We start from the raw sequence: 41,839 nt of genomic DNA, 5'->3' as shown, positions 1-41,839 counted from the left end.
GCTTTAACTACTATTGAATTCTTGGTAGTAGAGAACAATATCCTTTTTTAAAATTACTATCTCTATCCACAGTATATCCCGTATACGGGATATACACAAGGGATTGTTAAAAATACTTTCACTCATCTTCCTTGTTCCATTGCTAGAGAAGTAGGTTTGATGGAGCTTACTTCATCTGCTATCTCTACAGTAGGTTGTTGAATAGAAGTAGCATTTTCACCCATTTCTAAAGAAAGGTTGATGGCTGTCTGTTTTTCTATCAACTGTTTCAATTCCTCCTCTTGTTCAAAAGGCTTAGCGACTTGTCGCTTGGCTTGATCGAGTTTTTTAACCAGATCCTCTTTTTCGTTTCTCAAATTATTGATCTTTTCAGGAAGTGTCCGCAAAACATTCGTCATGCGCGTTAGAGACCCTTTCCCATTTTTTTCTACAGCAACCGTATAACTTCGTTCTCGCTCTAAGGAAACAATCATTTGACCGAAACGAGAAGGAGCGATTTTTAGATCAAAACCATGCATTGAACCGATTATTTTTCTTTCCATTTCTGATCCCATTTCTATAATCGAATTGAATGCCTCTAACGCTTCCGATCGATCTTCATAAACTTGGTCTAATAGTGTCATGGAGAATTCACCATTCAATTGCTTAGCGCCCCACTCATTGTCCTTGATCGTTTTTTCCAAATTTATTTGTGTATCTTCCAACTGTTTGGGATATACGTTTTCTAAGTTATGAGTTAATATTAATCGGCTAGATTGCCAGCTGCTTTTTAGTAACTGCAGATTCATAACTTCCCGATCCACTGTCATCTTTTCTAAAAGCATGGGATTGTTGGTAGCCAGCGCTTTAGCTTCAGCCGCATCTAACGTTGATTGGTCAATATCATCTGCACTTCTAGCAATGCTTTTACCAGTCATGACCTGATTGATAAACTTCAATTTGTTTTCTTGGGTCTGCCACAAATAAGAATCAAACGAATTTCGAGCAACATAGCGATAAATCTGAACTTCTGAGTTTTCATTTCCTTGCCGCACACCACGACCATCCCGTTGGGTCAGATCACTTGGACGCCACGGAACATCCAAATGGTGCAGAGCAATCAATTTATCCTGGATATTTGTACCAGTTCCTAATTTTTCGGTACTCCCTAAAATAATGCGAACGTCTCCACGACGAACTTTTTCAAATAGTTCATCCCTTTGCCGGTCGTTTTTGGCCGAGTGGATAAAGGCAATTTCATTTTCTGGTATCCCTTTTTCAATCAAGATTTTTTTAATTTCATCATACACATTGAATTTATTAGGATTAGGCGTACCAGAGTCCGAAAAGATAATTTGCGTTGATTTCTTTTCAAACGTACTTTGCCAGATTTCATGTACTCTTTCTGCACATTTGAATAGTTTTCCATCCATATAAGCCGGTGCTGTTGAATCTAACAGACGCGGATCAATGGCCATTAATTTGGCTTCATTCGTGATTTTTAACATATTATCTTCTCGTGGATCGACCTGACCCAAACGTACCGCATCTGCTCGTTCGGCCAATTCAGCCATTTTCTTTTCCTGAAATTCAGAGGGTTCAGAAATCACTAATTGTGGTTTCCCAGTCGCAATCTCAGGAACTGGTAATTGAAGCATATCGCTTGTTTGGATATCTGCAGTTAAATGGAATGAACTCATTAATTCCGGTAAATTATGGAACTTTGCAAAACGACTCTTCATGCGAAAGCCACTACCTTCTGGATTGATTTCTGGTGCCGTCACAACCTCACCAAAAGTAGAAGCCCAGCGGTCAAATGTATGAAGATTCATTCGAGCTAATTCATCCGGCTGAAGATAACGCTGCATGGTGTATAATTCACTCATTGAGTTAGAAATTGGTGTACCAGTCGCAAAAACAACTCCTCTATTTTGAAATTTTTCCAACATGTATTGGCACTTCATAAACATATCTGTCGCACGCAAGCTGTTTGAGGTATTCACACCAGCAACGTTCGACATTTTTGTATAGGTATAAAGATTTTTATAATTATGAGCTTCATCGACAAATAAAAAATCGACACCCAACTCTTCAAAAGTTAGTAGCCGATCTTTGTACTCTTCATTTTGTAGGTTCTTCAGCCGTTCTTTCAGTCGTTTTTCAAAACTGACCATCTGTTTTAAACTCCAAGATTGTCCACTTTCACTCTTTTCAAGCCGGATTCCTTCTTCAAGTTCACTCAGTTCTCGCTTGATTAAAGCCGTTCTCCGCTCCTTACTCAAAGGAATTTTTTCGAATTGGCTATGCCCAATGATAATTGCGTCATAGTCTCCTGTCGCAATTCTTGAAACAAATTTTTGCCGGTTCTTTTTCTCAAAATCCTTTTTACCAGTAATCAAAACATTCTTTGACGGATAAAATCGAAGCAATTCTTGGCCGAATTGTTCCGTCAGATGATTAGGCACGACATACATTGGTTTTTTGATTAAGCCCTGGTCTTTCATCATCATACCAGCACCGATCATACTAGCTGTTTTACCAGCTCCTACCTCATGAGCCATCAAGGCCCGCCCATTCTCAACGATCCTGGCAACCACATTTTTTTGGTGGGGCCTTAATTCAAATTGTTCATTCATCCCCTCAAATGAAAGATAACTGCCATCATATTGCCTTGGCCGGATTCGGTTGAACGTATCATTGTAGATCCTCAAGAGCGTTTCCGCACGTTGGTGATCTTGGAACAACCAATCTTTAAAAGCATGGTGGATATGTTCTTGTTTCGATCGAGCCAACATCGTTTCTTTTACATTAAGCACGTCTTTAGTGATTTGCTCCCCATTTACCCAAACCTCTTCTTTATCAAAAATTTGAACAGTTTTCATATTTAAAGACTTTTCAAGAATTTGATAAGCGTTGATACGACTGGTTCCATATTCGTTATTGATCAACACCGAGTTATCCGATTTTTTACCGCTGATATGGTACGTATCCGAATACTGATTGTATTCTACTTTTATTATTTCATGTGAAAGCTTAAATGGTGCTGCATCGAACACATCTTTCATAAAGGTGTGATACGTGTCCAGTGGTATCCAACTGGTTCCAATATCATATTCTATTTCGCTGATCGTTAAATCTTTAGGTATGACTTCTTGCAGCGCTGCAATATTATTTTCAAAGCGATCATCTGATCCGACCAACATTTTTGCCAGGCTCAATTTATGTTTCACGTCACCCGATAAATATTCGTCTTTAGGAACGTACGCTTTTTCTGCTTGCTTGTCCGCTTGTAAATATTTTTCGGTATCAATAAAAATATGGCTGTCCAGCTGTTCTAATAAAATAGATTCCTCCACTGGATAAATCGACAACATATAGCTAAGATCCACCCTGCCAAGTTTTGATAAGCTATGATTCAACGCTTCAATTGCACTATTTACTTTCGTCACAGGTTCAATTTGCCGTATGGTTGCCTTTCTAAAAACATCGCCTTTAGTGACTGACCCATTTTTTTGTGGAATCTCAATCGAAGAAAGTAGAGCAAAGCGATCATCTTCATAAAATAAGCGACTATTTACTTGAGAGTTGATTGGACCGTATTTTTTAATAAATCCATCATAAACTCGATTCAATTCAGCGAGTTTGGCTGAAAATACCTCCTGGTCAAAATCATACTGCTGCTGATAAGAAATAACTTCAGACAAGCAATCACGAATATCGATCATACCCAACATACGTTTTTTCCTGGTATCTCCTAGACTTACTTTCTCAATATCACCATTGCCGTGATAATAAATAGAGCCTTCTCTTTCAATGTAGCTGTATAGTGGCAATTGTTCCTGATCTAAATTAGGTGTTTTTTCATCAATCAGCGGCAATACGTCTGGAACTTTATATCCCAACTCAATTGGCGATACATACTCGCCATTGACGATCCGTAGGCGGTCTTTTAATTGTTGGCTTAAATCATTGCCCTCTTGGGGAACTACAGTATACGTCCCTCCACGGAAATTCTTATATTTGAAATCACCTAAAATAGAAGACCATCTTTCCGAGTAAAACTTATTAACTGTGATTGGTGGATACAACGAACCATCATCAAAGCGTTGGTGATTTTCAACTTCTACCGTAGATTCCCAGGAACGTTCCCCATAGTCTCTTCTTAATTCGGCAGCTTCCTTCCTGAAGAAAAGGATATCCGTAGTTACTTCTGTCCCAGCAATCGCCTTAAACGCTGTTTCTGGCAATCTTACAGCGCCCAATAACTCAGCTTGAGTGGTCAACTCTTTTCTGAAATAAGAATCCTTTTTGTCCAAGGTACCGGAAGACGTGATTACCGCAACAATGCCACCCTCATGAACAAGATCCAGTGAATGCTTTATAAAATAATCATGAATATAATAGCTTTCCAAGGTTTTTTTATCCTTGATTCTAAAATCTGCAAATGGCACATTGGCCACAACTAAATCAAAACTTCCATCGATAAATTGTGTCTCTTCAAACCCTTTTTCCTGGATGTGGACCGACTGCTGAAGCTGCTTAGAGAGTGCTGCAGACAAGTGATCAAGCTCCACACCATATAGTTGGGAGTTTTGTTTCATTGTGGTCGGCATTGCTGAAAAGAAATTCCCTGTTCCCATTGCGGGATCAAGAATCCGGCCATGTTTAAACCCAAGCCGTTCCACTGTTTCATACACTTGTTCTATAATCATCGGGTCCGTATAATAAGCAGTTAAAACACTTTCTCTGGCACTTTCGTATTCTTCGGTGGTCACTAATTCTTTTAGTTCTTCCCGCTCTTTAGCATAGCTGTCATTTTCTGTATTAAAGATTTCAGATAAACCACCCCAACCAACATACTTAGCTAAGATCTCTTGTTCGTCAGTAGTGGCTAACCGATTCTCTTGCTCTAATTTTTTTAACAGTCGCAAGGCAGCCAAGTTATCTACTAGGCGTTCTTTCGGCTTTTTACCATAAAGAGAATCATTGTTTTGGTCAAAGGAGAAATCTATCGGTACGACTGACTCTTTTTTGGATTCTTCTTTATTGTTTGCAGCAGGGGCTGCTTGTGCTTCCGTATACTGATAATCAAATAAATCAATTTCACCTTCAGCTGCTTGTTCTACTTCGATCGTTTCAGAAACAGCCTGCACAATTGGCCGGTAGTACGTTTTTCCATCAGAATAAGTGATTTCGACAGGTTCAATCTCAAACTCACCTTTTTCATTGACTAGATACGCCTTGTCATTCAATCGCTGGAAACGATAGTCTTCGGGTAATTCGGTCCACTCAGACACATCGAATGACGAATCCGCGGAAACGTCACTCTGATTTTCTTGGATTGATTCAGTCTGATCCTCCCTACCTGATTCATCTAGGTTCAGATTGATTCCATAATCTCGGTGTTGTTCTTCATAATCCCCATCTTGCATATACGCATTTTCATTTATTAATTGTTGGATACGTTCTGCTACTTGTTTCCAGGTAAACGTCTTTGATTCATAATAGTTCGTTAACGTGATCCCTTTATCTACATGGGCATAATGGTAGGGTTTATCAGGTGTATTCGCCCCACCAATTCCATACCGCTCTTTCAGAAACTCTGCTCGTTTCTCTACTGAAGGATCTTCTTGGAAGAAAGAATAAATATCTCTCTTTAGATTGATCACCATGTTTGATTTCAAGACTTCTGGTAAATATTCTTTCGGTGTGATTCCTGCATTCTTCGCTATCTGGCCGTGTCGGTATCGTTGATAATTCAATCTTTCCTCTTCCGAAAAATACAATCCGGCAGATACCAACGTTTGGGTGTAATCTCGAACTTGGTTCCAGGTAAGAAGCGTTTCTCTTTTATCTTCTCCCTCCCACTTATCTCGAATCCGAATTCCTTTACTATCATGATCTGTAATCAGTTTAAACTGGCCGGTAGAAGTACTGACGCCAGTGCCGTATTCTTCTTTTAAGAATTGAGAGAGTTCCGTCTTTGATAATCCTTTATTAAAGGCGTCATAAATTCGGAATTTCCCATCTTGAAATTGAGAGCCCATTTTTACGACTGAAACCAGTTCTTTATAAGAAAATGGTTCGACCTTGCTTAAACCGGAAGAAGATCCTCCAGTGTCATTTCGTGGGCTTGTTCCTTCAGCTGGTTGATCACTTGTGTCCGGTGCAGCAATTCTGTTGGTAGTTGGTCCACTCTTTGCTGCAGTAGTTTCTGGAAGATCTTCTGTTCTTTCGTCTTCAGCTGTTCCTCTTTGTTCTTCAGATAAATCATCAACTCGCCGCTCAGATACAACTCGTGATACAGTGTTGCTTGATTCTCCTGCAGATATTCCTGGATCATCATTTCTTGTTTGCTCAGTTCGTGGTTCCCGGCCATTTCTGTCATTTTCGGATACAGTAGACCGTTCTCTTCCTTGTAATCCAGCATCACGATTGGTTTCGTTCGCCGTTTGTACGCTTGGTTTTGTTGGTTCATTTTCTCCTGATACTGGTTTATTTGATCTAAATTGTTTGGCATTGTCATTCTCCTTTGAAAGTAATTCTCTTTTCGCTTGATCTACTTGCACTAAAAGTGAACGGTTCGCGTCAATAATTTTGGGAACAGCCTCAATAAATAGGTCAGGATTTCCGACAAAAGGTTGCACGTCACCAACATAGTCTTTCCAGCGTGGAAACTGGCCAAGTTTATATTTCAACATAAACTCACTAACTTCCTCATAATATTCAAAGGAATCTGACAAATTTTCTATCATCTGATTATCTGAATACTCTGTAACGATCCCATTCCAAAGAGCATCTGCAGAATCATCTGAAATCTGGAATGCACGATCAGTGACGGTTGTGTATTGACCTTCATCCATCAGCCAAACCGGAAAAGAGAATTCTCTTCCGGTTGTTTGTGCGACATCAAAAAGGTTCACATGATAAAATAAGCCATTTTCTTTTTGGTGCAGTACTTTAATGGCCTTAGAACCTTGCGTAACAGATCGACCAATAGATTTCCAGGTATCAAAATCTGCTAAAAATTTTGCATTCGGATTCTGTCCATAAGCAAACAAAGCACTTTCTAAGTCATACTTGTACAGTTGGCTGCTAAACTCTAAGAACTGCAAAATTTCTTGTTCATTACTAGTTACCTGTTCTAATATCTGTTTGTACATTGAAGCCAAATCATTGTGTAATTTGTTAATCGAATGTTGTTGATTTTTCCATCGATCTAATAAGCCCATTCATCTTTCCCCCTAATATCAACGACTCATCAGCCATGATTCTTCATGTTTCTTTCCTTCAGGCGCTCGATCAGGCTGATATTTCACACGATCCTCTTTATCTACTGCCTGGAATCCATAATTTTTTACTAAAAGAGCGGCCTCTTCAGGAGAGTCCGCTTCAAAGAAAGGTTCATGAAATTGTGAATCTTGAGAAACAGCGACATACTTTTTTCGTTCCTCATCTTTGTGGATTTTCATCTGCTCTTTACCATTGCGCTCATATACGGATTCAAGTAAACGAGCTTCTAATTGCACTAGTACTCTATATCGTAGAGAATCATTCCAGTCCTTAATAAGAGCGTCTGTTGGCCGGTAGCCAAGATTTCGATAATCTTCATAATAACTGCTTACTTTTTGATGTAGTCCATGCAGCTCAATCGGGTCCATTCCCTCGTCAATACGAAACAGTTTTTGGAAATCATACTCTTCAGTAGTTGTTTCAATTTCGGCTAGTTGCTCTGTCACATTCTTACTTTCCAAAAATAAATCAAAATCCTCACCAGAAAAGTATTGATCCACATTCCAAGAATTTGCATTCTTTCCTTCGGTATTGAAATTCGTAAGCGCCTTGTGGATGGCTGCAACGGCTCGCCAGTCAACATTAAAAGAATTGGCAGCTTCCTGGTAAATAGGAATGTTTTCTTTAGGAATATCCAAATCATGTGGAATCAATTTTTTGAAATGAATCTCTTGACCAGTCTCATTGATCACATAAGAAAGTTTGGATAGATTGTCAAAAAAACGGTGGCCAGCTTGGTCATTGTCAACGCCAATGTAAATCCCCTCGTGAGGCAAAGAACCCTTAGAGAGATACATTTGATTGATAAATTTATAAACCGATTGCTCCTTCAACCCTTCCATTTCCGCTAACATACAATTCTCCAATTGTGGGTTCATGGACCAATAACTGAGTAGATCAATAGGCGACTCAAAAACGAACAACTTATTTGGCGTTCCGATTGTTACGTTAAATCCGAAATTCGTTTCACTATTTTTGGCGATTCCTTTAAAGCGGCCACGTTTAAATTTTTCAGGATTGTATTCAGAGCCTACCACGGAAGCCCCAACCGCTTTGCCAGTGTCCGACCAAACAAATATACTTTGCTTGTATTTATCTTCTTGAATGAAGCCTTTCTCGTGTAATGTTTCGACTAGAGTAGCTGATAATTTCCGCTGATTTACCAAATAATCAGCTGCATTAGAGAAGTCATTATTATGTTCAAAATAATACTGAAATGGTTCTTTGGGGTTTTCAGTAGTTTCAGTCTTTCTGAGCTGTTCATGGTGTTCCTGGGTTAAATAATTCAGCGCTTCTAAATGACTCATGTCGTAAAATCGGGAAACAAAGTCTAAGACGTCGCCATGAACAACTTGACCATTTTCAACTTGAGAGTTCCAATAAAAGCGATTCTTTCGCTTGTCGATCATTAAACTGTCATGCTCGATTCCCTGGGCAAAATTGCGCATATCAATATAGTCCATTCCTTGATCATCCATGACTGAAGTAATAGAAATTTTCTTGGCTTCAGTTAATAACTTTTGGTACTCATTTTTTTCCATTCATGTCACCTCCAAAATAGAAAAAAGTGAGCATTTTCTACTCACTTCTTCTCTCAACGATAGCTCATATTTATCGTTCTAATCCGTGAGAATTTGAACGATTAGTGTGTTTGTTCGGTGTATCCATATCAATTTCGAAAACTGGACTTGTCCTTTTCTTGCTAAACTCTAAATTATTTGCGTTCACTTGAAAGACCTCTTCTTCAAAAGAAATCTGGAACTCATCTTGAACATTACCTCTATAGATTCGGTCATCTTCTCCTGACCAGTTATCCGTCCATTTCACTTTATTCGGACCAACAACAAAATAATCCTGTTCCTGTTCTAAAGAAGATAAAACCAGCACTTTTTCATTTTCTTTATGCTTAATCTCAAGCAAATTAAAAAAACGATCGTCACCGATCGTTAACTCTGAATCAGGTATTTCAAATAATCCCTCATACTGCTTATTTACTTCATTAACTAAATTTCCAATCGAATAAGTTTGTTTTGCATTTGATGTATTCGCCATTAAGCTTCCCTCCTTTTTTGATAATAAAAAAAGAGAAACGAATAATTCGCTTCCCTTAAAAATTGTTATTATTTTTTTCATTAAAAATGTTTTTATGCACCCATTTTTTTGCTTACGATTGCATCAGTTAAAGTCTTTGAAAAGTTCAAATGAAGATCCTTTCCAAGCTTATCTGCCCATTTGGGAATAGTTAAAGTCTTTTTAATGGGATCATTATTCCCAAGATATTGGGATAGATCAACACTCACCATAGACACAAACGATTTTTCAAAATCATATTCAAAATTAAAATCTGAATCATCTTTAAAAGGATCATTCTCTTCTAAAGATAGCGAACTGATTAAGGAAGGTTTTGGTAACTCGCGTTCCTGTTCAATATCATCAGATAATAGAATTCCTAAATAATCAGACGCCATTTCCAGAGCTTCAGAGATTGTAGAACCACTCGTACCACCTGTATTGGGAAAGTCTGGAAAGAAAACAGAAAATCCAGGGTCATAGCCTTCGCTATTTTCGAAATAGAACAAGGCCGGATAAGAAACAAGCATCATTCATTCTCCTTTCTTTTAATGAAGCAGAACAGAGTTATTTCAACCCTGCTTGCTTCAGAATACCGTTTTCTGTCCCTTTGGGTAATTTCTGAGGAACAATGATCGGCCGGTTCACTCCAGGAAACCTCACTTTTATATGAGTTCCTTTCCCACCTTTGACTTTAACGCCGCCGTGTTCAATTAGGAGTTTCACCATTTCATTTTGCGTCATTGGCATGTGCACTATACCTCCTGACAAAATTATTATAGCACGTATTACACGTATTGTAAATGATTGGCTATAATTCTATCGAGATAATCCTTGATCTGGTTGTTCTCTTTCCCTCATATTCTTCAAGTAGACTTGTTGGTTCTTAATACTTTGAAAATCTTTTCTTAGTGCCTTTTTTACTTTAGATAAATCAGGTTTTGTTGTATGGCTACTCCAGTTTTTGGATTGTTTAGAAAGTAACTTATTCCAATCAACAGAACCGTCTTTAGTTGGGATATCATGTTCTGCTTTGTACTGATTGGACATCTCTTTTAGCAATGAATTACCCAACAAGGAATACAATTCTGCATTCTTATTGATCTTAAAATCATTTGCTCGTTGATACTCTTTTGTTCCTTCACCATACAACTTCATATAGAAAGAAGAATTTTCATCTAATAAATTTTGAAGCTCATGATACTCATTTTTTTCATACGTGTTGAGATAGGTCCTAATGAACCGATCAATATCTGGTCGTATCTCGTTCATTGCATTCATGTTGTACTTCCACTTGTTACGATCTGGCGGTAAAGATTGATAAATCTTATCGTATAAATAGTTTAGTTCACTATCTGGCAGTTGCCGCATACTTCCTTTGTGTTTCCCTAATTGGGTACGTATCATTGAAGATATTTGAGCCAATGGCTGATCTCGATCCAACAACTGACTCATGACCTGGCTTCTAAAACGATCTACATTTTTCTTCGATCGGAACCCCTTTCTCGCTTCATAGGTTGAACCGTCTTTTCTGGTAAAAGTGCCGTATTCACGAGTCGGTTCAGGTTCCACGATCGCAATGTGGACATGAATATGATGTAGCTCATTGTAATGGATTGCGGCGGTCCACACAGCACTATTTTTTAGCTTTTCTGCATTTAACTGCTCGTTCATAGCGACTCGAATAGCATTCATTATTTTTGCTTCATTTAACTGATCCTTTTTGGGATCATATAGCCCGACCTCCGTTAGCCAATTCGTGTCAAAACTAACAACGTCTTGCCACATGAGTGAGTCATTGCTTTGCGCTTTTTGGAATAATTTTTTTACTGTCAGTCGTTCTTCTTTAGTTAAGTGATCCTTGTTGGCCGTAAATAATCCTGAAGACTTATCGGGATCTTCCATATAATGATTGTAGCCGTCACTTTCCAAGATATTATACTGGTGAAATTCTTTTGTCCGCGTCGCTTCATCACGATCAATATAATCGATATATTTCTGAAATTTTTGGTTGTTTGACATGACAAATTTCCACTTCATAACCAGTGCTGCCTTCACCATAATTATTCAGCCCAATCCGCAAACGTAGCTCTTACACCAGCAGAATCTACCTCACTAAATCCTTCTTTTTCTGGTAGTTTTTGATCTTGATCTGATGTACTTATTTTTTCTGCATCTGTTGTTAATGATTCACTCCGACTTCTTTTTTTCGCAGATAACTCTTTGTAATACTGGCCGACTTCATACATTGCTTTTTCCATTGGTGGCGTCACCAGTTCACCCATAGGTAAGTAGCTGGTCACGTTTTTATCAAAGTTGTAGCTATTCCATAAATGAAGAAGTGTTCTAGCGCTTTTCTCAGCATCACCACTCCGCAACAAAGTGAAATGAACTTCTTTTTGAATTTTGTCTAACTGACCAGATAATTCTTTTTGCATGGAGGCCATATTCTCAGCGATTGCCTTATACATTTCATGTTCGCGAAATATTTGTTCCAGTGCTTGATAAGCTGGCCGACGTTTGCCATCTGATTTTTCTAAATAAGGTTCTAAATATACCCAACCATACTCAGATTCGTCTGCTTCTCTCAAGTTTACTTCCAATTTTTTCATCAGGAATTCTCCTTCCGAAATTCAATAAATTCATTCAAAGCTTTGGTATTTTCGTTGAGCGTAAGAATCATATTTTGCGAAATTTCTTGAACCAATGTTTCGTACTTTCTATTCAATCCCTCCACTTCAGAATACATGACATGATGTTCTAAAAGTCGGCGGATATATTCTTCCCTGGACTGACTATTTTGTTTCGCCAACTCATCAAGAGCAGCGACTGTTTTTGCGGGTATGTTTCTGACTTTTATTTCCAAAAAGTTCACTCCTTCAATGATCAAAACTGACAAATCAAGACTTCCGAACGTGTTCGGAGAACTTACAAATCCCTGACATTGTGAAACAATGGAAAGGGATTTTGTAAGAGCATAAGGGAACCCTGCCCCCATATTGTGGTGGAACCCGCAGTGCGGGTTGGTTTATAGTGACCCCAGAATACTTTGTGAACCATGCTCTGTAGCGGGTCTGTTAATCCATCGAACCGGCTCCATAGCGGGTCATTTAGTGCAAACCCGACTTAATAGCGGGTCAAAAAACTAGGAGAACAAAGTTATCAAGGTACTAGGTTAGAAATTTCGGGCAAATACCATGTTCCGTAGCGGGTCAAATTTTTAGAGTCGACTTACGGATTTTGCAATTCTTGTTTCCGATCGTTCAATTTATTTAGTTTTAAATTCAGTTCACTATCACTCTCTTTTAGGGTAGCTATCTCTTTTTCAATTGAGTCGATTTGCGATTTATTTTGGTCGATTGTCTGCTTTGTTTTCTCTTGTTCCTTTTCTGTTTTATCTTCAAGTGATAATTCTAAATTGCTATTCACCTTCTCTATTTTCTTGATTGATTTGTGAAAGTCCGTTTCCTTTTTACTGTTAGCTCTCATATCTTTTTGTGTCTGATCGATCTCAAATCTAACAGCGGTCAGTTCATAAGAACTCTTTGAACGATTCGGATTATAGGGATCATTAGTAGTTAATTCTTGCCTTACAAAATGCAATTTCTGATCGTCTCCCATGGATTGAAGATCACTCTTTTTTGCATAAATCGCTATGGCAAGTTTTTCCCAAGAATTAGGCAAATGTTTAACTTTAACCACGTACAACTCTTCATTGATTTTTTTGATTGAAGCGTCGTACTTTGTTTCATCTGTTCGGTCTTTTTTGGCGGATACTTTCAACTCATCGAGAACAGTTGAACTGTTGATTGGTGACAGATAGGAGAAAACTAGCGTCTCATCTTTCGGATAATACTGCCGTTCAACTAAGGTAATACTCCGCATTTCAGATGAAACCCCTTCTCCAATTTTTGTGGATTTTGCATCGACTTCTGGTTTTACAAGCAAGCTGCTGCCAAAGAAAAATAGAAAAACACCCACGATTGCGAACACCATATACTGGTATTTTTTACGTTCATTTTTCTTTAGTGAGATTTTTACGGCCACGAAATTTTCGCCTCCTTTTCCTAAAAGTCATTGTCCAGAAACCGTCGTATTTTTTCTTTGTCAGTTCCTGAATATTGGCGATTTTTTTTAACGATAGTTGGAACACTCTTTAGGTTATAGGTCCGAATATAGCGACGGTTTAGTGGCTGATTCATATTGACAAAAATCAAGTCTTTTTTGAATAGGTTGTGATAATACAATAACGGAAATACCGACTGACAATCGGGACAATCGTCACGATAAAATACAACCGTTTTTCTAGTTTGTGGACTAATTTCTCTTGGAGAAGCTTGTTTCTCAAAAGTGCTCATCTGTAGAATTGACGTTCCTACTAAACTAATTATCAGACCAATGATTAGGAGAACCACCTTCCACTTGATACTTTTTTTTCTCGTCACGTTCTCACCTTCAATCCGTTCCATTTTTAAGGAATGTTTACCTCTCCAATATTCTTAACTTCAGTTACTTTATTTAGCGCTGGATCAAAAACGATTCGATACATAAATTTGCTTTCTTGTTTATCACTCCCAGCAATTGAAAAAGAATAGTTTATTAACACCATTGCAGTAAGATTCTTTTCGTCAGAGGACATTCGGTAGACTTCCGGGATACCTTCCATTTTGGAAACTGTCGTAACAGTGGATAGTAATTTTTCTGGTTCTTTTGAAAAAAGAGCATCGAGTGTTGACGCATTCGCATAGGATTTCGCTTTTTCTTTCCGAGCGGCAACACTGTCAGATTTCTTTACGGTATCGTAGGTATAAACCATCTTGAATAGTTCATTCGTGGTGTTCAATAATGACTCATTAGCTGAACCATTTTTTTCTCTATTTAATGCGTCATACTGTTCAGAAAGCTGAGTATATTTATTGGATAAATCTGCTACATTGCTTTTCAAATTCGCGTTATCTTGCTTTAACAATTTGATACTTTTGGATTTCTCATGGGTATCATTTAGTAGGGCAAACATAGCTGTGAGAAGAAAAACTGCAATAAAACTACCTACAATAAACTTCACTCTTGTTGAAATAGGTTCCATTTTATTTCCCCTTTCCTTGAATAAATTCAACTTGGGAAGTGGTGGCTTTGTCAATCACTCGCCAAGAGCGAGTACCAGAACCAGGACTCACAACATTGGTTTCGCTAACTAGCATACTGCCATCTGAATTGACGTACTCAACGACTGCTATATGACCATATGGCGGTGTTGATCCGGCCAGTCCACCGTAGAAGCTTGCTGCCCAGCCGACTTGTGGTTTTCCTTTTACAACTGTGTACCCTCGTGCGCGCGCTGAGGCTCCCCAAGAACCACCATTCCCACCGTCACCAGAGAACCATTCAATCGGTTTTCCGATTTGAGCCATGCGATTAAATGCTCCCCAGGTACATTGACCCATTGGGTATTGATTCCCTGCATAGTTCTTATTGTCAGGTGCGGGCAACGTCAATTTTCCTTTATACTCTGCCGGAATTTCTAATGTTGGTGCCGAGTTTTGACCGACAACTTCACCTACAGGATCTCCAGTATCCACTTCACAATTATCACTGTCACTGTCTTCGCTGTCGTCACCGCCAAGTCCCTCGATCGTGCCAAACCATATGCCCTCACGGAGAGGAACTTCTTGGCAACTTTGCCCAGGTTGCGGTTCCTCAATCATTTTATTATCACCACTATAAATCGCTACATGATGTGAGCTTCCGGCAGGTCCCCAAAAGATGAGATCCCCTTTTTTGACTTCCTCTTTACTAATCTTTTTCACCGCAGTTGATTGAGTTTCAGACGTAGGCGGCAGCGTGATTCCAACCCTCTGATAGACCAACATGGTAAGTCCGCTACAATCCATTCCTTTGTCCCAATCTCGACCTCCCCATAGATATGGAACACCGATTCTACTTCTCGCAAAATCAATGATTTTAGAACGCTTAGAAGAATCAATCTTATGATTGCCAGAAGATGTTGAATCTTTCTTTGGAATAGAATCATCCTCACCAATTGCACCAGACTTATAAGGCGAATTGCCATATTTAGTAATTGCTTCTTGATCTAGCCATTGATAATTCTTCCCTAATGAATTATAGGTACTTAACAGCTTGGTCAAGTAACTTGGATCAGTTGCCCAACCGCCCTTAAAAATTGCAGTTAAAGCGCTGGCTCCGTCGGTATTATTGATTGCTCCAGTATAGAGTGTTTGGTGCGCCATGAACTCTGCTTTACCGACAATGCCTGCATTATAATCTTTAAACCAGGTGTAAGCACCTCCAGTATTATCGCCCACGCTCGTTCCAGGTTTCGTTCCAGTAATATCAACCGAATCCTCACCAAATGTTGCCAAAGTGATTGGAAAATGACCCTTGCTAGAAGTCTTAACCCCTCCCATGTTATGCGCTTGCCAAAGCGACGTTCCTGACGGATTTGTAAAGTTGAATCCATTTTCCACCATTGTTTGAGCGATACTTGCAGACGGTAAAAAACCTCCCGCTTTCCACGAGAGGATGTAGGCATCTTTATGTTGTTTAACAAAATCATCAATCGACGCAGGAACTGCTCCTGGGTCACCATTAACAGAAATACTTGGTGTTTCGCTAGGACCACATTTATCTTTTTGACTCATGTACATCATAGAAAATACAGAAATGATTACCACGAACAACGTCCCTATGACTAGGAAGTTTGAAATGAGAAAAGGAATGAAATACTTTTTGAAAAGAAATTTTTTGGCTTTTTTTCTCATCAGGCACCTCCATCATACAGTGCTAATTCTTCATCAGTGACTTGGAAAGTCATTTGAATACTTTGATCACCAGCAATACTCATAATCCCTTGAGAGCCGCCCACCTCCTCACTGGTCTGGAATTGTGCCATCATAGCATATTCAGTATCCGTAAAAATTTTTCCAAAGACACTTTTCAAAAAATTCAAGGAAGTAACGTCTTGCTTCAGTAGTATTTTGTATTGTGTCAAACCAAAAATTTCTTTTAGCTTGTTGGCCGCTTCGACCGTATCTTTGTCTTGGGCGTTTTCCGCATTTGGAAACATCCGCTCAACACGTTGTGTGGCCAATGCTAAGCCAATAAATAATTTACGTGCTTCAGACATCAAGGTCACAAACCATTTTGCGGCGTAGGCTTTTTCAATATTTAAAATATTGTGGCACTCGTCAACAAGAATTAAACAACGAATGATATCCCACCAATTGATTTTCTTCCGATCGAATAAATCTTTTTGTTTCTTACCAATTCGAGTCACATTTCCCATAATGTTATTCAATGCTAAGAACAGCTGACAATCAAAGATTTCTGAACCCAATTTAGATACACCTTCAATATCAAAAAATACGATTTGATTTTCTCCAAGATCAGGAACAGAAGTTTTCCCATCAAAAATCCGCTTATATTGTTTTGTTAAAGGCTTCATAGTTCTTCGAATCGAGCTAATCAGTCCTTTTGTATCTTCAGTAGCGTTAGGCTCGACTTTGTCTAAATAATCAATGAAATCACTGGCGATTGGGTATTCATCGTTTGATAAATTGGTGATATCAATTGACTCATCTTCTTTCCAAATACCATAGTCGATATAAAAATCCCATATTTTATCTTCAAACTCATTGATCAATTCACTAGAGGCCTTTTTGTTTCGAATATTAAACAAAATACCCAGCATAGAAATATGCTGCGTAAACGAGCCCCTTACATCAACGACATAAGTACCATCTGCTGTTTTCTTAGATACTAACGGATAAACCTGGAACATATTCAACACACCGGCAGTACCGTCGAGAGGAATAGATACGCCTCCATATTCTTTAACGACTCGCATAAATTCGCCGGATTTATCAAACCCGCGTATATAGTTGCCTTTCGCCGCATTGTCGCGTAATAATTTTTTCAATACTGTTGATTTACCAGAACCCATATCACCAGCAAGGAATAAATTATAGTACAATCGTTTGGGTGATTTATGAAACATATCCCAATAAACTGTACCGCCAGTACGCGTAAACCCATAATAAAATCCTGTTTCATCATCTAAAAAAGTTTGATTATGGGCAAAACCCAAGCCCAGCGCTTCAGCTTGAATATCCATCCCATCTCGATGATTCCGCAACCGTCGTTGTTCCGACATGGGAATGAAAAGGGATTGCCATTCTTCTTTTTGCTCTCCTAAGAACACCGTTGCTTGATAACCATTGGAATCCAAGGGTTTCAAAATATCATTGACCTGCTTTTCCAGTGCGTCTAACGTTGGTTGACTACAAAAAATCCGGAAGGCAACTTTTTTGATCTGTTCCCCCTGGCTCCCCATACTCAGACTCAAACGACGTAAAATATCGATTTCTTGCCCTAATTCGTCACGTTCCGTCGTTTTTGCTTTTTTCATACGTGACTCCAATTCTTCAATTGATTCACTCACACCTTTTTTGTACGCAACGTCACCATCTGTTCGAGAATCTTTCATAACAATGACATTATCTATGCTTGTAAGATCCATTAACCAAAACTCGGTCATGATGGTGGGGGTTTCGTAAATATGGATTGTTGCGCGATATCCATCACCAAAGCGATTAAAAAAATCGTCTTTAAAGGATACTCCCCCCTGTGGCTGAGTATCATAAATAAATTGAACATCTTCATCAACTATTTTCTTTTTCATTGTCATAAATTTGAATCCCTCCTGTATTATTCAGGATATATAGCATTTTTTTTACATACTCTTTGTTCAACAACTTAGCTTCAAAAAGATTGTCAAATCGTTTTAAGTTGGAAATATTTTCTTCTAGTTCACTGATAGTACGACCAAATATCACCACATATGAAGTAAGTTTTTTATACGTCTTCTCAATATACTTTAGTTTTTCCAACTCAGTCTGAAGAATCCGCATTTGATTGATATCTTTCGCGCGATCACGTTTGTATTTCACATAACTTTGTTGTTTTTGATTTTCTTCAGGGAAATTCATGAAAAGCTCTTTGACTGAACTTCCATACTGTTTTTGAAATGACCAATAATTATCGGTTACAAAATCGGCTTCTGCTTCATCTAGTAGCTCTAAATCATATTTCTTAGTATCAAAAAAGGCCGCATACCAACGCTGACCTCTAATAGATAATTTAACGTAATTCTTTTCATGAATGCCTGCTACTGGATAAATTCTGGTCAGTCGATCAATTTCTTTACGGACACTTCGTGGTTTTTTATTCTCTTGCTTTTTCCGTTCAATGGAATCAAATTTCATATGTTTCGTCCTCCTCTGGAGGCGTAATGGAATGGTAAACTTTACGATCCTTCAATAATACTTGGATAGCGACCTGATAATTCTTTTTTCCATGAATATCACTAGGAGACAATAGTAAATAAAAGATCACTGGATACGCCAAGATATAGGGTATATTTAAGATTTCCGGCACCAAATATTGTGAGAGCATACCGATAAACGGACTTCCCACAATAAATAGTACGTCTTTAAAATCAAACCTTCCTTGCTTGATGTTCGTTATTGCTTCTTTGGGTCTAGCAACTTCCCTACGCATATTCTCCCTTCTTTCTGGATAATAACTTTAATCTCTAAATGAATCTTTCACACGTTTACTGGTTGCTTTTGAAACATCATACACTTTACGAGAACGGGTCATTGTTGGCCCATTGTAGATATTTCTAGCTGTATCCGCATATTTGCTCACCGCTTTTTCACCAAGTGTTTCGGTATCAATTGGCCGCGGCTGCATATCTCGTTGTAATTGAGCTTTTGCCTCTTGTACGTGTTGTGGCAATTGATCCCCTGAAACTTTAGGCGCCATTGGAATAGCTGGTTGTCCATCTAAAGCCTGTCGAGCTTTTGAGGCACCAGAAATGTCTTTAGCACTTGTTGTGGGGCTAATTCCCATATTTTGGAAGGCTTCTTTATTTGCATTGGCTTGTGCTGTCATTGCTTTATTGGACAATGGGGCACCGGGTTTTTCCATACCTTTAAGAGCTGGTGGTTTATTAGCTGAAATACCACCTTTTCCTGAATCTGGATGATTCCTACCATTTGGTGTACCCAGCGAAAAGTTACCCTCATTACTAACACCAGTATTTCCCACAGGATCATTCTCTGTTGGATTGTTAGTTGAAGGTGGGCTCATTGGCCCATTTTCAGGATTCTTAGTATCATTGGATAATCCACCTGAATTGTGGGTATTGCCTGTATTTGAATCGCTTGTTTCATCAGCTTGTAACTCTGGGCCTTTTTGCTTACTAGGTTTAAACCCATCTAGCGCTCCTTTCGCCGCTGATCCAGTATAAGCAGCACCTCTGGCAAAGCGACGACTAGCTCCAGCCGCTTTAGAAGCAACTGTTTTTGCCGCATTCCCAATACCAGTTCCTGCACCTTTCAAAGCTGCACCACCTTGTACAGCTGCAATCACAGTCCGGCCAACACTAGACAAGCCAGCATCAATCCCAAAGAGCTGTTCAATAAAGTTTGGTCCGTCAACGACTAACCAAGCACCTGCAGCTACCGCAATCGGCTTTACTAAAGTGGATAACGATGAATCTGCTACAAAAGCACTCCATATATCAAAGAAATTGATTAAGAACATCATCAAATACAATACGATGAACGAGTCTCTAATCTTTGTGGCCAGTTGCTTGTTTCGCTGGCCATCTTTTAAATCAGTTAAAGCAATTCCGCTTGTAATGACGTAAAGTAACCCGATTTCATTGATCAATTTAGCTGATTTGAAGATCACAAACGCATAAACGATTCCTTTAGTGATTAATTCAATTGCAATTAACCAAGGGTGCCAGGAGTAACGATAATATGCCGGATCTCCAATTCCCCAAAAGCTCTTCATATTGGCTTCCTTAAACTTCCCATCGACTTTATTTAAACGTTTCGTCAATAGTTTCTTACCTTCGTCTGACACTGGCGACGCTTCAAATAGCTTCCCTTCCGTATCAACTTGTTCTGTAATATCTAACACAGTAAGATCATTTTTTTCTTTAATATCATTTTGGTTTTCGGTCGATTTCCAGCCATTTTTATCGACAGTATACAAATCAGTAATATTGTTTTTAAACGTCTGAACACTGGCTGATTGTTTACCCTGCAAGACATTTACACCGGCAGTTGTCAATTCAGCTCCTTGCTGTAAAGCCCAGGGCAATACAAAAAATAACGTGATCGCGAAAATGATATTATTGATTAATTTATCTCGATCAAGTTTTCTCGTAAGAATTAACTGCCACCCAAAATAAGCGACCGCAACGGTCGCTAATGCCCAAATCACTGGCTGATACTTATTAATAAAGTCCTGAACAGCCGGGTATTGATAGAAATTCATCAAACTATAAACCTCTTTTGCTGCCCCTGATAGAGCATCAACTACCCATGCAAATCCTTTTAAAAAAGTAAAACCGATTCCTCTTAATACATCCATCCAAAACGACGCAATGTGAAGTAAATCCTGAAACTTTAATAGTTGATCAACCAACTCATTCCCTCCTTTCTCTGAAGAGTTCCTTCAAGTTAGTCATTCGACTGAACATAACCTAGATAGGCCTTTTTTAGATTCGGACGATTATCACTATTACAAAAGACTTTCAATTGTTCCATTGAAGTGAATTGATTCAATCGCTCCTTTTCTTGTGTTGTTAAACGATCAAGATAGGCTGCCTGTAAAAACTTGCCAAATACTTTTGGGCCCATTTTATCTTCCAAACGAGTTGTATCTTTGGTATCAAGAGAAACACTATCAATGGAGTCTACACGCGTTTTCATAAGTTTCTCCTCCTTATTTTCATCTTCATATCTGTTTTTCGGTACCTGGTTCTTTTGGTCCGTAGGCTTTCTCTTCCACTTCACAATATAATCAACAAGATTAATTTCCTCGTGCCCTTTCTTATTGAGCTTCAATTCAGACAGATTTAGTTTTCCATTGAACCGAGGCATTAAATATTCATAGTGAAAAGTCATATTGGTTCCTGCATCGATACTGGCAAAAATCGGATAAGGTGCAATTTTATTTCCTTTAAGATCTCGTCGCATTTTCGTTCGATCGAGTACCCATTCGCCTTCACGTAAATCACGCAATTCGTTAGCAGTTAACAGGTTACGACCTTCCTCATTTTCGCCGTAGGATTTATCTGTACTCATAGGATCGCCATGACGATCCGTCTTAATGATTGTTTTATCCCCGATTTTCTTTGAAAAATATTCAGCGTCATCATATTCATCTGACATAATATAAATTTGATTCCCACAAGCGCCAGTAATTGCTTTGCTGAGTTTATCACCGTACTTATCATCTAATTGCGAATACGATTGAATAATCAGGTGATAAACTAAATTTCTTTGCAGACCGACGTTCATGGAACGGCTTAACCCATCAATCGCAGGGATATTTGCTGCTTCCTCTAACCAATAACGAACACGTCTTTTAGTTCCTTCACCCGTCAGCGTAGCTCGTTCTGCTAAGACCTCGTTGATTTGTGATAGGAAAGTCGAAATGATACTATAATTGCTATCATTCCAGTCTGGATAGACAATAAATAAGGCTATGGGCTTCTCCCCATAGCCTAAATCTGCTAAATTGAAATCACTATCGAGCGTAAGCTTTGCGATAGCATCATACGTATAGTTCTTTAGCTTTGCCATCGTTCCAGTAAAAATCCCACTTCGTGTAATTCCTTGTGAAAATTTAATCGTGCCATACTGTTTTCTGGCTACGCTGGTCACTGGCAACTGATCGAAAAACTTATCTAGTGCGGTATTCCCTTTTTCATCGGGATAAGCACCAAGCTCTTCAAGCATACTAGTGACGGCATACATATTGATTACCTGGGTTTTATCTTGTTGAATCCCAATCTCACAAATTGCAAGAATCAGCGCATTTAATAGAGAAATGCTTGCTTCTTCCCACATAGGTTCTTTCGCTTGAGGATTATGGTACAAACTAAAGGACAAACTATTTGCGAGCATTTGAGCCTTTGTTGTATCCCCGTGCATATACGCCTGCTTAACTAAATCCAATGGATTGTAATGAATCCCATTAGTCGGATCAACTAAATTTAAGCAATACACATCATAACCAAACCGCTCAAATTCAGATTTAGTATTTTTGAGCATATCCCCTTTTAAGTCATTCACAATGACAGAATCTTTTTCTTTGGCCCTCATAATCAAATCTAAAGACGGATAAGAAAATAGTGACGTTTTCCCCGATTGCGTACCACCCACTGTAAGCGAGTTTGTATTTTTGGTATCAATGAATACATACTTTTCTTCTTTCTTCCAGGGACCGATCCCAATTACTTTAGTGAAGGTTGCAACAGGTATTCCGGATTTCCCTTCATATTCTTTATCGTTGAGTGGAACCATCTTATATTGTTCTTTTAACTCTTTTAAGGTCGTAAACTTCTCAGACCCCTTAGTTAATAGATTGATATCTTTATAAGCGATTCTCATACTGTAAATCCTTTTCCAAACGATCACACCATTAAGTCCAATTAATCCCCAATACAACAGTAAAAAGGGCGTATAAGTAATGGTTGGCTTTCCTAACCAATACAACTTTGGTTGGAGAGGAAAAGAACCACCTTCATTCACATAACTATTCAATTTTGGAACTATCCCTTTCAAAGAAAGGATTCCATTAAATATAAGATTAATCAAAAGGACACCGAGAAGACAGAGTAAAAGGGTGACAACCGCTAGAAAATAGGGATTCGCTAAATGTCTTTTCCATTGCTTATACTCTTTGTTCATTCAAATCGCTCCTCAATCAATCCCTTTTTTAAAAGAATGATAACATTCTTTCACTCCTACAATCGTTTTAAGCCCATCCTGGAAAAGAACAATCACACTCATTGCAATAACAGCTAAATAAGAAGTGTCCCGCTCAACAATGAGAGAATACGTACAAAGAACGATAAGTCCAAAGCTCAAAAAGGAATAAAGGACTAATACAATAAGCTTTTCACTATCTTTTCTGACGTATATGCAACAAACAGCTAACCAAAGAATGAATAAAAACAATAGTGCCATCTTATCCCACCTCTTTCTTATACGTTTTCCCAAGACTAGCTGTTGCTGGAACAGGATGATTCACTGCTTCACTGATTTTCAAACGGAAGGGTGTCTTTCTAAGTCTAAACGAAATCTGAAAAAAATCTGACTTGTGACTCAGTCCCCACATAGAGAAATCAGAAACAAGTGATTGATTCATAATTTTTTCTCTATGCCCTTTGATATTCCGTAAATAAGGTTTCCATTCCTCAGAAATATTAGGCAGTTCTTCAACAGAGTCTGTATCATTGAAATTCTTTAAAGCCGGAAAGATATCACAAAATAGCTTTTTATCCTCAATAGCAACATACCTCCGAAAAAGAAGAAATGTAAAAGCTGCTATTAAAGTATTTTTGGCGTAAACGAGCGAACTGCTTTGAGCAGCAAGAAGATCAATCACTCCTAACAAACCAATACACACATGAAGATATATGACTAATCGTAGTCCTTTTTTCAAATATCTAGGTTCCAGTGTAACCATGTACCAAAAAACAAAGAGTATAAAAATTAAAACTGTGATCGTCATTATTATAGAAGCAATGCTTACTTGATTAACTTTATCTTCTCCCTTAAACCCTACAAAAAATAGCTCGTTGAAATAATTAAATCCTAAGCGAACCAAGAAAAATAGTTGAACCAAAAAGGCAAGGAATAAAAATCCTTGCCCATAGTGCCTAAAAAGAAGAAACGAATAGTTTTTCTTTATGCTCATTTAGTCACCGCCTCAGAACCTTTGATCAGTTGAAGCTGCTGACGTTTGTACAACTCCTTGATCAGTTGGCGCTTGTTGTTGAGTTTCTGGTGTATCCGGTGTGTCTTGATTGCTAGAAGTTTCTGAGTTGCTTTCAACCTTTGGCTTAGGAAGATTATTGAAATCATTCACCACATTTGACACAGCTTCATTTTGTTCCGTTGCTTGATCGTTAACTGTCTGGGCTGTTTGGCTTGCAGAATCAATTGCTTGTTGCGTTTCTTCCGTGTTCACCTGATCCAATTGATTTCCCACTTCAGTATTTTTAGCATTCATTTCACTGCTTGCTACTGCTGACTGGTCGATATCCGATTGAACCGCGCTACTAACCCGTTCATTTTTATTCGCATTAGAAATTGCAGTGCTTACTTGTTCCGTTGCTTCTTTAACGTTTCCTTGGGTTTGTTGATAGTCAGTTTTGATTTGATCAATCTGATTTAACGTTTCTTCAGCGTTTTGGATAGTCGTGTTCATGTCACCAGTAGTCGCATTAGCCGAATCTTGCACACCTTTTATTTCCGTCACTTTTTGATTCAATTGCTCATACGTTTCTTTATAGAGAACCGTATTTACATCCGGCACTGTGCCGTCTTCATCGATTAATTGCTTCAGTTGGTCAGATAGTTGATTGTATTCATTGATTAGACCTTGGACTTTGTCCCATTGTTCAGCTGCTACAATTGCTTGTTCTTGCGTATTAGATTCAACATTTTGCATATTGTCTAATTCAGCTTTTACTTCCGTCAGTTTTTTATTGACCCCTTCAACTTTATCCGCAGCGTCCCTTAATTCCTCCTTCGATTGAGCAATCAATTCATTGATCGAAGGATCTGGTGTTGGCGTAGGAGTCGGATCAGGATCTGGTGTTGGTGTAGGGTTAGGACCAGGATTTGGATCAGGATCTGGCGTTGGTATTGGAACTGGATCAGGAATTGGATTGGGACTCGGATCAGGAACAGGCTTCTCATCCTTATTCGAATCAGGTTCTTTTATAATTCCTTCATCTTTTCCTTTGTCCGGTATTTGATCCTTAATCAAATTTGTGTCACTACTACTAGGCATTTTATCGACTTCCGCTGCATGGAAAACCTCAGAAACTTTTCGTGACTCTTCTTTTTTTGCTTGGTCATCTAAAGCTACCGCCAATTTCTCCACCAATCCTTGCTTTTCACTCGATTTAGGAACGTCTACCCCAAATAGACTATTATCTTTTTTATCTCCGACAACTATACTCAAAATATCATCAGGTGATTTACTATCTTTTTTCTTATCAGCTTTCTTTGGTGTGACTTGTTTTTCCCAGGTACTCGTTCCTTTTGTTTTTGCCTTTGGAACTGACTGCTTCTTCTCTATTTTGTTAGTTGCTTGATTGGTGGGTTGATTACTGTTATAAATTCCATAACCGACCCCTCCGCCTAATAGTGCTACCGAACATAAGCTAATCAGAAGCCATTTTTTCTTTTGATCCATCGGTTCTCTCTTTTCCGGCTGGTTCTTTTTATTCTCTGTCATTCGTCGTTCCTCCTAATTCTTGTAGATTACTGGTCCATTGATCAAAGTTTTTTTGAGCTTCTTTTCGTTCTGCTTCAGACAGGTTGGTATTGTTCTTATCAGCTGCATACTTTTTGAGTAAATTTATGATACTTTGAGCAACTTGGATATCTTCTTGAAGCTTAGAATCTTTGATCTCGTTGTTAATAGATTCGGCCGCAGATATATCCTGGGTCCTCAATTTTTCATAGGCGTTAGCCTTTTTTACTTGCTTAATTTGGTCACTCAATTTGTCATTTTTTAACACCTTGTTAATCAATTCCGCTTCTTCCAGCTTTCCTTGCGCTAAGTAAGCATACCCTCTCATTGCTTGAATTGTTGTATCCTGACTTATTCCTTTGATTTCTGTGACTTTTGACCACTTTTCATTTAGAAATGCCCAATAGAAAAAAGCTATTTTTGAATGCTGATTATCCGCCAAACGTTTTAATTCTTTCGATTCTTTCTGACTATACAACTGCTCGACTAAGCTCATTTCCTCATCTGGATATTCTTGCAGTGCTTGACTGTATTTTCCTTCCTTCACCAGTTCAGAATAGCTATCCTTTTGATTAGAACCACTAGAACCTGTCACAAAAAGAGTAATACCAACCCCAGCAACAATGAAAAGCACAGCTGCAAGAACAAACCATTTCTTTCTTCTAGAAAAAAAGCCCGCAAAATAAAATGCAGGCTTCTTCGATAGTTGCTTCTTTTTCTTTTCAGGCTTTTCTTGTTTTTGTTCTGCTGCTGGTGATAAAAGACTGGGTTCAGTTAGTTTCTCTGGTACTGGTTCAATCAGTTCTTTTTCTTCTGGTACCTTTGAAATCAATGACGGTTTTTCAATAATCGTGATTAACGGCCGTGTAGGATCTTCTTTATTTTCTTTTTCATGACCGTTGACAACATTTTTTTCAGCTAGATAAGCTTGGTTAATACGTTGGAGAAGTTCGGATTTTTCTTCCTCGTCAACATCTGGAAACTCTGTCTTTAGAAGGTACATTAGCAATAACCTCAAATTACTAGAATCATCTGTCCCTGCTATAAATTCACTTCGAAAGAGCATTTCTTCATCATCATAAATTTCAATGATCATGTAATTGGGCTTTTTCTTTATCGCCAGCGTCTCAGTGAATGTTTGCAGCTGCTTGTCTGCTTCAACGAGACTAGTTTTCTTTTTACCTGGTAGGATCTTCCCTAGTCCCTTCTTACTCATTCCAAAAATTACATACAAGTGTTATCCTCCTTTCCCCAATGAATCAATCTAATCCGTTAGCTTTTTAGCCAAGTAACGATCATTTGAGCGCCAATGACGATAAAAATACCAATGACGATATTTTTAACTCCGTCTTGTGCTTCATCTAATTTCTGACGGTTTTTAGTCATGAAATGGTACCCCATTAACGCCAACATGACTGCCGCATAACTACCAGCAATTGCTTGAACCCCTCTGAGAATAAAGTCCAGCTTTCCAGTAATAAAATCCATTGTAGATTCCCCCTTATCGTGTGATTACCTCTAGTGTTGAGATGGTAGTTTTCTTGTTTGGTCTTTAAAGGATTTCAAAGCCTTTTGAATGATTTCCTCATTCTCGCTAAACACCTCGTCGTACTTTTGAGCAAGCCATTCGTCAAAATCTAACCCTTTCGCTTCAAGGATTAATTTGGCGGTTGCTTTCTTCTTTGCAAGTTCTTTATTTGATACTGCCATTGGTGGACCTCTCTCTTTCTGATAATTTCTTTCATGAATAAAACTACACGTAATAATCAATTGTGTAGTCATTATCTTCCTGCTTCATTTTTTGTGCTTTTATTTCTTTTTCTACTGTTTCCTGAGTTTGCTTAGGCGTCACTTTTTTGTATTCTATTCCGGCAAATTGGGTCAACTTTTCGAGTTCGGTATAATAACTTTGCGCGTCTACCTTTTTGACCCACATTTTCTTAACGCCATATCCTTCCCAAAAATAGCCAAGCTCTCTTAAACCATATCTATACTCATACCCGTTTTCGATTCCTATATAGTAATAGGATAAAAATGTTGGAGATATTACTGGTCGGATCAAAAGGTTTTCATGTTCTGAATAATCAAAAAAAAACTGAACTTCACGTTCAGCGTCATCCAATGTATTCATTTCTTTTTGCCATGTTTGGCTAACTGTAAACCAGTGATACCCTCGATTTTTGAGGATGTTTCTAAATGAACGCCCATCCTTCACGATGACCATTCGCTTTTCCATATCTGGAATTGTGGGTACATCCCAATTCGTAACGTTTCCAAAATAAGTCCTCAGTCCCGAATAATCACCGGCGTCCGTTTCCTCCGTAACATCTAATAACTCTAAAAGATTCAAGGCAACGGCCGTTAGATACAACTCATACAAACGCCGATAGAAAGGCTCCGCATGGTCACTTTCTCCTAAATCTTCATATTCAACATGATGAGCGATTTCGTGTAAGCAAGTAATCAATAGGAAACGAGATTCCCTAGACAAATTGAAAATCTCGATCATTCGTTCTTTTCGAATATAATGTGCGTGCTTGCTCTTCAGCTCTTTCGGTCGAATTCTAATAAAGTAACTCAAATACTTTCTGTAATTATCAGGATAGGCATAGCGTAGGACTGTATCTATTGTTCCTTTGATTAAAGCCTCGTCTTTACTCATTTTTTCACCTCCTAGCACCTGCAACTAAAAAAAGACAAAAAAAAGAATCAACCTGATAATTGATTACCTGATAATTGATTGGTTCTTTTGTTTTTCTACTATTTTGATCATTTTATTAGTTATTGCATTGATCGGTTCTTCTTGTAACGCTGCTGTCATATCTATTCCTCGATGATATCTACCGTTCCTATCGTCTTTTGGGACATTTATTTGCCCTTTTTTGATTGAATTTGTAAGGATCGTTCCGTATATTTGACGCCATTTTTCACATAAAAATGAAATGGTTCTCTTTCAGGGTCTTTGATTCTAAACGAAAACTTGCCTGTTTGGTTAACATCATTTTCTTTTGGATCTTCGGATAAATACTTACGGCCATTCTCCACCAATATTTCATTCTGCTTGGAAGATGGCATAATGATTGATACTTTCTCAATATCTAAAATTGACTCTTTATCAATCACCCCATTCCCTACTAGTTCCTTATACTTTTTCACGCTGATAATGATCTCAACAAGGTACCCTTTAATAAACTTTAATTGAACACTTTTTTTATTATTTACCTCCAAAAATAATATTTTGTTCTTCTCTTCCATAAACCTATATACCCTCCATTACATATTAATTTTTTCTCTATATGGTTCTTCCATTGATTCATCAGCCCTCTTTGCAGCAACACATAAAGCTAATACAAAAAAACTGATAGGTGTACCAATAAAAAGTCCAATAATTACTCCTACGATAAGCATGTTTATTCCCCTTTCTGAGCAAACAAAAAAGACATTTTACTAAAAATCATTTCTAGTAAAATGTCTTTAATGTTCGTATTCTTTTAAAATGAATTGTCGCCTATCCGACAGTCTTAGCGACTAAAGGAGGCGCGTACCTTGTTCTATTCTTTTATCTGCCCCCTTCTTGTCGGCTTATTAGTAGCCACATTTGATTACTGACTAAATAATCATAACAAGAAGTAAAACGAACAAAGGCGACATTAGCCAAAAAGAACCCCTAGAGGATCCGACTTCTCTAGGGGTTCAGTGTATACCTTGTTCCTATCTGCAACATAACGATACTATATTACTGCCAAATTTTCAATCAACCTAGTTTCCGAACAACAGAGGTTGTGGATCGATTAGTTGATTTTGAGACAAACTATTGTCACGACAAATTTCAAGATGCAAATGACTGCCTGTACTATTTCCTGTGCTACCGACATATCCAATAGTTTGACCCTGTACCACTTTTTCACCAACTTTTACAGAGTATTGCTGCTGATGCGCATATAAAGCGGTTGATCCATCTTCATGTTGAATTGCCACATAATTTCCCCAAGAGTAATGATACTCTGCTTTGATTACTGTACCTCCTTTAGTAGCATGGATTGGCTCACCTTGTGCAGCGGCCAAATCTAATCCACGATGAAACTCACCACCTCTAGGTCCAAAAGGACTAGAGATAGTATAATTGTTTACTGGGATCTTATAACCTTTCTTACTAATTGGTGGTCCTTGAATTTCTTTATCATATTGAGTTAAATCATAAGTCTCAATTAAACCATTTAATTTCTTATTGTACTGTGTATCAGTTGCATATCTACCAGTAAGAAATTTAGTAGCTTCCTCATAAGTTTTTGCATTCGTTTTTAACACTCCTGAGTAAAAATCACTATCCCCTGAAATCCCTTCAGTTAAAAGCTTCGCACAATCATTAAAACAGTCTTCATAATTTTCGTACACTCTAAATCCAGATTGTGTAGTGTAAAGAGTTCCGTTTCCAAAATCTTCCTGTGTTGCCATTGAAACTGATTTTCCATTATGGGTACCTTTGATCCCAAATAAGTTGAAATTTGGGGCTTTTGATAGGCTACTCGAACCTGATCCAGATTCTAATATTGCTTGGGCGATCATAACTGAAGCATATAAATCTTTCTCTTGTCCTATTTTTCGTGCTGGTTCACCTAACTTATTGATAAAACTTACTACTGATTCATCTTTTTCAAAATGAATCGAACCATCTTCAACGGTAATACCCGGAACAGATTCCTTTGGTTGATCAACTTGATCTACAGTTTGAGTGTTTTCTTCAGAAGCTGCAGAATGGTCTTCTTTTGGTGCTTCGACTACAGCCGTTGCCTCTTGAACAGGTGCCGGCTTGCTAGGTTCTGAAGGTTTAGGCTTTTCAGGCGCTGGTGCTGGTTTTTGTGGCTGTTCCTTACTACTACTTGTAGTTGACTCCTCTGTTTTTGAGGAGCTACTTGGTACACTTGAAGATTCTCTACTTTCTTCAGAAGAGCTTTCTATCGGTTGAGTGGCCGATTCACTACTGGAAACTGTGCTGCTTTCTGTCACTTCTTGATTATCACTATTATCCGTACTACTTTGAACTTGTTCTGTTGTCTGCTCTTTTGGCTTTTCCTCAGCTAAAACATTCAGTGGTGTTATGATAAATGCTTGGAAGGAAAGAAAGAATGCTGATGCGACTCTCGTAAATTTCTTCACTAAAATGTCCCTCATTTCTTTATACTATTAACTTGAATAATCGGTACTCTCTAGGAATAAACATCCTTATCGCTTCCTCATGGAATCCAATAAGAATTGATTTTCCGTTACAAATAATTGGAGCCCTTAGCATATCTGGCTTTTTAACGATAAGTTTGATCGCTTCAGAAAGACTTAATTCATTTACCATTTCAATATCAATTTTTTTCTTTAGAAGATCCTCCAGTCCATTATCTGATAACTGTAGTAGTTCAATTAATTGTTGCCTCGTTACGCCATCTTTTGTAACTCTGATTTCACGAAATGGTATCCCCTCATCTTTAAACCACTGGATTGCTTTTCTACTTGATGTGCTACTGTGACTTGTATAAACGGTTGTTAACACGTATTCACCTCGTTTCATTTAGCAAAGTGAAGTAATAGCAACAATAAAACTAAGAATCCAATGGATAATACGATAGGATGACTATTGATTATCGAAAAACAGCGAATGGCTATTCTTTGGCTTAAAGAATATCTAGGCTTTTCTTGGTTGAATTTATTCTCATTTTCCTTGCTATTAACAGTTTTATCATTCATTTTGCTACTAGTTTCTTTAGAACCTCTCTCAATACTTTTACTTGATTCAACCCTTTCATCGGGTATCCCGCTCTCCTCTCTAATTCCAAGACCTAATCCAATTTTTACATCCTCTGGAGCATCTTTGGCTGAATAACTTTTACTGTATTTACCTTGCACTAGCGCTCTGGTTGGAGTATTTAGATTCCCTTCACATCTAAACAGAGTTATGAGAGCCTCCTCCTTATCGGAAGGGACATCGAGTAATTCCCCTTCTGTATGATCAACAGTTGAATTCTTGGTGACAATATATTCATATACTCTTGAAAAATCGGTGGCATAAATGATGTGACCAATTTTTGTATTTGGTAAATTCCCTAGTGGTCCACCCCCTTGGACAAGGTTATGAGCTAATAGAACATAATTTCCTTTTCCAAGCTTTTGGTCGGGATAGTAGGTACCTGTTGCTACCATCAAATTCTGGTTAGACATACCTGCCAAAATTTTGGTCTGTATTCCAGCGCTAGGTATAAAAACAGATCCTACTCCCCACTGATTTACAAGTTCTGTAAATTTAAGTTGTGCTGAAGCATATTCACTAGCTTCTACTGGTTTTATCTGATCAGGATCAAAGTTTGCTTGTTTATTTTTTTCATTAACTTGCTGTTGAATTTCTTTCTCCGGTTGAATTTGGTGTGTCATTTGTTTGGCATTGTCATTATTACTAAGTAAAAGACGATAGCCATAATAGATGGCACCAGCAAACAGCAGCCCGAAAACAAGCAAAAACGTGGGTAGAACTTTCTTTAGTTTTCTCACAATGCCCTCCTTGAAAACATCAGACACATAAAAAGACACCAAGCGCTCAGAAAGAGCGCTTAGAGTTTAAACCTTATTTAGCTTGATTCTTTTTGTTTTTCAATACAAAAGCTACTAACCCAACAATTAATGCAGTTGCTGCAATCAAAACATAAAGATTTGATAAAGTTGCTGCTGTTTGTGGGATAAGTTTAGAAACAGTTCCTGAAGCGCCTGGAGTACTTTTTACTGGTGTAGCAGGTTTTTCAGGAGTTTTAGCCGTTAATGTTTGCTTTTCATTGCTTAAATCAAAGTGTTTTGCATATTCATCTTTGTGCTCTTTGTCTGTATATGCAACGTGTGTAGCTACTAATTTTTCGCCATCTTTCAATGTATTCGCTTTGTAATTGAATACCGCCTTAAATTCATAAGACATTTCTTTTGCAGTGTGTTCAGACTCGTCAGTACCAACTACTGTGTCTTTTCCATCTTTGTCTACTTTATGGAATTGAGTAACATAATAGAACGTTTTGCCGATATCTTCTTTAGGAACAGTGGCCTTCACTTCATCGATCAATTCATTGTCTACAGTTGGATCAAATGATTCACCGCCATCTTTCGTTACAAACAATGTTTCGATTGTAGGTGTTCCAGGAACAACAGGACGAATTGTTTGATCTTTGTTTGTTAAATCGTTATGTTCCGCCACTTTCGGTCCATCTTTGATAAATAATTCTTCAGTAAATACATATGAAACGGTGTTATCGTCTTTTGAAGTATCTACCATTTGTTTGATAACGTCTTCTTCTTTGTCGCCTTTAGCTACAAAGTCATGTTCGCCTTCCCAAACAACCTGAGCATTGTCGTAGTCGTCATTAACGACTCTCCACAATTTAATTTTATTGGTGTATTCCATGCCTTTTTGAGCATTTGTAATTGTCGCAACATCTTGCATTGGGGTTTCTTTCGCTGGAGTAAATGTTTTTTCGCCATCTACAGTCGCTTTTGTACGAATCTGAGGCATTTCTTGAACTTTGTTCGTCAAGAACAATTTACTCAAATGGATCACGTTAGAACCTTCATTGATCTTACTTTCTGGAACAGTCAATGTTTTGATTGCTTCATTTTGACCGTCTTCAGTAATAGTAAAAGTATATTCGCGTTTTTCTTTATCGAATTTGCTGTTCAAGATCAAATCTTTGATTGTTTTGTATCCTTCTGGAGCTTTTACTTCTGATAGTTTGTAATCGCCATAAGGAACTTCGTTAAATGCCCAATAACCATCAAATCCGTTTGCATCTGTTTCTGTGGTAACTTTACGTTCTTCACCTTTAGTTGGATCAATTGGATCTAAGGTAAATTCAATGCCGTTGTAGCCTGATTTTACGTCACCAGATTTTGAATCCACATATTTAAATCCATCAAGACTAAATTTGATTACATTTTCTTTTGAGGTAGTTTTCGTTTCAATTACTTTAGTATCTTGATCTTTATATGTGATTGAGAAATTGTGTTTTGTATTATCAATTTGGTAACCTTCAGGGGCTACAAGTTCTTGCCAATAGTAGTTTCCTAATGCTAAATGTTCTACGCTGGTTTGTTGATCTTTGTCAGAAAGCTCAAATTTGATTTCGTCGCCTTCTAATTTATTGCCTTTAGATGTTACTGGTTTGAAGTTTTCGCTCCATTTAACTGGTGTACCATCTTGGTGGAACACTCCATAGATCGCACCGTCAAAAGTTGCTCGTCCTTGAGTTTCTTTTCCTGTTTCAGCATCTTCTTTAGTCAATAAAGTAGATCCAACAACTTCTTGGTTGGTTCCCTTAGAACCCTTAATAATGATCGCTGTCGTTTGGTCTTTATACTCAATTTTCACTGTTACAGGTTTGAATGTGTTCGCAAAACCATTTGAAGCAGTTTTTTCAGTCACTAGATATTTGCCAATAGGAAGATCCTTCGGTGTTTCAGCATGCCCTTTATCATTGGTTGTTACTGTGCGGATAACTTCACCTTTTTCAGAATCTTTACGGATCTCAAAAACATTTCCCGCTAAGGTATAGTTTGCATTCCACATAGTAGAACCACTTTCTACACCTTGTTTTTCAATCAAGATTTGTCCTTTAGCTTTCGTGTTACGTTGAGTTAATGTAATCACTTGGCCGCCTACCACGTCGCCTTCGACAACATCTGATTCACCAAGAGCAGAACCCAAAACGTATGGATTAGGTACAGCAATTTCAGTCGCTTTTACATGGACATCATGACGAACGCCTTTAATTGTTGCTTCACCATTCGCATCTGTTTTTACAGTTTGTATTGCTGGTGCTCCTGAACCTGAGAACTCAACTTTAAATTGAGTGTTAGGCACAGCTTCACCAGTTTCTTTATCTACTTTTTTGATTTTGATATCGCCAATAGTTTTAATTTTAAATTTCACTGTATAAGACGCTGGGTCTTTTACGCTTGGTAGATAAACTGTTTGAGAACCAGTTTTTTCTAAAGCGATTGGTGTTCCTTCCATGAACCCACGTTTGAAAGCAATGCTTCCTTCTTGAACATTAGGATCAGTAGGTGTTACATCAACTGATTTTCCGTCAGCTGCAATGTTCCAGTTTACTTTTGCGCTATTTGATACTTGTGTTTCGAATGAATGTAAATCAACAGAAGAGGTTAAAGTTTTTGTTTCACCAAAGACAAGTTCAACTGTTTTTTCGTTGAATTCAGGTGAGCGTTTGTATTCTGCAATTCCATCATACAGTTTTTGTTTTTTTGCTTGGAAATCTGGAATACCGCTAATAGCATTCACTTTGATTCCATATTGCGGTAAAAGTTCCCAAATAACAGCTTGCGTTGTGATTCGATCAGCATTCGTCCAGTTTCCACCAAACGCATAAAACGTATCCCAAACAACGCTGGCAATTTGTGCGTCTACTGGAATATCATTCACACCGACTGCTTCATAACCAGGGTTAGTCGTACCAGAAAAAGGCACCCCTGGCTCGATACAAAATACTGCCTTATCTTTCCCTCCAGCATCAGGATAAATAGCCATTGCGGCAGTTTGGTCCGACCACAGCGCACCGTGCTTCGTTCCACTCATCGTGTAAATATTGCCAGTATCATAATAAACATTTCCGGTTTCACCAGGCTTCATAGTTAAACTCGGATCGATTGCAGCGCTTGCTGAAGTTGAATGAAGCCCCATTCCTAATAAGACTGCTACCATACCAACAATAGCGAATAGCCATTTAGAAGTTTTGTATTTTTTTTCTAATAGATCCACTTAAATCATCCTTTCGTTTCTAAATACAAATAAGCACGTAACAAATATCTGTTACGTGCTGCCTACTCATTGCGTTGTATTTCTATAATCTCACCTCCATTAATTGACCAACGATCCCCCTTTCACCTTTTTTATATAATCAACATTAAAAAAATGTTATTACCAATAAAAAAACACTTAAGAATAATCTCTCAAGTGCCTCCAGATGATCTATTTTATTGTTGCCATTAAAACACCACATATTTCTATAAATATATCCTTATTGTCATAAAGGTGTTCTTTTCATTAAATTCCATAAATTAGAAATGCCAAAGATACTTTTCCAATATAGGCATACTGTACAAGACGAACTGTATTTGGAATGTCTTTACCATTTTCATATTTATCCATTGACCACTTTGTAATGGGGGGAGAAAAAAATTTCCCAAAGTCTTCTCTCTCCAAACGATGATCTCTCCGAATTTTTCTTAGTCTCAAACCCATTCGGTAAGAATCTAACCTTTCGAAATTTGTAATCTTTTTCCCTTTCGCCAACATATTACTAAAATCATCTCCAAATAAGATATAAGAAACGGTAACATTACCTAAATAAGCAACATTCATTAATCTTTCAATATCAGGAATATTTATCCCTTTTTCCCATCTATTCACAACATTTTTTCCAACTGGACGTGTAAACTTCTTTCCAAATTTTTCTAGTGTCTCTTCTCTTTTCTTTCGGTTTTTTTGAATCCTGATACCCATTGCAGTCTTATCTACAATAGGAAAGTTAAAAGAGTAATTTTTTTGTTTTATGTCCATCAAAATTTCTTTTCCATCATCTGATAGAAAGACCATAATTTTTTTCTGAACAACTTCTGAAGGCTCACGAGTCCCCTTCAATAATCGGCTTAATAGAGGTGCATCAATTCCAATTTTTTTGGCTAATTCTTTATTCGTCACTCCATTCTTTTCTTTATAAATGGATAATTGACTTATAACAGTGGTTGCAGAATCCGTTTGATTTATCAACAATGAATCTACATTTAAAATTTTACTTAAAATATAATCCATTTCTTTAGATATTTTCCGTGTTCCTTTTTCATAGTTCGCTAAAGCTCCTTGTGAAATTCCAACTTGTTCAGCCAATTTCTTTTGTGATAATTTCTTTTCTTCCCTCAAAACCTTTAACAAGGCACCACTTTGCGTATTAATTATTTTTGACATGAAAAAAACACCTCCAATGAGATGCTTTCATCATACGCTGGCAAACAATAATCTTCAAGAAAAATATCACAGTTTTGACAATCTTTTTTTGTCGTGACAACCGTATGACAGTAAAAACTTTTTTAAACAGTTAAATCACGCCTTTTTCGCTACTCAAAAAGATTGATTTAACAGGCTTTTCACTTTAAGACAAGCTATTTCGCGTTGTCTTGGTCGTCCATTTTCAGAACAGCCATGAAGGCTTCTTGAGGTACTTCCACGGAGCCAATTTGTTTCATCCGCTTTTTCCCTTCTTTTTGTTTTTCAAGCAGTTTACGTTTTCGTGAAACATCGCCGCCATAACATTTTGCTAACACATTCTTGCGTAATGCTTTGATATCCGTACGTGCAACGATTTTTGTTCCAATAGTGGCTTGAATGGGTACTTCAAACTGCTGGCGCGGAATCAACGTTTTTAGCTTGTCAACAATTGCCCGTCCACGTTCCTGAGCAAATTCACGGTGAACGATAAAGCTTAACGCATCGACTTTTTCAGCATTTAACAGAATATCCATCTTAACTAAACGACTTTCACGGTAATCAGCCATCTCGTAATCCAAAGAAGCGTACCCTTTGGTGCTTGATTTTAACTTATCGAAAAAGTCAAAAACAATCTCAGATAACGGAATATGGTAAACAACATTTACGCGATAATCATTTAAATAATCCATCGTGATAAATTCACCGCGTTTTCGTTGAGAAAGCTCCATTACAGCACCCACGTATTCATTTGGCACCATAATATTTGCTTTAACAAAAGGCTCTTCGACGTTCTGAATTTTTGATGGATCAGGAAAATCTGATGGATTGTCTACAATTAATTGTGTGTCGTCAGTCAAATTCACATGGTAAATAACTGACGGCGCTGTAGTGATCAATTCTAAATTAAATTCACGCTCTAGGCGTTCTTGTACGACATCCATATGCAGCAACCCTAAAAATCCGCAACGGAAACCAAATCCTAATGCTTGGGAAGTTTCTGGTTCAAATTGAAGTGCCGCATCGTTCAATTGTAATTTTTCCAATGCTTCTCGTAAATCGTTGTATCTTGATGTATCAATTGGGTACAACCCGCAGAACACCATTGGATTCATTTTTCGATAACCTGATAATGCTTCTCCTGCTGGATTGTTAGCAAGTGTTACCGTATCCCCAACACGTGTATCTTGGACAGACTTGATGCTAGCTGTAATATAGCCCACATCTCCCACCATTAAGTAATCACGTTGAACGGCTTTCGGTGAAAATACACCCACTTCAGTAACATCAAAGGTTTTTCCATTACTCATTAACTGAATTTTATCTCCAGGACGCACAACGCCGTCTGTGATTCGAACATTCAAGACGACACCACGATAGCTGTCGTAAACCGAATCAAAAATCAGTGCCTTTAATGGCGCCTCCAAGTCACCGCTTGGTGCAGGTACATTTGTTACGATTTGTTCCAAAATATCTCCAATACCAATACCGGTCTTGGCACTGGCAAGAACCGCATCCTCTGCATCAATTCCGATTACGTCTTCGATCTCTTTACGAACGCGCTCCGGATCTGCTGCTGGCAAGTCGATCTTATTGATCACTGGTAAAATTTCCAAATCGTTATCAAGTGCCAGATAAACGTTTGCTAAGGTCTGAGCCTCGATACCCTGGGCCGCATCTACTACTAATACTGCTCCCTCGCAGGCAGCTAAGCTTCGCGAAACCTCATAGGTGAAATCCACGTGCCCTGGTGTATCAATCAAATGGAAAATATATGTTTGTCCGTCGATTGCGGTATAGTGTAATTCAACGGCATTCAATTTAATAGTAATCCCGCGTTCACGTTCAAGATCCATTGAATCTAATAGCTGTTCTTGCATTTCTCGGGAACTTACAGTATTTGTTTGTTCTAAGATTCGGTCCGCCAAAGTGGACTTCCCGTGATCAATATGCGCAATGATTGAAAAGTTTCGAATCATTTCTTGGCGTTTCTTCATTTCTTCTAAATTCATTAAAGTTCCTCATTTCTTTTAGTCAGCACTGTCAATTATACCAACGTTTCCGGTAGAAAAAAAGTCTTTTCCCCTATTTCCAATGTCTGTAAGAGAAAAATAAACCTGCTTTTGCTATACTAAGGTTGTAAACTAAAAATGGAGATGAAAGAATGGAAAATGACTTTAAGCAACAATTAGTCTTGAAGCCAGTCGGTGAAGAATATTTAGCTCAATACGACGAACTACTCAGCTATGTTTTTCAAGTCACCGAAAGTGATATTGAAAATAGCGGGTACGAAAACAAACGTGAAATGGTTCGGGCAAAAAAGCCTGTTTTGGAACAATCAAAAGTTTTTGGCTGGTTTCATGACGAAAATCTCATTTCACAAATCGCGATCTATCCTTGTGAAGTAAATATTCACGGAAAGCTTTTTGACATGGGAGGGATTACTGGAGTTGGGACTTATCCTGAATATGCGAACCACGGGCTTATGAAGGATTTGATCGAAAAAGCGCTGATTCAAATGCGCCAGGACCAACAGTGGATTTCCTATCTATATCCTTACAATATTCCTTATTATCGACGTAAAGGTTGGGAAATTATGTCCGATAAATTAAGCTTCAAAATAAAAGACACGCAATTACCCAAACAAGTTGATCTACCTGGAATTGTTGAACGGAAAGAGGTTGATGATCCAGATGTCTATAAGGTATACGATGAGTTTGCTTTAAATAATCACGGGGCTATGATTCGGAAAGAATTAAATTGGGAAGAATACTGGCGCTTTGAAAATGAAGAAGAACGGATTGCGGCGGTTTACTATGATGAGCATAAGAAACCAACCGGTGTTCTCTTCTACTGGATCTCTGATGAAGTTTTTCATATCAAAGAAATGTTCTACTTAAATCAAGAAGCACGAAACGGATTGTGGAATTTCATCAGTGCACACTTTTCAATGATTTATTGGGTAGAAGGTGATATTTACAAAAATGAACCTTTATCTTTTTTACTCGATGATAGCGAAATAACCGAAACGATTGCCCCTTTTTTTATGGCACGCATTGTTGATGTAAAACAATTCTTATTGGAATACCCGTTTGAAAAATCTGTGGAGCCCTTCTACTTTGAAGTGACTGATCCAGTTGCAAAATGGAATAACGGTATCTTTGCTTTAAGTTGGGACGACAAGGGTGTTTTGGATATCTCAGATCACCCAAAAGGGAAACGTATTCGTTTGACCATTCAAACTTTGACTTGTTTATTAATGAATTACAGACGTGCGACCTATCTTGCCCGGATCGAGCGAATTGAGGCGGATAAAAAAGCCGTTGAATTATTAGAATCAATCATACCGGATATGGAGGCTTATTTCAGTGACTACTTCTAAACATATATATTTTGCTGCACCTTTATTTGCGCAGAGTGACTTATTTTACAATGACTATTTAGTTAAAAAAATTCGCGAAATTGATAAAGAGTTAACAATCTATTTACCGCAGGAAAATGCGGGAATCAATGACAAATCAGCATATGCTGATAGTAAGATGATCGCCCTAGCTGATACTGAGGAAGTTTTAAAAAGTGATTTGATGGTCGCTTTATTAGATGGTCTGACGATTGATGCTGGTGTTGCCTCAGAAATCGGTGTTGCCTATGCTAAAGGAATTCCAATCATCGCGCTATACACAGATTCGCGTCAACAAGGCGCCGACAACCAGCAGAAAATAGCGGCATTACAAACACCCGCAGAAAATCAATTTCATTATTTGAACCTTTATACAGTCGGGCTTATTAAATTGAATGGTGTCATTGTCAGCAATGAAACTGCCCTGCTGGAGAACATCAAATCGTTTTTAGAAGGTAGTGATTGGCGTGACTTATAAAAAATATAGAACAGCATTAGTAGTTTTTGGTATTCTCTGTCTTGCGTATAATATCTTTGAATTTGTTATTGGCAAATATTCGACAAAGCAAGGAGTGATTTTTGTTATCGAATGTTTGGCAGGTATTGGTCTCATCTTTTTACCTGAACTCATTTCTAAGTTATTCAAACTTTTCATACCAGAAAAAATCATTTATTTTTATTGGTTTTTCTTAGTGATTTCTGTTTTCTTGGGTACTTCATTACACATGATTTCAATCGTATCTTTTTGGGATAAAATTTTGCACACTGTGAGTCCTATGGTATTAACTGCCTTAGGATACGGATTGATTGGATACTTCATGAAGGATGCGAATATCAGCAAAACCTCCCCGTGGCTTTTCCTATTGTTTGGTTTTGCCTTTGCAGGAGTGTGCGGCGTTTTTTGGGAGTTTTGGGAATTCCTATGCGATACAGTGGCGGATATGAACTTACAGCGTTATGCCACCTCAGCAGGAAAATTATTAGTCGGTCGTGCTGCATTAATGGATACCATGGGTGATTTACTAACGAATACAATTGGTGCTGTTCTGATGGGTATTTATGCTAGAGTCCAAAGCCGAGGTAATGCTTCTTACTTTGAAGAATATCGATTAAAAAAACTGCATAAATAGAAAAGGCCCCAAATCTCTCTAAGAGGTTTGAAGCCTTTTTTTATATATTATTTTTCATCTGGATGGATATTTTCCTTCATTGTATAGGAAGCTAGCGTTATTTTGATAATGCCCGTACGTTTCAACATAGCTTCTGGTATTTCGTCAAAACTGGCCCCTTTTGCTGCATGGTCCATTAAAACATGGAGTGCCTGTCTTTTCTCTTCCAAATCCTCTAAAAAGCTTGCATGGCCAAAACCAATAAAACTCTGATATGCATAAGAATAAGTAGCCGCATTACTAGTTCCTTCGATCAGTCTATGATGACCATCCATTTCTACTGCAACATGTGGATCATTTTTAATCATGTTTACCTTTTTTCCTTCGGTAGCACCATGAATAAAAAGCGTTAGCTCTTCCTCGTTCCATTCATATCCAAAATTTACTGGTACAACGTAAGGATATTTTTCTCCATTCAATGCAATTCGTACAACTTGTGTTTTTTCTACAAATTTCTTGATTAATTCTAAATCAGTAACCTGTCTTTTTTTTCTACGCATCTCTTTTCCACCTATCCGTTTTTATATCTTAATC

At 38.0% G+C, this 41,839-nt stretch carries 36 protein-coding genes; 3 read left to right on the top strand and 33 right to left on the bottom strand.

Annotated elements, in window-relative coordinates; all coding sequences use genetic code 11:
* Positions 1–122: 122 nt before the first annotated feature.
* From A5868_RS19505 to lepA, 32 genes are all read right to left on the bottom strand, one after another.
* The gene (locus tag A5868_RS19505) at positions 123–4,580 is read right to left on the bottom strand and encodes an SNF2-related protein (RefSeq protein ID WP_441316181.1); all 4,458 of its coding nucleotides are present in this window, start codon (positions 4,578–4,580) and stop codon (positions 123–125) included.
* Between the two features lie 1,493 nt (positions 4,581–6,073).
* On the bottom strand, positions 6,074–6,358 hold the full coding sequence (locus tag A5868_RS19500; protein ID WP_369596933.1) for a TnpV protein: 285 nt from the start codon (positions 6,356–6,358) through the stop codon (positions 6,074–6,076).
* A gap of 871 nt (positions 6,359–7,229) precedes the next feature.
* Positions 7,230–8,813 (bottom strand): DUF3991 domain-containing protein, encoded by a 1,584-nt coding sequence (locus A5868_RS06675; RefSeq protein ID WP_086304192.1) that lies wholly within the window; start codon positions 8,811–8,813, stop codon positions 7,230–7,232.
* 70 nt (positions 8,814–8,883) lie between these two features.
* Complete coding sequence (locus A5868_RS06670) at positions 8,884–9,324, bottom strand: hypothetical protein (protein WP_086304194.1); 441 nt, start codon at positions 9,322–9,324, stop codon at positions 8,884–8,886.
* A 92-nt stretch (positions 9,325–9,416) separates the two neighbouring features.
* On the bottom strand, positions 9,417–9,872 hold the full coding sequence (locus tag A5868_RS06665; protein WP_042958047.1) for a type II toxin-antitoxin system HicB family antitoxin: 456 nt from the start codon (positions 9,870–9,872) through the stop codon (positions 9,417–9,419).
* Between the two features lie 37 nt (positions 9,873–9,909).
* Positions 9,910–10,092 (bottom strand): type II toxin-antitoxin system HicA family toxin, encoded by a 183-nt coding sequence (locus tag A5868_RS06660; protein WP_086304198.1) that lies wholly within the window; start codon positions 10,090–10,092, stop codon positions 9,910–9,912.
* A 69-nt stretch (positions 10,093–10,161) separates the two neighbouring features.
* Positions 10,162–11,403 (bottom strand): MobP2 family relaxase, encoded by a 1,242-nt coding sequence (mobP2, locus tag A5868_RS06655; protein ID WP_086304200.1) that lies wholly within the window; start codon positions 11,401–11,403, stop codon positions 10,162–10,164.
* 2 nt (positions 11,404–11,405) lie between these two features.
* Positions 11,406–11,954 (bottom strand): hypothetical protein, encoded by a 549-nt coding sequence (locus tag A5868_RS06650; RefSeq protein ID WP_086304202.1) that lies wholly within the window; start codon positions 11,952–11,954, stop codon positions 11,406–11,408.
* Complete coding sequence (locus A5868_RS06645; protein WP_254908312.1) at positions 11,954–12,208, bottom strand: ribbon-helix-helix domain-containing protein; 255 nt, start codon at positions 12,206–12,208, stop codon at positions 11,954–11,956. Before A5868_RS06645 ends, A5868_RS06650 begins: the two co-directional genes overlap by 1 nt.
* A 365-nt stretch (positions 12,209–12,573) precedes the next feature.
* Positions 12,574–13,389: a hypothetical protein gene (locus A5868_RS06640; protein ID WP_086304206.1), complete on the bottom strand. Its 816-nt coding sequence runs from the start codon at positions 13,387–13,389 to the stop codon at positions 12,574–12,576.
* 424 nt (positions 13,390–13,813) lie between these two features.
* Positions 13,814–14,428: a hypothetical protein gene (locus A5868_RS06630; protein ID WP_086304210.1), complete on the bottom strand. Its 615-nt coding sequence runs from the start codon at positions 14,426–14,428 to the stop codon at positions 13,814–13,816.
* A 1-nt stretch (position 14,429) separates the two neighbouring features.
* Positions 14,430–16,121: an NlpC/P60 family protein gene (locus A5868_RS06625; RefSeq protein WP_086304212.1), complete on the bottom strand. Its 1,692-nt coding sequence runs from the start codon at positions 16,119–16,121 to the stop codon at positions 14,430–14,432.
* Positions 16,121–18,046: a VirB4 family type IV secretion system protein gene (locus A5868_RS06620; protein WP_086304214.1), complete on the bottom strand. Its 1,926-nt coding sequence runs from the start codon at positions 18,044–18,046 to the stop codon at positions 16,121–16,123. The genes A5868_RS06625 and A5868_RS06620 overlap by 1 nt, the downstream gene beginning before the upstream one ends.
* Positions 18,021–18,623 carry a hypothetical protein gene (locus A5868_RS06615; protein WP_086304217.1) on the bottom strand — a complete coding sequence of 201 codons (603 nt, stop codon included), beginning with the start codon at positions 18,621–18,623 and terminating at the stop codon, positions 18,021–18,023. The genes A5868_RS06620 and A5868_RS06615 overlap by 26 nt, the downstream gene beginning before the upstream one ends.
* Positions 18,613–18,918 carry a hypothetical protein gene (locus A5868_RS06610; protein ID WP_086304219.1) on the bottom strand — a complete coding sequence of 102 codons (306 nt, stop codon included), beginning with the start codon at positions 18,916–18,918 and terminating at the stop codon, positions 18,613–18,615. Before A5868_RS06610 ends, A5868_RS06615 begins: the two co-directional genes overlap by 11 nt.
* A 27-nt stretch (positions 18,919–18,945) precedes the next feature.
* Positions 18,946–20,862 (bottom strand): pLS20_p028 family conjugation system transmembrane protein, encoded by a 1,917-nt coding sequence (locus tag A5868_RS06605; RefSeq protein WP_086304221.1) that lies wholly within the window; start codon positions 20,860–20,862, stop codon positions 18,946–18,948.
* 35 nt (positions 20,863–20,897) lie between these two features.
* Positions 20,898–23,135 carry a VirD4-like conjugal transfer protein, CD1115 family gene (locus tag A5868_RS06600; protein WP_086304223.1) on the bottom strand — a complete coding sequence of 746 codons (2,238 nt, stop codon included), beginning with the start codon at positions 23,133–23,135 and terminating at the stop codon, positions 20,898–20,900.
* Between the two features lie 12 nt (positions 23,136–23,147).
* Positions 23,148–23,414 (bottom strand): hypothetical protein, encoded by a 267-nt coding sequence (locus tag A5868_RS06595; RefSeq protein ID WP_086304225.1) that lies wholly within the window; start codon positions 23,412–23,414, stop codon positions 23,148–23,150.
* Between the two features lies 1 nt (position 23,415).
* The gene (locus A5868_RS06590; RefSeq protein ID WP_086304227.1) at positions 23,416–24,147 is read right to left on the bottom strand and encodes a hypothetical protein; all 732 of its coding nucleotides are present in this window, start codon (positions 24,145–24,147) and stop codon (positions 23,416–23,418) included.
* Positions 24,148–24,159: 12 nt separating this feature from the next.
* Positions 24,160–25,698 carry a hypothetical protein gene (locus A5868_RS18955; RefSeq protein WP_176281315.1) on the bottom strand — a complete coding sequence of 513 codons (1,539 nt, stop codon included), beginning with the start codon at positions 25,696–25,698 and terminating at the stop codon, positions 24,160–24,162.
* Positions 25,685–26,950, bottom strand: coding sequence for a hypothetical protein (locus tag A5868_RS06575; RefSeq protein ID WP_086304233.1), 1,266 nt, complete (start codon positions 26,948–26,950; stop codon positions 25,685–25,687). The genes A5868_RS18955 and A5868_RS06575 overlap by 14 nt, the downstream gene beginning before the upstream one ends.
* Positions 26,951–26,988: 38 nt before the next feature.
* Complete coding sequence (locus tag A5868_RS06570) at positions 26,989–27,204, bottom strand: hypothetical protein (protein ID WP_086304235.1); 216 nt, start codon at positions 27,202–27,204, stop codon at positions 26,989–26,991.
* A 30-nt stretch (positions 27,205–27,234) separates the two neighbouring features.
* On the bottom strand, positions 27,235–27,426 hold the full coding sequence (locus A5868_RS06565; RefSeq protein ID WP_086304237.1) for a hypothetical protein: 192 nt from the start codon (positions 27,424–27,426) through the stop codon (positions 27,235–27,237).
* A gap of 43 nt (positions 27,427–27,469) precedes the next feature.
* A complete protein-coding gene (locus tag A5868_RS06560) occupies positions 27,470–28,378 on the bottom strand; it encodes a hypothetical protein (protein ID WP_087654094.1) in 909 nt (302 codons plus the stop codon).
* Positions 28,379–28,584: 206 nt separating this feature from the next.
* Entirely contained in the window at positions 28,585–28,971 is a 387-nt protein-coding gene (locus A5868_RS06555; RefSeq protein ID WP_087654093.1) for a hypothetical protein, read from the bottom strand.
* 18 nt (positions 28,972–28,989) lie between these two features.
* Positions 28,990–29,124, bottom strand: a complete 135-nt coding sequence (locus A5868_RS19315) for a hypothetical protein (RefSeq protein ID WP_254908315.1) — start codon at positions 29,122–29,124, stop codon at positions 28,990–28,992.
* Between the two features lie 351 nt (positions 29,125–29,475).
* On the bottom strand, positions 29,476–30,873 hold the full coding sequence (locus tag A5868_RS06550) for a peptidoglycan DD-metalloendopeptidase family protein (protein WP_086304239.1): 1,398 nt from the start codon (positions 30,871–30,873) through the stop codon (positions 29,476–29,478).
* Between the two features lie 19 nt (positions 30,874–30,892).
* Positions 30,893–31,258, bottom strand: coding sequence for a Spx/MgsR family RNA polymerase-binding regulatory protein (locus A5868_RS06545; RefSeq protein ID WP_176281316.1), 366 nt, complete (start codon positions 31,256–31,258; stop codon positions 30,893–30,895).
* A gap of 14 nt (positions 31,259–31,272) precedes the next feature.
* Complete coding sequence (locus A5868_RS06540; protein WP_086304243.1) at positions 31,273–32,250, bottom strand: class A sortase; 978 nt, start codon at positions 32,248–32,250, stop codon at positions 31,273–31,275.
* Between the two features lie 73 nt (positions 32,251–32,323).
* Positions 32,324–35,512, bottom strand: coding sequence for an MSCRAMM family protein (locus tag A5868_RS06535; protein WP_254908316.1), 3,189 nt, complete (start codon positions 35,510–35,512; stop codon positions 32,324–32,326).
* 285 nt (positions 35,513–35,797) lie between these two features.
* Positions 35,798–36,718, bottom strand: coding sequence for a helix-turn-helix domain-containing protein (locus A5868_RS06530; RefSeq protein ID WP_086304245.1), 921 nt, complete (start codon positions 36,716–36,718; stop codon positions 35,798–35,800).
* Between the two features lie 194 nt (positions 36,719–36,912).
* Positions 36,913–38,748, bottom strand: a complete 1,836-nt coding sequence (lepA, locus tag A5868_RS06525) for a translation elongation factor 4 (protein WP_086304247.1) — start codon at positions 38,746–38,748, stop codon at positions 36,913–36,915.
* Between the two features lie 152 nt (positions 38,749–38,900).
* Between lepA and A5868_RS06520 the strand changes: the two genes are divergently transcribed.
* The 3 genes from A5868_RS06520 to A5868_RS06510 are packed head-to-tail and all read left to right on the top strand — an operon-like array spanning position 38,901 to position 41,266.
* The gene (locus tag A5868_RS06520; RefSeq protein WP_086304250.1) at positions 38,901–40,118 is read left to right on the top strand and encodes a GNAT family N-acetyltransferase; all 1,218 of its coding nucleotides are present in this window, start codon (positions 38,901–38,903) and stop codon (positions 40,116–40,118) included.
* The gene (locus A5868_RS06515; protein WP_086304252.1) at positions 40,105–40,614 is read left to right on the top strand and encodes a nucleoside 2-deoxyribosyltransferase; all 510 of its coding nucleotides are present in this window, start codon (positions 40,105–40,107) and stop codon (positions 40,612–40,614) included. Before A5868_RS06520 ends, A5868_RS06515 begins: the two co-directional genes overlap by 14 nt.
* Positions 40,604–41,266 (top strand): hypothetical protein, encoded by a 663-nt coding sequence (locus tag A5868_RS06510; RefSeq protein WP_086304254.1) that lies wholly within the window; start codon positions 40,604–40,606, stop codon positions 41,264–41,266. The genes A5868_RS06515 and A5868_RS06510 overlap by 11 nt, the downstream gene beginning before the upstream one ends.
* A 47-nt stretch (positions 41,267–41,313) precedes the next feature.
* Here the strand turns inward: A5868_RS06510 and A5868_RS06505 are convergent, their stop codons facing one another.
* Positions 41,314–41,805 (bottom strand): pyridoxamine 5'-phosphate oxidase family protein, encoded by a 492-nt coding sequence (locus A5868_RS06505; RefSeq protein ID WP_086304256.1) that lies wholly within the window; start codon positions 41,803–41,805, stop codon positions 41,314–41,316.
* Between the last annotated feature and the right edge of the window lie 34 nt (positions 41,806–41,839).

This window comes from Enterococcus sp. 12F9_DIV0723, assembly GCF_002174375.1.
GTDB lineage: Bacteria > Bacillota > Bacilli > Lactobacillales > Enterococcaceae > Enterococcus_A > Enterococcus_A gilvus.
Note: the sequence above shows the minus strand (reverse complement) of the source record. Positions and strands in the feature narration are given on the sequence as shown.

What these genes read in the sequence shown, in the direction of transcription:
- A5868_RS19315 (WP_254908315.1), bottom strand. Translation starts at nt 29,124, where the DNA reads ATGCTTATCGTAGGAGTAATTATTGGACTTTTTATTGGTACACCTATC.
- A5868_RS06650 (WP_086304202.1), bottom strand. Translation starts at nt 11,954, where the DNA reads ATGAAAAAATTGGAAGTAAACTTGAGAGAAGCAGACGAATCTGAGTAT.
- A5868_RS06565 (WP_086304237.1), bottom strand. Translation starts at nt 27,426, where the DNA reads ATGGCAGTATCAAATAAAGAACTTGCAAAGAAGAAAGCAACCGCCAAA.
- A5868_RS06505 (WP_086304256.1), bottom strand. Translation starts at nt 41,805, where the DNA reads ATGCGTAGAAAAAAAAGACAGGTTACTGATTTAGAATTAATCAAGAAA.
- A5868_RS06530 (WP_086304245.1), bottom strand. Translation starts at nt 36,718, where the DNA reads ATGTCAAAAATAATTAATACGCAAAGTGGTGCCTTGTTAAAGGTTTTG.
- A5868_RS06620 (WP_086304214.1), bottom strand. Translation starts at nt 18,046, where the DNA reads ATGACAATGAAAAAGAAAATAGTTGATGAAGATGTTCAATTTATTTAT.
- A5868_RS06665 (WP_042958047.1), bottom strand. Translation starts at nt 9,872, where the DNA reads ATGCTTGTTTCTTATCCGGCCTTGTTCTATTTCGAAAATAGCGAAGGC.
- A5868_RS06615 (WP_086304217.1), bottom strand. Translation starts at nt 18,623, where the DNA reads ATGAAATTTGATTCCATTGAACGGAAAAAGCAAGAGAATAAAAAACCA.
- lepA (WP_086304247.1), bottom strand. Translation starts at nt 38,748, where the DNA reads ATGAATTTAGAAGAAATGAAGAAACGCCAAGAAATGATTCGAAACTTT.
- mobP2 (WP_086304200.1), bottom strand. Translation starts at nt 11,403, where the DNA reads ATGGTGAAGGCAGCACTGGTTATGAAGTGGAAATTTGTCATGTCAAAC.
- A5868_RS06560 (WP_087654094.1), bottom strand. Translation starts at nt 28,378, where the DNA reads ATGAGTAAAGACGAGGCTTTAATCAAAGGAACAATAGATACAGTCCTA.
- A5868_RS06675 (WP_086304192.1), bottom strand. Translation starts at nt 8,813, where the DNA reads ATGGAAAAAAATGAGTACCAAAAGTTATTAACTGAAGCCAAGAAAATT.
- A5868_RS06670 (WP_086304194.1), bottom strand. Translation starts at nt 9,324, where the DNA reads ATGGCGAATACATCAAATGCAAAACAAACTTATTCGATTGGAAATTTA.
- A5868_RS06660 (WP_086304198.1), bottom strand. Translation starts at nt 10,092, where the DNA reads ATGCCAATGACGCAAAATGAAATGGTGAAACTCCTAATTGAACACGGC.
- A5868_RS06630 (WP_086304210.1), bottom strand. Translation starts at nt 14,428, where the DNA reads ATGGAACCTATTTCAACAAGAGTGAAGTTTATTGTAGGTAGTTTTATT.
- A5868_RS18955 (WP_176281315.1), bottom strand. Translation starts at nt 25,698, where the DNA reads ATGACAGAGAATAAAAAGAACCAGCCGGAAAAGAGAGAACCGATGGAT.
- A5868_RS06590 (WP_086304227.1), bottom strand. Translation starts at nt 24,147, where the DNA reads ATGAGCATAAAGAAAAACTATTCGTTTCTTCTTTTTAGGCACTATGGG.
- A5868_RS06600 (WP_086304223.1), bottom strand. Translation starts at nt 23,135, where the DNA reads ATGAACAAAGAGTATAAGCAATGGAAAAGACATTTAGCGAATCCCTAT.
- A5868_RS19500 (WP_369596933.1), bottom strand. Translation starts at nt 6,358, where the DNA reads ATGGCCGGGAACCACGAACTGAGCAAACAAGAAATGATGATCCAGGAA.
- A5868_RS06625 (WP_086304212.1), bottom strand. Translation starts at nt 16,121, where the DNA reads ATGAGAAAAAAAGCCAAAAAATTTCTTTTCAAAAAGTATTTCATTCCT.
- A5868_RS06610 (WP_086304219.1), bottom strand. Translation starts at nt 18,918, where the DNA reads ATGCGTAGGGAAGTTGCTAGACCCAAAGAAGCAATAACGAACATCAAG.
- A5868_RS06570 (WP_086304235.1), bottom strand. Translation starts at nt 27,204, where the DNA reads ATGGATTTTATTACTGGAAAGCTGGACTTTATTCTCAGAGGGGTTCAA.
- A5868_RS19505 (WP_441316181.1), bottom strand. Translation starts at nt 4,580, where the DNA reads ATGAAACAAAACTCCCAACTATATGGTGTGGAGCTTGATCACTTGTCT.
- A5868_RS06520 (WP_086304250.1), top strand. Translation starts at nt 38,901, where the DNA reads ATGGAAAATGACTTTAAGCAACAATTAGTCTTGAAGCCAGTCGGTGAA.
- A5868_RS06555 (WP_087654093.1), bottom strand. Translation starts at nt 28,971, where the DNA reads ATGGAAGAGAAGAACAAAATATTATTTTTGGAGGTAAATAATAAAAAA.
- A5868_RS06595 (WP_086304225.1), bottom strand. Translation starts at nt 23,414, where the DNA reads ATGGCACTATTGTTTTTATTCATTCTTTGGTTAGCTGTTTGTTGCATA.